This window comes from Streptomyces sp. NPDC004667, from assembly GCF_040609475.1.
In the GTDB taxonomy this organism is placed as follows: Bacteria; Actinomycetota; Actinomycetes; order Streptomycetales; family Streptomycetaceae; genus Streptomyces.
On the sequence record NZ_JBEXKC010000028.1, the window covers coordinates 55,275 to 96,657 of the forward strand.

Annotated in this window: 42 protein-coding genes and 2 pseudogenes (1 of these 44 running past the window's edge); 23 read left to right on the forward strand and 21 right to left on the reverse strand. The window is 70.6% G+C overall.

Annotation, left to right across the window (positions count from 1 at the left end; translation table 11 throughout):
- From ABZW32_RS17995 to ABZW32_RS18005, 3 genes are all read right to left on the reverse strand, one after another.
- Window positions 1-332, reverse strand: partial view of a helix-turn-helix transcriptional regulator gene (locus ABZW32_RS17995; RefSeq protein ID WP_356216951.1) — the start only. The gene continues 403 nt to the left of window position 1, outside the view; 332 of the gene's 735 nt are visible here — the first part of the coding sequence; its start codon is at window positions 330-332; its stop codon lies off the left edge, out of view.
- A 169-nt stretch (window positions 333-501) separates the two neighbouring features.
- Window positions 502-1,860: an MFS transporter gene (locus tag ABZW32_RS18000; RefSeq protein ID WP_356216954.1), complete on the reverse strand. Its 1,359-nt coding sequence runs from the start codon at window positions 1,858-1,860 to the stop codon at window positions 502-504.
- Window positions 1,857-2,396, reverse strand: coding sequence for a winged helix-turn-helix domain-containing protein (locus ABZW32_RS18005; protein ID WP_356216957.1), 540 nt, complete (start codon window positions 2,394-2,396; stop codon window positions 1,857-1,859). Before ABZW32_RS18005 ends, ABZW32_RS18000 begins: the two co-directional genes overlap by 4 nt.
- 161 nt (window positions 2,397-2,557) lie before the next feature.
- On the opposite strand from ABZW32_RS18005, the gene ABZW32_RS18010 reads away from it, so the two are divergent.
- The 5 genes from ABZW32_RS18010 to ABZW32_RS18030 all read left to right on the forward strand — a co-directional run bounded on the left by ABZW32_RS18010 (window position 2,558) and on the right by ABZW32_RS18030 (window position 7,073).
- Window positions 2,558-3,028, forward strand: a complete 471-nt coding sequence (locus ABZW32_RS18010; RefSeq protein WP_356216959.1) for a MarR family winged helix-turn-helix transcriptional regulator — start codon at window positions 2,558-2,560, stop codon at window positions 3,026-3,028.
- 526 nt (window positions 3,029-3,554) lie between these two features.
- Window positions 3,555-4,139, forward strand: coding sequence for a helix-turn-helix transcriptional regulator (locus ABZW32_RS18015; protein ID WP_356216962.1), 585 nt, complete (start codon window positions 3,555-3,557; stop codon window positions 4,137-4,139).
- A 415-nt stretch (window positions 4,140-4,554) separates the two neighbouring features.
- Entirely contained in the window at window positions 4,555-5,130 is a 576-nt protein-coding gene (locus ABZW32_RS18020; protein ID WP_356216965.1) for an ImmA/IrrE family metallo-endopeptidase, read from the forward strand.
- A complete protein-coding gene (locus tag ABZW32_RS18025; protein WP_356216968.1) occupies window positions 5,123-6,340 on the forward strand; it encodes a DUF6545 domain-containing protein in 1,218 nt (405 codons plus the stop codon). Before ABZW32_RS18020 ends, ABZW32_RS18025 begins: the two co-directional genes overlap by 8 nt.
- Before the next feature lie 196 nt (window positions 6,341-6,536).
- Window positions 6,537-7,073, forward strand: coding sequence for a hypothetical protein (locus tag ABZW32_RS18030; RefSeq protein ID WP_356216970.1), 537 nt, complete (start codon window positions 6,537-6,539; stop codon window positions 7,071-7,073).
- 78 nt (window positions 7,074-7,151) lie between these two features.
- Here the strand turns inward: ABZW32_RS18030 and ABZW32_RS18035 are convergent, their stop codons facing one another.
- Window positions 7,152-8,471, reverse strand: a complete 1,320-nt coding sequence (locus tag ABZW32_RS18035) for a hypothetical protein (protein WP_356216973.1) — start codon at window positions 8,469-8,471, stop codon at window positions 7,152-7,154.
- A gap of 310 nt (window positions 8,472-8,781) precedes the next feature.
- Here ABZW32_RS18035 and ABZW32_RS18040 point away from each other — a divergent pair, with 310 nt between their 5' ends.
- The gene (locus ABZW32_RS18040) at window positions 8,782-9,039 is read left to right on the forward strand and encodes a hypothetical protein (RefSeq protein WP_356216975.1); all 258 of its coding nucleotides are present in this window, start codon (window positions 8,782-8,784) and stop codon (window positions 9,037-9,039) included.
- A 121-nt stretch (window positions 9,040-9,160) separates the two neighbouring features.
- Entirely contained in the window at window positions 9,161-9,613 is a 453-nt protein-coding gene (locus ABZW32_RS18045) for a hypothetical protein (protein ID WP_356216977.1), read from the forward strand.
- A 105-nt stretch (window positions 9,614-9,718) separates the two neighbouring features.
- Here the strand turns inward: ABZW32_RS18045 and ABZW32_RS18050 are convergent, their stop codons facing one another.
- The 4 genes from ABZW32_RS18050 to ABZW32_RS18065 form a co-directional block, all read right to left on the reverse strand.
- Window positions 9,719-10,096, reverse strand: coding sequence for a hypothetical protein (locus tag ABZW32_RS18050; RefSeq protein ID WP_356216980.1), 378 nt, complete (start codon window positions 10,094-10,096; stop codon window positions 9,719-9,721).
- The gene (locus tag ABZW32_RS18055; protein WP_356216982.1) at window positions 10,093-10,647 is read right to left on the reverse strand and encodes an RNA polymerase sigma factor; all 555 of its coding nucleotides are present in this window, start codon (window positions 10,645-10,647) and stop codon (window positions 10,093-10,095) included. The genes ABZW32_RS18050 and ABZW32_RS18055 overlap by 4 nt, the downstream gene beginning before the upstream one ends.
- Complete coding sequence (locus ABZW32_RS18060) at window positions 10,640-10,732, reverse strand: LPXTG cell wall anchor domain-containing protein (RefSeq protein ID WP_266846463.1); 93 nt, start codon at window positions 10,730-10,732, stop codon at window positions 10,640-10,642. The genes ABZW32_RS18055 and ABZW32_RS18060 overlap by 8 nt, the downstream gene beginning before the upstream one ends.
- Before the next feature lie 377 nt (window positions 10,733-11,109).
- Window positions 11,110-11,484, reverse strand: a complete 375-nt coding sequence (locus ABZW32_RS18065) for a hypothetical protein (protein ID WP_356216985.1) — start codon at window positions 11,482-11,484, stop codon at window positions 11,110-11,112.
- Between the two features lie 180 nt (window positions 11,485-11,664).
- On the opposite strand from ABZW32_RS18065, the gene ABZW32_RS18070 reads away from it, so the two are divergent.
- The gene (locus ABZW32_RS18070) at window positions 11,665-13,179 is read left to right on the forward strand and encodes an immunity 49 family protein (protein WP_356216988.1); all 1,515 of its coding nucleotides are present in this window, start codon (window positions 11,665-11,667) and stop codon (window positions 13,177-13,179) included.
- 132 nt (window positions 13,180-13,311) lie between these two features.
- Here the strand turns inward: ABZW32_RS18070 and ABZW32_RS18075 are convergent, their stop codons facing one another.
- On the reverse strand, window positions 13,312-13,605 hold the full coding sequence (locus ABZW32_RS18075; protein WP_356216990.1) for a hypothetical protein: 294 nt from the start codon (window positions 13,603-13,605) through the stop codon (window positions 13,312-13,314).
- A 95-nt stretch (window positions 13,606-13,700) separates the two neighbouring features.
- On the opposite strand from ABZW32_RS18075, the gene ABZW32_RS18080 reads away from it, so the two are divergent.
- From ABZW32_RS18080 to ABZW32_RS18090, 3 genes are all read left to right on the forward strand, one after another.
- On the forward strand, window positions 13,701-14,087 hold the full coding sequence (locus tag ABZW32_RS18080) for a hypothetical protein (RefSeq protein ID WP_356216992.1): 387 nt from the start codon (window positions 13,701-13,703) through the stop codon (window positions 14,085-14,087).
- A 71-nt stretch (window positions 14,088-14,158) separates the two neighbouring features.
- Entirely contained in the window at window positions 14,159-14,401 is a 243-nt protein-coding gene (locus ABZW32_RS18085) for a hypothetical protein (RefSeq protein ID WP_356216995.1), read from the forward strand.
- Between the two features lie 20 nt (window positions 14,402-14,421).
- Window positions 14,422-15,318 (forward strand): hypothetical protein, encoded by an 897-nt coding sequence (locus ABZW32_RS18090; RefSeq protein ID WP_356216996.1) that lies wholly within the window; start codon window positions 14,422-14,424, stop codon window positions 15,316-15,318.
- A gap of 1,127 nt (window positions 15,319-16,445) precedes the next feature.
- Here the strand turns inward: ABZW32_RS18090 and ABZW32_RS18095 are convergent.
- Window positions 16,446-17,183: an SDR family oxidoreductase gene (locus ABZW32_RS18095; protein ID WP_356216998.1), complete on the reverse strand. Its 738-nt coding sequence runs from the start codon at window positions 17,181-17,183 to the stop codon at window positions 16,446-16,448.
- Window positions 17,184-17,278: 95 nt separating this feature from the next.
- On the opposite strand from ABZW32_RS18095, the pseudogene ABZW32_RS18100 reads away from it, so the two are divergent.
- Both ABZW32_RS18100 and ABZW32_RS18105 read left to right on the forward strand, forming a co-directional pair.
- Window positions 17,279-17,389 (forward strand): annotated as a pseudogene (locus ABZW32_RS18100) (LysR family transcriptional regulator); the annotation flags it as partial.
- A gap of 758 nt (window positions 17,390-18,147) precedes the next feature.
- Window positions 18,148-18,744, forward strand: a complete 597-nt coding sequence (locus ABZW32_RS18105; RefSeq protein WP_356217000.1) for a hypothetical protein — start codon at window positions 18,148-18,150, stop codon at window positions 18,742-18,744.
- A gap of 425 nt (window positions 18,745-19,169) precedes the next feature.
- Here the strand turns inward: ABZW32_RS18105 and ABZW32_RS18110 are convergent, their stop codons facing one another.
- Together ABZW32_RS18110 and ABZW32_RS18115 are read right to left on the reverse strand one after the other, a co-directional pair.
- Window positions 19,170-20,405 (reverse strand): ParB/RepB/Spo0J family partition protein, encoded by a 1,236-nt coding sequence (locus tag ABZW32_RS18110; RefSeq protein ID WP_356217002.1) that lies wholly within the window; start codon window positions 20,403-20,405, stop codon window positions 19,170-19,172.
- Window positions 20,402-21,562: a ParA family protein gene (locus ABZW32_RS18115; RefSeq protein WP_356217005.1), complete on the reverse strand. Its 1,161-nt coding sequence runs from the start codon at window positions 21,560-21,562 to the stop codon at window positions 20,402-20,404. The genes ABZW32_RS18110 and ABZW32_RS18115 overlap by 4 nt, the downstream gene beginning before the upstream one ends.
- A 2,160-nt stretch (window positions 21,563-23,722) precedes the next feature.
- On the opposite strand from ABZW32_RS18115, the gene ABZW32_RS18120 reads away from it, so the two are divergent.
- Window positions 23,723-24,430 carry a hypothetical protein gene (locus tag ABZW32_RS18120; RefSeq protein WP_356217008.1) on the forward strand — a complete coding sequence of 236 codons (708 nt, stop codon included), beginning with the start codon at window positions 23,723-23,725 and terminating at the stop codon, window positions 24,428-24,430.
- 51 nt (window positions 24,431-24,481) lie between these two features.
- Window positions 24,482-24,898 carry a hypothetical protein gene (locus tag ABZW32_RS18125; RefSeq protein ID WP_356217011.1) on the forward strand — a complete coding sequence of 139 codons (417 nt, stop codon included), beginning with the start codon at window positions 24,482-24,484 and terminating at the stop codon, window positions 24,896-24,898.
- Window positions 24,899-24,990: 92 nt separating this feature from the next.
- Here ABZW32_RS18125 and ABZW32_RS18130 read toward each other — a convergent pair whose 3' ends face one another.
- On the reverse strand, window positions 24,991-25,290 hold the full coding sequence (locus tag ABZW32_RS18130) for a hypothetical protein (RefSeq protein ID WP_356217014.1): 300 nt from the start codon (window positions 25,288-25,290) through the stop codon (window positions 24,991-24,993).
- 312 nt (window positions 25,291-25,602) lie between these two features.
- Here ABZW32_RS18130 and ABZW32_RS18135 point away from each other — a divergent pair, with 312 nt between their 5' ends.
- From ABZW32_RS18135 to ABZW32_RS18150, 4 genes are all read left to right on the forward strand, one after another.
- Window positions 25,603-25,800, forward strand: coding sequence for a hypothetical protein (locus ABZW32_RS18135; RefSeq protein WP_356217016.1), 198 nt, complete (start codon window positions 25,603-25,605; stop codon window positions 25,798-25,800).
- Between the two features lie 834 nt (window positions 25,801-26,634).
- Entirely contained in the window at window positions 26,635-27,732 is a 1,098-nt protein-coding gene (locus ABZW32_RS18140) for a bifunctional DNA primase/polymerase (protein WP_356217019.1), read from the forward strand.
- On the forward strand, window positions 27,729-29,291 hold the full coding sequence (locus ABZW32_RS18145) for a phage/plasmid primase, P4 family (protein ID WP_356217022.1): 1,563 nt from the start codon (window positions 27,729-27,731) through the stop codon (window positions 29,289-29,291). Before ABZW32_RS18140 ends, ABZW32_RS18145 begins: the two co-directional genes overlap by 4 nt.
- Window positions 29,292-29,417: 126 nt before the next feature.
- Window positions 29,418-29,813 carry a DUF6009 family protein gene (locus ABZW32_RS18150; RefSeq protein WP_266846447.1) on the forward strand — a complete coding sequence of 132 codons (396 nt, stop codon included), beginning with the start codon at window positions 29,418-29,420 and terminating at the stop codon, window positions 29,811-29,813.
- Between the two features lie 136 nt (window positions 29,814-29,949).
- Here ABZW32_RS18150 and ABZW32_RS18155 read toward each other — a convergent pair whose 3' ends face one another.
- Together ABZW32_RS18155 and ABZW32_RS18160 are read right to left on the reverse strand one after the other, a co-directional pair.
- The gene (locus ABZW32_RS18155) at window positions 29,950-30,141 is read right to left on the reverse strand and encodes a hypothetical protein (RefSeq protein WP_356217026.1); all 192 of its coding nucleotides are present in this window, start codon (window positions 30,139-30,141) and stop codon (window positions 29,950-29,952) included.
- Window positions 30,126-30,806 carry a hypothetical protein gene (locus tag ABZW32_RS18160; protein ID WP_356217028.1) on the reverse strand — a complete coding sequence of 227 codons (681 nt, stop codon included), beginning with the start codon at window positions 30,804-30,806 and terminating at the stop codon, window positions 30,126-30,128. Before ABZW32_RS18160 ends, ABZW32_RS18155 begins: the two co-directional genes overlap by 16 nt.
- A gap of 517 nt (window positions 30,807-31,323) precedes the next feature.
- Between ABZW32_RS18160 and ABZW32_RS18165 the strand changes: the two genes are divergently transcribed.
- Together ABZW32_RS18165 and ABZW32_RS18170 are read left to right on the forward strand one after the other, a co-directional pair.
- A complete protein-coding gene (locus ABZW32_RS18165) occupies window positions 31,324-33,351 on the forward strand; it encodes an AAA family ATPase (protein ID WP_356217031.1) in 2,028 nt (675 codons plus the stop codon).
- Window positions 33,352-33,472: 121 nt separating this feature from the next.
- On the forward strand, window positions 33,473-34,057 hold the full coding sequence (locus tag ABZW32_RS18170) for a hypothetical protein (RefSeq protein ID WP_356217034.1): 585 nt from the start codon (window positions 33,473-33,475) through the stop codon (window positions 34,055-34,057).
- 315 nt (window positions 34,058-34,372) lie between these two features.
- Here ABZW32_RS18170 and ABZW32_RS18175 read toward each other — a convergent pair.
- From ABZW32_RS18175 to ABZW32_RS18185, 3 genes and pseudogenes are all read right to left on the reverse strand, one after another.
- Window positions 34,373-34,519 (reverse strand): annotated as a pseudogene (locus ABZW32_RS18175) (IS5/IS1182 family transposase); the annotation flags it as partial.
- A 30-nt stretch (window positions 34,520-34,549) separates the two neighbouring features.
- On the reverse strand, window positions 34,550-34,909 hold the full coding sequence (locus ABZW32_RS18180) for a DoxX family protein (protein ID WP_356217037.1): 360 nt from the start codon (window positions 34,907-34,909) through the stop codon (window positions 34,550-34,552).
- 175 nt (window positions 34,910-35,084) lie between these two features.
- Complete coding sequence (locus ABZW32_RS18185; RefSeq protein WP_356217040.1) at window positions 35,085-35,579, reverse strand: cupin domain-containing protein; 495 nt, start codon at window positions 35,577-35,579, stop codon at window positions 35,085-35,087.
- Between the two features lie 81 nt (window positions 35,580-35,660).
- Between ABZW32_RS18185 and ABZW32_RS18190 the strand changes: the two genes are divergently transcribed.
- Window positions 35,661-36,515, forward strand: a complete 855-nt coding sequence (locus ABZW32_RS18190) for a LysR substrate-binding domain-containing protein (RefSeq protein WP_356217043.1) — start codon at window positions 35,661-35,663, stop codon at window positions 36,513-36,515.
- A 52-nt stretch (window positions 36,516-36,567) separates the two neighbouring features.
- Here the strand turns inward: ABZW32_RS18190 and ABZW32_RS18195 are convergent, their stop codons facing one another.
- From ABZW32_RS18195 to ABZW32_RS18205, 3 genes are all read right to left on the reverse strand, one after another.
- Entirely contained in the window at window positions 36,568-37,965 is a 1,398-nt protein-coding gene (locus ABZW32_RS18195; RefSeq protein ID WP_356217046.1) for an SMI1/KNR4 family protein, read from the reverse strand.
- Window positions 37,966-38,059: 94 nt separating this feature from the next.
- Window positions 38,060-38,881: a hypothetical protein gene (locus ABZW32_RS18200; protein WP_356217049.1), complete on the reverse strand. Its 822-nt coding sequence runs from the start codon at window positions 38,879-38,881 to the stop codon at window positions 38,060-38,062.
- A gap of 151 nt (window positions 38,882-39,032) precedes the next feature.
- Window positions 39,033-39,539, reverse strand: coding sequence for a CAP domain-containing protein (locus ABZW32_RS18205; protein WP_356217050.1), 507 nt, complete (start codon window positions 39,537-39,539; stop codon window positions 39,033-39,035).
- Window positions 39,540-40,564: 1,025 nt separating this feature from the next.
- Between ABZW32_RS18205 and ABZW32_RS18210 the strand changes: the two genes are divergently transcribed.
- Window positions 40,565-41,260, forward strand: a complete 696-nt coding sequence (locus tag ABZW32_RS18210; protein WP_356217052.1) for a zinc-binding dehydrogenase — start codon at window positions 40,565-40,567, stop codon at window positions 41,258-41,260.
- Window positions 41,261-41,383 lie beyond the last annotated feature (123 nt).

Here is a 41,383-nt window from a genome sequence, read left to right on the forward strand (position 1 = left end):
CCGAGCAGCGCCTGGACCTGCTGCCGGGAGATGCCGCTCTGCCGGGCGATCTCCCCGTGCGAGAACTTGCGGCCGTTCTCCTTGAGGTACGTCTCGTGGAGCAGGTCGAGCCGCTGGCGGAACCGCTCGTGGATGTCCGGCTCTCCCGCCGGCCGCCCCTGGAGCAGCGCTCGTACGACCTGGAGCGGCACCCCGGAGGCGCGGTGCAGCTCCTCGGGATCCAGGACCTCGTCCCGGCCGCGGCCCAGCTTGGCCCCCAGGTCGACGACCCGTTCGACGACCGCGGCCAACTGCGGGGCGGACACGGGCGGTACGGAGAAGGCTTCTGTCACCGGCTGCTCCCCCCGACGTCGCTCAGGACGCATCACCCCGGCATCCTCGTTGGAGCGCCGGCACAGCGGCTGTTGCGGAACCGATCCTGCCACAGCCGTGGCAGGCGAACCATGGAACTCCGGCCAAACCGCCACGGTCGTGGCAGGAACTCGATGGCCGGCCATCCCATCACCCCGTCTCGCCGGGGGAAGGCCGCTTCGCCGCAACGGCGTCCTGAAGGACGGGCTCCCGAACGGGTTCCGAGGGTTCCGAGGGTTCCGGGTGATCCGGGTGATCCGGGTGATCCGGGTCCTCGGCCGGGGCCGCGGCCCGCAGCGCCGCCTCGACCCTGCGGTTGCCGGTCATGGTCGAGGTGACGGCGGTCATGGTGAGGAGCAGTCCGGCGGCGGCGTAGAGCGGGGTGCGCACGTCGTAGGTGGTGGCCAGCCAGCCGCCTAGGAAGGCGCCGAACGGGGCGGCGCACATGGCGAGCATGCGGGAGGTGGAGGCGACCCGGCCCATCAGGTGCGGGGGGACGATCGCCTGCCGGAGGGAGGGGGCGAGCACCATCGTGGCGCCCATGCCCGCTCCGCAGACGGCGAGCGCGAGGCCGGCGACGTACGGGTTCGGGGCGGCGGCGAGGCCCAGGACGGCGAGTCCCTCGACCGCGGCCGTGCAGGTCAGCGCGGTGCCGGTGCCGAGTCGCCGGCCGAGGAAGGAGGCGATGCCCGCGCCGAGCAGACCGCCGGTGGCCTCCGCCGTGAGGAGCAGGCCGAAGCCGAAGGTGTCGATGCCGAGACGATCGTGCGCGAAGAGGGCGAGTACGGTCTCCACGGCGATGAAGGCGACGTTCCCGACCGCCGGACGCAGCGCGAGCCCGAGCAGCAACCGGTTGCGGAACACGTACGAGGCGCCGGCCCGCGCCTGTCGCAGCAGCGACTCGCGGGCCTGCGGTACGGGCCGGGGTGCGGCCGGCAGCGACCGTACGAGCAGCGCGGACAGCGCGAAGGACACCGCGTCGGCGAGCAGCGGCACCGCCCGTCCGAGCGCGAGCAGGGCACTGCCCGCGGGCGGTCCGGCGAAGCCGGACGCGGCGGTCTGGGTGCCGCGCAGGCGGGAGTTGGCGCGCTCCAGGAGCGCGGGGTCGCGGCCGAGCAGATCCGGCAGGTAGGCCGTGGCGGCCGTGTCGAAGAAGAGTCCGCCGAGGCCGAGGAGGAAGGCGAGGGCCGCGAGCAGCGGAATGCTCAGCGCGTCGAGCGCGGCTGCCGCCGCCGGTATCGCGAGCAGCACCGCACGTGCGGCGTCCGTGACCCACATCGTTCGCCGGCGGTCCCAGCGGTCCACCAGCGCGCCGCCGAGCACCCCGAAGAGCAGCCACGGCAGCGTTCCGGCGGCCGTGACGACGGCGAGCGCCATCGGATCCCGGGTCAGCGTCAGCGCGAGCAGCGGCAGCGCGGCGTGCGTCACCCCGTCACCGAGCGAGGACACCGTCTGAGCGGTCCACAGGCGTCCGAACCCGGCCGGCAACTTCCGTGATTCCGTTCTCACTTGGCGTCCCCTTCGGTCTGACGGCGCGGCGCCGGGTGGAACAGTGCGAAGACGAGCGAGGCGTCCGGCAGCGAGGGATCGGACAGCTCGCGGTACTCGTCCGCCAGTGCCTCCAGCCGCGCCCCCAGCTCCGCGAACTGCTCCTCGGTGAGCCGCAGGTGCGCCATCCGCACGTGCCGCTCTCCATCCGCCGGTGCCGCCTCCAGGTCCGCCACCGCGTGGCGCATCAGCACGTCCGGCCCTCCCTCGCCCGGATCCGGCAGCACGATCGCCCGCGCGGCCATGGCGTAGTACCGCTCGGTGACCCCCCGGACCTTCCGCGTCCGCACCACCTTGACCAGGCCGGCCCGCTCCAGCAGCCGTACGTGGTAGCTGGAACTCCCCTTGGCCAGGCCCACCCGCTCGGCGATCTGCGTGATCGTCGCGGGCTCGAAGCGGAGCACGGCCATGATCCGGTGGCGCGTGAGATTGGAGACGGCGCGCAGCTGCTCGTCGGTGGTGACGTGGAACGTCTCGGGAAGCTCGTCGGTAGGCATGCCCCCAATGGTCAACGTTTCTTGACCATTGAGCAAGGGGTTTCGCCCGGACTTCCGGAAGATCACCCACTTGACCTCGACCGGGCTTGAGGTCCTACGTTCTCCGTACGGCCTGCACGGCACGCAGGCTCCGCACCCGAAGCACCAGGAGGGGACACCCCATGACGACCCAGCAGCAGCTCTCCGACGCCGAGCTCGCCGGACAGCCCGCCGCCTACTGGACCGGTGTCGCCTACGAGGCGCTCATCGCCTTCACCCGGGCGCGGCAGGCCGAGAAGGGCTACACCCAGCCCCAGTTCTGGCTGCTGCGCAACCTGTCGGAGAACGACATCTCGCCCGACGGCGAGGGGATGACCCTGCCCGAACTGCACGAGGCCATGGCCTCCTACATCCGGCCCGAGGACGACCTGGCGGCGGAGGCCGAGGTGCTCGTGGAACGGGGCTGGCTGACCCGGGACGCCGAGGACCGGCTGTGGCTCACCGAGGAGGGGGAGCAGGCCCGCGTCGACCTCGCACTCAACGGTCCCGCGATCCGCGACGCCCTCCACGAGGGCATCGACGACGCGGACTACGTCACCACGGTGAAGGTGCTCATGCGGCTGATCCGCAACTCGGGCGGGACCGCCGCCTGACGGAGTCGGCGGCGCCGCAGCGCGGCCCCTGCGGGAAGAGATCGGGAAGAGATGCCGTGCGCCGCCCTCCGACGTCGGATCGGGGCCCGAACGGGCTGCCCGACCCGGGGTGCGACCCTCCCCCGTGGGGATCGCTGCCTTCGGGCGGCGCAAACAACCAGCCATGAAGACCCCTCACCTCTCGGGAGGGGCCCGGCCAGCTGGCGGCATGGACAAGATCCTGCTGCACCCTCCGCCCGGTGTCAACAATAGTTTGCACATGACGCCAACTCGGAGACGGACAGCGGCCCTTGGATGCCGACCGGGACCTGGAATCGACCGCCGCCACTGCTTGCTGGTTAGACTTGGTGCGGTCGGCATGCAGTTCGAGTAACTTCTCGCAGGGGCGCCCGCCGCCCCGAGTTCTGCCAGTGCGGCGGCGGTTCCTCCGCCAACGCGGCGGAAGCGGTGATGATCACGGCAGTCACCGTGCGGCCGGACGGGCCGTCACGGCGACGGTCACTCGGACGTGGCAGGAAAGGGATCGATGAGCGGCACGGGCGACCAGCGGGCGCTGCTGATCTCAGAGCGTCTCGACTTCCTGTTCACGCACATCTTCCCGCGGGGCTCAGAGCCCCAGTCGAACGCCGCCGTCAGCCACACCACCGGTGTGCCGCTGGAGTTCCTGCAGGCCCTGCGGGCGGGCAAGCCCGCGGGGCGAACCGTAGAGGACGACGACCCGTTCATCGGCCGGCTCGGACACCTGCTGAAGACCCGCACGACCGACGAGGGCAGGCCCCACACGCAGACGGACGTGGCCCGGGCGTGCGGAAAGTCGCGGATGTGGCTCTACAACCTGCTGGAGGGGAAGAGCAAGCCCAGCCTCGAGTCCACGAAGCTGCTCTGCAAGATCTTCAAGGTGGATCCGTCCTTCTTCACGGATGACCCCCTGGAGGCCCTGGCGAGGCACTTCGGCATCGAGGCCGGCCCCGCGTTCTTCACCCTCCCCGACACCGACGCCCTGGTGCAGGAGACCAAGGACCAGGTGGAGCTCGTGGCACTGCTGCGCGAAGCCGGCGCCCCGGCGGTCCTCAGCCGCTACCTCGGGACGTTGCCCGGCTCCCGGGACTGAGCGGCCTCGCGCCGGCCGCGGGCGTCCTCCTCTGCCCCGGTCGACGGGCTCGGCGGCCCGCCCGGGAAGCCGCCGCCGGAATCATCCGGTTCGTTCCCGATTGCCCCTCCCCCACGGCTTTCCGATCCAGGAAGTACGCCAACCGGAAGCCTGTCCCACTTGATCTCCCTCGCAATGAACGTACAAGCTACTCACTGTGACTCTCCAGACGCGGTCGCCCGCCGTGGGGTCCGGCATCCGTACCGCGGTACGGGTAGCGGGAGGCAGCCACCGGAGCCCGGCTCCTGTTCCACCGCGGCGAACGTCACCGTCGGCGGTCCATGGACGTGGGACCGCGTACGCAGAATCCAGCAGATTCACGAAGGAACCACAGCACGCGTCCCACGTGCTGCGGTTCTTGCAGAAGGGGTAGACCGTGGCGGGAATCCGGGAGACCGTCGGAATCGTCTCAGAGACGCTCCGGGAGATCCGCACCCTCCGCAGATTGCGCAACACCTTCTGCTCGCAACTGGGGCTGCCGGCCCACCCGACCATCGACGAGGTCGTATCGGCCGTCTCCGACCGCTGCGGGATGCCGATCCGGATCCTCCACCTCCCTTTGAAGTACCCGCTCACGGGAGGACTCCTGCGGGGGCCCTCCGAGCTCATCATCGTGGTCGACAAGGACTCGCAGAGCATCCTGCAGAACTTCGTCATCGCCCACGAACTGGCCCACGCCTTCCTCGGGCACGATCCGGAAACAGCAGGACATGACCTTCAGGACGAGCTGCTCGCGAGCCTGGCTCCCGCCCTCAACCCCAAGGTCAGCCGGATGATGCTGGCCCGCACCTACTTCGACGGGCCCGAGTCGACACTGTCCTGCGGGCAGACTCCGCCCGAGCTGGAAGCCGAGACCCTGGGGCGGCTGATCGTCAGCATGATCACCAACATCAGCGGCGACGCCACCACCTCGGTGAGCTCCGCCCTGCGTCACAGGGGGACCGGTGTCTGAGGACACGGCGAACATCGTCTACCTCACCGTCGCCGTGATCGGCTCGTGCACCACCTCCGCGAAGTTCGTCGCCTGGCAGCGGGAACGCTCGCCCGCGCTACGGCTGATCGCCATGTGCTCCGCCTTGGGCGTGGGCGCCTTCGTCTTCGCGACGCCCGTGGTCTACCGGGGCACGGCCGATCTGACGGGCCGGCAGAACCTCGCCGAGCTGCTGGTCTTCCTCTGCATCCTCGGCTTCTTCGCCCATACGCACATCATGTCGCTGCTGTGGCGCCCCTCCCCCTCGGGCGAGGCCGGCCGCAACCCGCTGACCGGGCCGCTCGTCGTCTACGGCGTCCTCGCGGGTGCCCTGATCACCGGATTCCTCGCGGCCGGGCTCGACGACGCACCGCACCCGCTGGACTTCAACGTCACCTACGGCCGGGACCCCGGCGCCCTGGTCATGCTGGGCGCGTTCCAGCTGGGCCTCGGCTACGCCTCGGTCTCCACCGCCCTGCGGTTCCGGCACAACGCCCTCTCCTCCCAGAACGATCCGCGGCTGCGCCGGGCACTGCAGCACATCGCGTTCGCCACCTGGTTCATCGCCGGGTACGTGGCGTGCGTCGGGCCGGCCACCGTGGCCGGCGCCACCGGTTGGCGCGGCCTGGACCCCCTGCACAGCCTCGGCCCGGTCTCCGGCACGATCGGGGCCGTCATCATCAACTGGGGGTTCTCCGGTGCCGCCATCGCCACCTGGCGCGCGGACCGCCGGGACTACCTGGCGCTGGCCCCGCTGTGGCAGCTGACGCGTCGCGCCGACCCCCGGATCGCGCTGACCGAGCCCAACCCGGTGGCGCAGCTCGGCCTGCTCTACGTACGGGACTGGCACCTGATCACGCGTATGGCCGACATCCTCAGCGGCATCCGCAGCCTGCACCCCTACTTCGGCCACTCCCCCGCCGAACGCGTCCGCGGGGCTGCCGCCGGCGCGGGCTGGTCGAAGGACGACGAACGGGCCGCGGCCGCCGCCGCCGTCCTCCTCGGGGCGGTGGCACTCGCCGAGGACGGAACCGGCCGGGCCGGCGGCAGGGGCGTCCCGCTGCCCGGCTCCGAGCTGGAAGCGGCCGCTCAACGCGCCCACCTGGTCCGCATGGCCCGCCTTCTCGACCACCCCGAGGTGCTGGCCGCGGCAGGAGTGGACAAGGACGGGCGGCTGGTGGCCGGCTCCTAGAAGACCGGCCCCGCCGCGTCAGTGGCGCGGAGGGTGCAGTGCCCCGCCCGCCGGGCGGACGTGTCCACCGGTCGATGGACAACCGGTCCATCGGTCGGTTGTCCAGGTCCACCCCTCTCGATCCCTAGCGTTGGAGTGGAAGATCCGGGAGAGCCTCGAAGCGCCCCCGCCACTCACCGAAACGAGGGGTTGCCCCATGAGTCCGTTCCTGACCGCCTTGATCGCCAGCAGCGTGATCCTGGTCATCATCCTGTCCACCGACCTGGGTACCCGTCAGATCACCACCATGCGGCTGCTGCGCTCGATCATCGCGATCGCCATCGTGCTCGCGCTCTTCGTCCATTCGCTCCCCCTGGACGGGAACGACCCCTGGCTCCAGCTCGCCGGAATCGGCGCGGGAATCCTCTGCGGCCTGATCGCCGTACCGTTGCTGCCCGCCCACCGGGGCTCCGACGGCAACGTCTACACGCGGGGCGGCGCCGCCTACGCGATCCTCTGGACCTTGGTCTCCGCCTCCCGCGTGCTGTTCGCCTACGGTTCCGAGCACTGGTTCGGGAAGGACGTCATCATGTTCAGCATCGAGAACAAGCTGAGCGGGCAGGACGTCTACTCGAACGCCTTCGTGTTCATGGCCCTGGCCATGGTCCTCACGCGCACCGGCGTGCTGCTCGCCAAGCGCCGTCGGCTGCAAGGCGCCCCGGCCTCGACGCCCGAGAACTTCGTCGAGGCGTAGAACCGTTCCTGAACGACTCAACGCAATGCGGCGGCGGCGCCGATGTCCCGGGCTTGACGGGCATCGGCGCCGCCGCCGTCATCGCTCCCCCCGTGCGCACGCCATCGCGACACGCCACAGGAACCGTGGCGCCCGCAGATCAGCGGGACGCCTGCGCATGTTGACGACGTCGAGGAACCTCTCGTTCACCCACGCGTCCGTCATGGAGGCCTCCTCCATCCGTTCCGCCATCTTCCTGGCCATGGCGTAGCCGCGGGGATAGGGACCCGTGACGTGCGGCTGTGCCAGGTCGGACAGCGTCGAAATCTCCCATGCCGCGTTCACCACGACCCTGATGCGGTGGAAGTAGGCATGGGCCGGCGCATGGAGGTCGCCGCCCTTGCGCAGGTACGCGGCGAGGCACGACGCGTGCAGAAGGGCACTGGTCATGCCCTGCCCGTACACCGGGTTGAAGGAGGCTACGGCATCCCCCGCGACGAACAGTCCCCCGGGCAGGCGCTCCACGTCCCACCACCGCCTGCGCGAGGAGTGCGCCATGCTGTAGGTCTCGACCTCGCCGATCAGCTCGCACCGGTCGGCGACGACCCCGAAGGGGCTCGCGTCCATCTCCCCCATGCGCCTGCGGAACTCGGCGGGGTCCCGGGTCGGGCGCTTCCCGGCGTACGCCGCTATGACCGCCATCCACTGGCCGCCCTCCACCGCGGCCATGGCCCCGGTGTCCGGCTGCCCGCCGGTACCGCTCGCGGCGGCGGGCAGCTGGTGCGCCACGCGCACCCCGGGCAGCTCCGTTCCCCTGCGGAAGCGCGCGGTGGCGTAGCCCAGATCGATCCGCATGCGGTCGACCGGGGGCTCCGGCCACCCCTCCTCCCGGAGCCAGGAGGCCAGCCGACTCGACCGGCCCGTGGCGTCGACCACCGCGTCGGCCGGCACCACCTGCACTTCGCCGGAGTCGGCGGCGCGGACGCGGACGCCGACCACGCGCGCGCCCCGGATGTCCAGGCCGCACGCCGCGCCCACCCTCACCGTGACCCCGTCGTCCAGCAGGGTCCGGCGGCGGATGTGCTCTTCGAGGAGGCCGCGGCTCACGCCGATCAGCTCGTTCCCGGGAACGCTGACCTTCCGCCGTCCGTTCGAGAAGAGCTGGATCTCGCTCCCGGACCCGAGGACGGCGCCATCGGCGACCAAGTCCTTCGACAACCCGGGAAACCAGCGTTCGGCCTGCGTCCGTCCCATGTCGAGCAGCGCATGGAGCTGCCCGCTCTGCGGCACACCGCGCCTCGCGGCCGTCGCGGCAAGTCCATCGGGCTCGACGACGGTGACCCGCGTGCCAAGGCTCCGCAGGGCCCGTACCGCGGCCAGCCCCGCGATGCTTCCCCCCAGGACGACTACGTGCTGCACGTGCTCCCCCTCCTCCATCGACTGCCCTCACCCCTTCGGCGGCCCGCGCACGGCCCCGGCACAGCACCCTAGGGCCGTTCTGATCAACGACCAATGTGAGCGGGGGGCTTGGTTGGCGAGAACGCGATCAGAAGATCCACTACGACCGCGGTGCCCGGCCACGCCCCGGTCCTCGTGCATGCCGAACCGTTGGCCGGATCGGGCGTGCCGTACCCCGGATGGCCGCGGGGACGGGTGACAACGGTGGCAGGCCGCCGGGTCGTACCCGAGGCTCGTTGACGGGGGCGAGGACGAGGGAAGGGCGGCACCCATGCCGGAAGCCGACGAAGAAGGCCTCACCGCGCGCCCGGTCGGCACGGTGGCCCGGGATCGGAGCAGAGCCGAACGCCTCAAGGGTGCGGTCATGCGCACCCATCTGCTCCCCGCGTTCCTTGTCCTCACGGTCATGATGGTGGCCCTGTGGCTCATGGGCATGCCGTTCCTCCAGGCCCTGACGATCTCCACGGCGGTGAAGATCGTGGTGGTCCTGCTCGAACTCCGCCGGGTGCCCGACTCCCCCGGGCCCTGACGCACGCGTCCGCCGCCGCAGGCCGTAGGCCGTAGGCCGTAGGCCGTAGGCCGTAGGCCGCAGACAGGTTCCGAGGTGACGTGGGGTAGTTTCGGCGGCACCGACCGACGAGGAAGAGGACATGCAGACAGCTGGTGCCGAGGTCTTCTCCTGCGCCGTGTGCGGCGCCGGCTTGTCCGTGCCGGTGCGTGAGGTGCCACCGCCCCCGGACGACGAGGTCTGGACGCCACTCGACTCTCCCGTGGACCCCTGCCCGCCCAGAATGGCGGCGGGCACCTACACCCGAGACCCGGAACCGGGGCGCATCGCCTGGGGCTCGCCGCCCAAGGGCTCGCGCAGGTCCCGGGCCGGGCACGAGCCCGGGGTTGACCTGCTGTTGAGCCCGGCCGACCTGGTCGGTACCACGAAGATCCTCAGCCGATGGGGCGGCTGCTGCGGGCCGGGCGGGCACGAGGGGCCGAACCTGGCGTGCGAGGGGTGCGGGGCGCAGGTGGGGCTGTGGATCGGTGACTGCTACACCTGGCTGGAGGTCGTCCTCAACGGACGCCTGGTCAGGCGTTCCCCGGCGGCTTGAGCACCTCTTCGCCGTCCCGTCGGCAGTCGTGTCCCCCTCCCCCGCGGGAGGGGAGAGGGACCACCGGCGCAGCGGCTCACCCGACCGGGTCGAGTCGGCGGCAGGTCACCCCGGCCCGTAACGGGCGGGCCCGGCAACGCCCGGGGTGGGGACCGCGGCACCCGCGGCGTGCTTCCGGTCCGGCCGGGGTGCGTGAACGGCCCCCGCGGGCTCCGCGACCGTCAACGTGCACCGGCCGTCCTCGCAGGAGCGCTGCAGCCGGCCCCGCGAGATGGTCTGCATCAGGCCGATGGCCCAGCACATCGGGCAGCCGCGCAGTGCCAGCACGCCGACCGGCAGGAGCAGCAGGCTGACCGGGCCCGTGACCGGGACGAGCGCGACCGAGGCGATGAGGCTGCCGAAGCCGATCAGGCCGCGGATCAGGTGGCGGGGCAGGGACGCACTCGCGAAGTCGGGGCCGTCGGCCCCGGTGGTCTTCTTCATGCGGTGTCTCCGGTCGTGGGTCGGGGCGTGGCGCGCAGGGACTGCTGGACGGAGGCGCGAGCGCGGTGCAGGCGCGATTTCATCGCCGCGGTACTGAGCCCGAGCGCCTCGGCGGCCATCCGTCCGCTGTAGCCCTGGATGTCCCGCATGATCAGCACGCGGCGCTGCTCGGCCGGCAGGGCGGCCACGGCGGCGGCCACCCGGCCCGCCTCGATGCGCTGCAGGGCCACCTCCTCGGCCGAACTCACGGCGGCATCCGGCAGGGGTGCGTCGGACCGCATCGTCCGCGCGCGCCGCAGGCACTCGTTGCGGACGATGCGGAACATCCACGAGGCCAGCGCACCGGACGCCCGTAGCGTCCCGATCTTGCGGTAGAGGATGATCAGGGCTTCCTGCGCGGCGTCCTCGGCGTCCTCGGGAGTGGCGCAGAGCGAGCGGGCGAATCGCCGTACGTTCGGGTGCGAGCCCGCGACCAGTGCGGTGATCGAGTCGACGTCGCCGCGCTGGGCGTCGACGACGAGCTGTTCGGCGGGCCAGGACGCGTCAGCCACGGGCTTGCTTCCGCTTGCGCGTGACGAAGTAGGCGCACGTGCAGAGCAGCACGGCTCCGGCGGCGATGGCGATACCGATGAGCATGAAGACCTCCTGTTCCCGTGCCGACGATTGTCGGCACACGTATAGGAGGCGCGTGCCCGCCGAAAGGATTCGGGCCGTCCGGGGAAATGTCGATCGGCGCGGGGAGGAAGCAGGTCGGCCCCGGCTTCCGCCGACAGTCGTGGCAGCCGGGACCGCCCGCGATGGGCATGGCGTGCGGCCCGCGGCGCGGGCGGAGGTCCGGCCCGCGCAAGCCTTGTACGCCATCCACAACCTGCCGCCGCGCCCACGCCCGCGGCCGGCCCTACCTGATGCGCGACGTCAACATCGGCGCAGACGCAAGCTTCTGATTATCCATCAGATTCACGCGTCCCGCAGGACGTGCCGAGCGGGTACGGGATCCGCTTCCGTGGCAGGCCTCAGGCCGACCTGCGGCGCATCGCCCGGCGGACCCCGTACAGGACCACGATCAGCACGATGACGACGAGCACGACGATCAGCAGTTTCGAGAAGAGCCCGCCCTTCTTCTTGCTCTTCTTGCTCTTCTTGGTCTTCTTGTCGCCGGTGACGGCCTGGACCCGGGACGACGTCGGTGCGCGGAGACCGGCTGCCACACCGGCTCCCACCTGGAGGGAGTTCTGCGCCTGCGCCGCGGCGGCGGGCGCCTGCCGGGCAGCCGGTACGGCCGCCTCCGCGGCTGCCGCCGGGCCCAGCAGCAACCCGGCGAGTATGAAGAGCGGTACGAGGGCCGCCGCCCTTGCCGGACGCTTCCTGGAACTGCTGTTGTTCGTCACTGTCTCCCCTGTTCTCCAACGCCCTGACCGACCGGTGGAATCCGGACAGCCGGGGTACTGGAGCATCGTCGACGAGTTGGACCGGCGCGGCAAGGACATGGAACGCGTGACCTTGTCGAACCGCCCCTGCCCGGTAGACCCGTGATCACGCTGTCACACCCTCCCCGTAGAGTCGGAGGGGTGAATCAAGACGACGCCCTTCACCCGACGGACACCGCCGAACTGCTGCGCGGTGTCCACGCGCGGCTGCTGCCCCTGGCCGCGTTCACTCCCGAGCTCATAGGGGCCATGCGCTACGCGCGCGTGGTGGCCGACGGGCTCGTCTTCGCGTACGCCCTCGACGGACCCACCAGCGTACGGATCCTCACCGACAGGGACGTCGAGCGTGCCGGGCTCCAGGAACTGGGGCAGGCGGCGTACGCGAACCTGATGCGGGTACCCGTCGAGTACGCGGAAGTACTCACCGAAGAGGGGGTACGGCTGCACTCCGTCTACGGCGACTCCCACTTCATCGCCGCCAAGGCCCTGTTCCTCTCCGAGACGGCCCGGCAGGTCACCGGTGAGCCGCTCCCCGACTCCGGCGCCCTCGTCGTCGTGCCCAGCCGGCACAACCTGGTGTTCCACCCGGTCGGCGACGGAACCGTGGTCGGCGCGGTCAACGCCCTCGCCGCCTACGCGTTGGGCGCCCACGAGGACTCCGGACAGGGCGCCCTGTCGCCGCAGGTCTACTGGTGGCACGACGGCGGCCTGACCTCGCTCACGGTCTTCGACGAGGAGACCCGCACCTTCTCCCTGCAGCCCCCGCCCCAGCTGCTCGCCCTGATGAAGGGCCTGGTCCGGCTCGACGGCGCCGGCCGGATCGCCACCCGCACCGCGGACAAGGCTCCCGACGTCGACGAACTGGCAGAAACGACCCTTGACTCGGTACGGCGTCTCGCCACGGACCCCGCAGGGCTGGGAGGCGCGTTCGGCTCCGCCGTCGCGCTCGCCCACGCCCGCTGCGCCGAAGACCCCGACGCGTCGGGCATCGACACGTGGGACGCCTGGGCCACCTCGGTACAGCTCGGCTCCGCGCTGTTCACCGGCGCGGGACCCCAGCAGTGCCACCTCGGCGAAGACCGCGTCGGCCGGCTGCCCGCCACGCCCGCCGACCCGCCCGCGGACGCCCGCGCCTGGCTCGACGCCCTGTACCTCGCGATCGTGTGCCGCCAGACGGACCGGATCGACCGGCTGTGCGCGGTGCCGCCGGCGCGGCTGCGGGAGGACGACTCCGTCGACGCGTACGTCCTGCACTGGGTCGACACCCTGCGGGCCTACTTCTCCCGGCGGTCCATGGACGAGGTGGTGGAGAAGCTGCTCGCCACCATGGAGTCGTCCATGCCGGAGCGTTTGACCCACGCGCCGAAGGACTTCGTGAACCGGATCGACTACCAGCCCGTCGCCCTCTTCCACCGCCTCGTTGCGGGTGACCCCGACGCCTTCGCCGAGACGCTGGCGGAAGCCCTCGCGGAACACGCCGGGTACTGGTCCGGGTCGGCGGCGCCGCGCGCCCGTCTCGCCCTCGGGCCGCTCGCGATGGCGAGCATGGCGTACGAACGCGGCTTCCCCGTCGACCCGAAGCAGCCCGGTCTGCCCGCCTACCTGCTCGACGGAAAGCGGATCGAGGACATCCCCGAATCCGGGGACCCCTCGTAACCGTGCCGTAGACATTGCCGTAGGGGGCACGAACCGAACGCGAGCCGGCCCAGCAAATGGCGCCGAGCAGTCGGGTGCACACCGGCCGACGCCGGACGAGCACCCGACTCCGGCCTGGGCCGCGAGCGGCGGTTACCCGTAAGGGTGTTGACCGGCGATCGTGATGAGCTGGACGTCCATCTCGTCGGCCTGCGCGCAGAGGATGCCCGCGACCGTGCGCATCGTGCCCACGTCCAGCCTGTCCCGGTTCGCCTGGCCGCCCTCTGCCGTCCACGCGAACTCGCCCGACTGCGCCTGCAGCTCGAACGCCCGCGCCATGTCGCGCAGCATCGCCGTGACGTCCTGCACGGCCATGTACAGCTGCCCATCGGCGCCCCGCCGCACGGGCGTCTCCGCGTCCGTGTGCCGCCGGCCCATCTGCCTCACCCCACTGAGATCATGCCCCACCAGGCGGTGTGTCCCCTGCCCGGTCCCATCTTGCTCTCACGGGCGCCGTCGGCGAAGGGATTCGGACGGGATGCGTGTCCGGGCCGGGAACGGGGTGGCGCCAGCGGTCGCCGCGGCGGCTCAGCCGAGCCCTCGGGCTGGAACAGCCCGCCACCGAGGACCAGCAGCGCATCGTGGAGGCACTGGCGCGACTCGGTGAGCCGGAGTACGTACTGCCCTCCGGTGTCCGCCTCGAACTGGAGAGGGCCGCACGGCAGCTGCGGCTGTTCGCCGCCCACCGGGCCGGGAACGGCGGCAGCGGGCACCGCAAGCTCGCCAACGAGATCAGCGAGCCCGCCCGTCAGGACATGCCGCTCCCCGACCACGACTCCGCCGATGCCCCTCCGGTCTCGCTGCGGGACGCGTACGTGCGGTTGCTCGCCCCGGCGAGGGGGAACGGCTACTGGAGTCCTTCGAACTGAGCCTGACGCCCGGCTGCGTCGCGCTCCTCGACACGGCGGACCTGCTCCTGCACGCAGGGGACGGCCGGAACGTGCTCAGCCGTACGGTCGCCGTCTGCCAGAAGCGGGGCGTACCGCTCACCCTGACCTGCCGCACCCGCGACGGCAACGCCCTCCAGGACCTCCCCGGCAGGACACCGTCCGACGTCGTCTTCCACGTCGGCGACTTCCACAGCGACGACTTCCACAGCGGCGAGGAGCTGGAGCGCGCCCTGTCCACGTACTACTGCACTACCTGCCGACGGCCTCCCCCACCACCCGGGCAAGGGCAGTAGCGGCGCTGCTGGAGGCCGTGGTGCGCGGGCTGCCCGTCCGCGAGGTGCTCGCCGGGCCGCTGACGCTCCGCATGCTCTTCGAGGTGTACGCACCGCAGCCACCCGCTCCCGAGATCGACGCCGCGGGGCTGTACGAACGCCACTGGGAGCGGCGGGTCCGCGACGACGCCCGCCACGGGGCCGACGGGCACACCGTGCCGCACTCTCCGGACCTCTCCTGGCCGGCCCAGTCCCTCGCCCACCTCATGTTGCACGACGCAGCGGTGGCCCTGCCCGTCGCGGACGCGGCCGGCCGCCTGCCCGGGGCGAACCCCGAAGCCGGCGCAGACGATCCGCTGGAGCTGCTGGTCCAGCCCGACCGTCGCTCCAGCGTCCGCTCCTTCAACCAAACGCTGTTCGAGTACGCGGCGGGCCGCTACCTGCTGTGCTGTCTCAGGCCCGAGCCGGACCCGCAGGACGCGGTGCCGAGCGGCCGCGGTGGCGAGCACTGCCTGTGGTCATGGCTGGTCAACCTGAACCCGAACAGCGCGAGCAGCCAGGGCAATCAGGCGGTACGGCTGATCGATGCCCTGGCCGAGCACCGCAGCGAGTGGACGGCCGAGCGGATGCGGGAGCTGTCGCGCCGGCCGAACGCCATCGCTCTCGCGCCCAGGCCCTCCAGTGCGTGGCCGTCATCCACCGGCGTACGGGCGATCCGGAGTGGGACGCGCCCTTCCCGGTCGCGGCCCGGATCGCCCAGCGGCTCGGTACCGACAGGGGCCCTCCGGCTGGAGGCGGGTACGAGCAGGACGGGAGCGGCTCCAGCAGCACGTGGGCCCGTACGCCGGCGGAGGAGTGGCGGCAGGCCCGGGCGGCGCTGGACGCCCACTGGTTCGCCGCCGCCCTCTCCGCCCCCGGCAGGTCTCCCGGGGAGGTGATCCGTGACCTGGCGACCGAGGGGGAAGAAGCTGTTCGGCGTACCGAACTCCCGGCTGCGGGCGATGCTCGGCCGGGTCGACACGCTGCTGCGCGAGGCAGCCGACGGTGTGCCCGAGCTCTCGGAGGAGACCGTAGCCCTGTGCCGAGGCCGGGACACGGTCACCACCATCACGGAGCTGGCGGCGGTCGTCCCGTACCCCTCGGCCGGGAGGCCGCTCTGCTCCGCTCGTTCCTCCGCTGCCGTGTCGCGCCGCCGGGCACGCGGGAAGTCGTCGCCGCGGCGGTCGACACCGTGGCCGGGCAGATCCGGCTCTCGGCCGACAGGGCGTCGATCCACGACTCGGGGGCCGGTTCCCTGACGGAGCGCCGCTGCGAGTTCGACCCCGGTCCGGCAGTCGAGGTGGCACTGGAAGTGGCCCGTCGGACGGCGGGCTCCGGCCTGGGGATCCCCACCATGTCACCCGGCTGGGATGGAAATGGCAGAAGCCGCCGACCCTGCTGGCCTCAACCGCGGACCGCGAGGACTGGCTGCGGCTGATCGGGGGCCTGGGCGACGGCCCCAGGCGATGCTCCAGAAGGCCCTAAGGCCCTCGACACGGCCGCCGCCCGCCGCCGGGAGGAGGACGTACGCGCTGACGCCGCCTAAGAACTGGCGGCCAGCCCGTGCCGCGGCGACATGGCCATGACTGACCTCCGCGTCGCCGCGGTACGCCACCGCAGAACCCCGCTGAAGGAACGCCGGTGGCCTGCGGTCCTGCAGCCGGCGGAGGTATGAGGACCGGGGTACCTGCCCCGCTCCCCCGCTCCCCTCGGCTGGTGGCGCTGACCTGTGGCGGTAGACCGCTGCGTACGCGCGGCCGAACGAGGCTCCGGATCCGAAGAAGTCGGCACGAGGGCGGCCCTCTTCAGCACAAGCAGCCGTCCTCACGGGCCTCCGCAAGCCGTGAGACCGCACGTCTTGCCGTGCCCGACTTTTGTCCGCGGACAAAAGTCGGGGGCAGCTCTCACCCGGACCCGCCATCCGCACACGCCCACCCCCCGCCACCAAATCGCCCCCCGGGCCCTCCTCCCGGAGGCCCGACTTTTGTCCGCGGACAAAAGTCGGGGCGTAGAGCATGTCCCGGGCTTACCAGGGAACGACGCCCTCGTCGTCGAAGAACGCGCCGGACGGGCCGTCGTCCGGCAGCGTGGCGAGCCGGATGGCCGTGGCCGCCCCCTGCTCCGGGGTGCGGTTCCCGAAGAAGCCGGTGAAGTCGGTCGCGCACAGGCCGGGGCAGGCGGCGTTGATCAGGATGTCCGTGTCGGCGAACTGCCGGGCGTACTGCACGGTCACGGCGTTGAGGAACGTCTTCGACGGCGCGTAGGCCGCCATGATCGCTCCGAGCTCGATGTCCGGGTCGGCCTGCCGGGTCGTGGAGCCGACGGTGCTGGAGATGTTGACGATGCGCGGCGAGGACGAGCGGCGCAGCAGCGGAAGCATTGCGTTCGTCACCCGGATGACGCCGATGACGTTGGTCTCCACGACCCTGCGGACCAGGTCGGGGTCGAGAGTCGTGGGGTCCTGCACCCAGCCAGGACCCATCTCTCCGGAGATGCCCGCGTTGTTGACCAGCACGTCCAGCCCTCCGGCTTCACGCTCGATCAGTTCTGCGGCGTCGGCGACGCTCTGGTCGCCGGTCACGTCCAACGGCACGCCGAACGCGTCGGCCCCGGCGGCGCGCAGCTTCTCGACGGCGGTTTCGAGTCGGTCTGCGTCCCGCGCTCCGACGGCCACCCGGTATCCGAGGGCTCCGAGGCCGGTGGCGATCGCGTAGCCGATTCCCTTGTTCGCACCGGTGACCAGTGCGATCTTCGTTTCGCTCATGTCGTCCATGCTCGCGCCCAGGTAAGCGCGCTGGCCAACACCGATCGGGTTCGCTGCGATACCCGGTAGGTATTGCTGGGTACGCTGTCGCCGCCCTGGACGTCTTGGAGACCCGCGAGCCGAGATGCCTCGTAGCCGTCGCCGAGGAGCTTCACTTCGGCCGGGCCGCCGAACGCCTGGGCATAGCCCAGCCGCCGCTGTGCAGGTGCCGGTCGACTCCCTCGCCGGGCTCGACAGCGAGGAGCTACTTTCGCCGAGGGCCGCGAGACCACGCGCGTGAGATCGCCTCGGCAGTGCTGCATCCGGCCTGACCGGCCGTGTCGGTCAGACTTCGCTGAGACTCGTCGGACTTCGCGGCGACAGGACTCCGGACTTTTGTCCGCGGACAAAAGTCGGCCTCGCCCACCCGGTGGGCAGACCCCGGTCTACGGACTCCTTGAGCCCTCTCGGGCGGATTCCGTCACCCTGCCCGGCGACCGCAGGTCAGTCGGAAAGTGGCTGAGCGGCGGCGTGATCACCGACTGGTCAACGGTGCGATCGGTCAGTCTCCTGATGAGCTGACGGCCAATCTCCACTCCGCCCCGGACAGCCGCTGAACGCTGCAGCAATCGCCTGAGGCGACGACACGGCGTGGCCACACTCACCTGCAAGCCGTGCCCGCACCGGAAGAACACAGGCGCTTCGTAAGCCGCCGCGCTCCCCCACCATCGGCTTCCAGCGCTGCCCGACTTTTGTCCGCGGACAAAAGTCGGCGGCGGCTCTCGACCGGACCCGTCATCGGGATGCGCCTGTGTCCTGTCTCATCGGTCCTTGACCGGTCTCACTGAAGTTTGACGACCGCCCCGTTCGTCTCATCGAAGCTTGACCACCGCCTCGTGGATCAGGCGTGCACCACAGCTGAGCACCGACCCAGCTCTGACGGTCTCCCGCCGGCGGTGTCGGAGGCCCCGGATACGGTTGCTGGGTGAACGGATCGAATGCTCCAGCCTGCGTGCCTGCCCACCGCCGCGCGTTGCTGCCTCTCCTGGGTACTGACGAGGAGGCCGTCGCCTTCTTTGCAGGGATCGCAGACCTCGACGCAACTGCCCCGGCCGACCACTTGCTGGAGGACGGGATTCGGCTCGCCTCCGGGGCCCGGCTGGAGCAGTTCGCGCGGGCGGGCTCGGGAGACGCGTTCTTCTTCGTTGGGGAGGACGGCGAGGAACGTCCGGTTGTGTACGTGAGCCTCGATGGCGAGGCGGGACCGCTTGCCCTCGGACTGCCGGAATTGGTTCGGCTGTGCCTGGTGGCACCGTGGTGGCGTGATGCTCCCGGACGGACGGCCAGAGAACTCCAGACGGTTGCCGACGAGTATCGGGAGGACGTGCCCGACCTCGACCAGCGACGCGACCGTGCAGCCCGGGCGCTCGGTCTCGATCCGGCCGGACTGCCGTCCGAGGCGGCGGCCCTGGCCCGACTCGTAGAGCTCTCCCGGGGGCCGGTCGCTGCGGCCTGCCTCGTCGTCGGGTACGAGGGCGATCCGCTCGACCCCCTGTTCAGCGCCGCCCCCAACCACCCCTGACTGACTCGACTATCCGGACAGGTCAGTGTCGGGACGGCCAATGGTCCGCAGCCCTGACCGCTGCCTGCTGGCCAGCGGCGAGCGGTCAAGGTTCAGTGAGATCGGTCAAAGTTCGCTGAGACAGGACAGCCTGTCCCCCGCCCCCTGCGCCTCTACGCGAGACCATGCGGCGCTGCCATCCGGCGGGTACATCGGGGCCGTTCACCCCTGCCTCGACACATCCTTCCTGATGTCACTTGAGCGGGCCGACGGCCGCCGCCACTTCCTCCGCCACTGCCTCCGCCAGGACCACGACGCGGTCACTCCGTGCGCCGCATCGCCTCACGCCCCCGGAGCCCTCCTCCCGGGGGCCCGACTTTTGTCCGCGGACAAAAGTCGGGCCCCACCGCGATGTGCGGTGGGGCCCTGGCTGGGGTCGACGGGGGCTAGCCTCGCCGGTTGTTCTCGATCAGGAGCATGGTCAGCTCTGCCCGGTGCTTCGGCGACATGTTGGCCCAGATCGCCTCGTACATCGCCCTCGGGTCCTGCCACAAGACCGACGGCGTATCCGTGGTCCGGGTCTGGGAAGGGATCACGCCCTCCGGCTCGCGCTCGTCCGCGTACTCGCTCTCAACCGGCTGAACCGGCTGAACCGGCTCCGGAACGGCAACCGGCACCGGTGCGGGCACGGGTACGGGCGCGGAAGGAAGAACCGGTACGGGAAGAGGCGCTTCGGCAACCCGCTCGGCGGCCGGAGCCGGGGGCTCCTCACGCACGGGCGGCTGGGGCTCGGGGTCCCGACTCTTGTCCGCAGACAAAAGTCGGGCCGGCTGTGCAGCCGGTTCCGAGTGCTGCGGCACTCCCCCGGTCTGCTCCGCCACGGGCTCCTGGGCGCTCCGCAGGATCTCCCGCTGCGCCGCCTTCACCTCGGCTTCCTGCTGCTTGTTCTGCTGCAGGAAGCCGAGGAGCTCGGCCGCGCCGACACCCGGCCGGTCCTTCGCAGCACGCGCCAGGAGCCGCCCATCGCGCTCGGGCAGTTCACCGGAGCTGAGCCGGATCTGGATCTCTTCGGGCAGCTCCAGCAGCACCAGCTGGTTGGTGACCCAGGACGGCGAGCGCCCGAGCCGCTCCGCCGCACGGGACTTGGCTCCGTGCTCCCGGCCCTCCTCGGCACAGGACTCCACCAGCTGCTGCACACCCCGCGCGCGCTCGATGACGTCGAAGTCCTCGCGCTCCAGGTTCTCGGCCAGGAGGTGGTCGATGAAGTCGGTTCGGGAAGCCGCGAGGTCGTCGCGTACGACGAAGTCGAGGGATTCCAGCCCGACGTGCAGGGCACTGCGGAAGCGGCGCTCACCGTTGATGAGGACATGGGTCGCCGAGCCGATCCGGGAAGCGTGGTCCGGCCACAGTGCGAGATACGCGCTGCGCGTGGTGACGACACAGGCGGACAACTGCGCCTGACGCAGTTCCTCGCCGAAACGGGTCTTGTCCTCGTCCGTGCCGAAGTTGCGACGGGGGTTGAGGGGGCTGGGGGAGACCTGGTCGAGGGGGAGCCGGATCAGCTCGTAGGACGGTACGTCGCCCTGCGCTATGGCCTTGGCCCGGCCTCGCTCGCTGCGGCCGCCGGCCCGGCGGGCGTTGCTGAAGGCGGCGCCGGTACCCAGCAGGTCGCTCTTGCTCATGCCGCGATCCTCCGGGCGATCTCGCGCATGGCCTCGGACTGCTCGCAGTCGGGTGCATAGTGCAGCAGCGGCAGCTTCACGCGGACGGCTTCACGCTGCTCCTTGAGGTCGGCGATGACCGTGATGACCGGCGGGTCGCCGAACTCCTTCCAGCTGTTGAGCGAGGAGGTGACGACGTACCCCTTGCGGCTGTCGTAGAGGTTGACGACGAAACCGAGCTGGGCGATCTCGATGTCGAGGTCGTCGATGAGGTCCTCGAGCTGCTCGGTGAGCATGTCGTACGCGTCGGCGGAAGTGTCCTCGGCCTGGACGGGGACGATGATGCCGGAAGTCTTCGTGGCCTCACCGTCGCGGGTGCGCGCGTAGTAGAGCGCGGTGTCCATGGTGTAACCGAGGCTGGGCGGGCAGTCGACGACGATGTAGTCGAACTCCTTCTCCAGCTCCTCCAGCGCCTTCTCCAGCGCCGTCTCCTTGGTCCGGACGTGCCGGGTGGTGGCGAGGCGGGCGTCGAGGAGGAAGGCGTCCTTGCAGGAGGGCAGGAGGAACAGGCGCCCGGCGAAGACCCCGTGCTCGATGGGGACGAGAAGGTCGCGAACGCGGCCTTCGATCTCGCCCAGCATGTGCTTGGCGAGGCTGGGCTCCTTGATGGAGAGCATGTCGGCACCCAGGTGACGCGTCAGGTGCCCCTGCGGGTCGAAGTCGATGACGCAGACCCGGGCGCCGGTCTCGGCCAGGGCCTGGGAGACGCCGTTGCTGATGGCGCTCTTGCCGACACCGCCCTTCTGGTTGCAGACCACGATCCGGCGGGCGCCCTCGTTCGCGGGACGGCGGCGACCGGCGGGGGAGGGGTGGGTGTCGAGCCAGAGCCTGATGGACTGGGCGAGGCCTTGGTTGTACGGGACCTCACGCGCGCGGCAGTCGTCCTTGAACTCCCCGTACAGGCCGGTGGGGAGGTAGGTGGAGAACGACGATGCGCCCGAGGTGTCCACGGGGGTGGCCGCCGAGGCGTCGGCGCGCCAGGCGCGCACCCCCTCGGTGACGGCGTCCTGGATGTCCACGCCCAACTGGGCTGCGCGGACCTTGAGTTCCTGCCGCAGGGACGCCGGCAGCTTGGCAACTACCTTTTCCCTGACTTCCGGGTCGTATGGAGCGGTCATGCGGGTACCTTACTAACCTTCTTGGGGGAAGGCGAAGAGGCACACCGAAGAATCTTGTCCGGCTATGCGCGGAGTTCACCCGAAACAGGAGCGGTTACCTCGGGGGAGCCGCGATGCCGACACGGCTCCGTCCGCTCCCTGACACCCGTCCCGACCTCCTCAACTCCGCCCTCCCGGCCCTCCTCCACACCCGGACCACTCCGCTCACGGGCCCGGAGGCAAGCCGGGTAGGGGAGTGGTGGGGCCGGGGGGTAGGGGAGCGGCCCCACCGACCACCCAACCAGTGGGAGAACCTGGGCCAACTGCACCCTGATACAGACCGCCGAAAACGGGGTCCGACAGCTGCAAGAGCCAGCGACGGTCTGGTTCCGGCGCGAGCAGGCTGTGTCGGACCGCGATGACAGACCCGGTGTCATGGACTCCGTAAGCTCCGATTCCGGAAACCGGTCAACGATCGAGGACGTCATCCGTACCGTGCTGGGCACGGATGCCGCCGAACGATTCCTTTCCCTGATCAGCCGATCGGTGGGGTTCGTCGCGCGAGCCGACCTCTCGGAGGCGGGCAACGTGATCGGGGGTCGGCCGCAGACCACCAGCCGTTCGCATGAATCTGACGGACCACCACACGGCGCCAACGAACCCACACTGCCGCCCACTGCTGTCGCAGGCCAGTCCGTCACCCTCACCGCCCCACTGAGCGACCGAGGAGGCCCATCACAGCGGTTTCTGCGAGGCAAAAACCGCTGTGCGGCCCTCTGACGGCCTCAAGCGTGAGGGAAGGTCACATCACACCGGGTCGGTTGAGTTCGGGCCCCTGAGGCCATGTTCTACCAGCCCGAAAATGCCCGATATTCAAGAAAATTAACTAAATGCCCGAATCTTGAAGACTCGGTGCGCTGCGGCGTGGAGAACACGGCCGACGGTCGGACTGTCAAAGCGGATCGTCAGTGCTGCGTTCCACCGGCGGGGATACCGACCATTGCCCGTCCTGCCCGGAAGTCCCGGAGGAGCACGGACACGTGATACCCGGGCACACCCCACCCGCCGCCCATCCTCAGCTCACCTCCCCGGCCGGCACCGCGCACCGCACCCGCAGTCACGGTGACAGTCGCGGTCGCAGACGACCGGGACGGCACTGCCTTCCCTGACGACCCCTGCCCGACTTCGCCATCCGCCAGCCCGGTCGTCGCGGGGCACAGGACCGGCCAAGCCCATACAACGATGGACAGCAGCCGACCAGCAAGCCGATGCACCCCACATAGGGGATCTTGTCCATCGCCTACTGCAGACCGAACATCCCAGGGGCCAGCCCCTGGACCCCGCCAGCGCCTGGCCGCGCTGGACCGGCCTTGGCATGGGGGGCTGCTCGCCCCCCAGACCCCCTCGCCAGGCGCTTGGCGCCCTGGACCAGCCCACCCCTCACGCCCTGCCCGACCTCCCTGACGGTCGGCCGTGCACCCCTCGGGCGCTGGGCGCCCTCACTGGGCATGAGGGCAACGGCAAAGGGTGGTTGATACCGGATGTGGCTGGGGCAGGGGTCCGGAGCAAGCACGAAAAGTACAGCCCTCGTGTACTTCAGGGTGACGTGGTTCAGGTCGGAGTGGGGAAGTCATGGTGCTACCTCGACGGTTGACACAGCGTTCGGCCTGCTGAGCAGTCCTTTGTGCTGCTCACAGACACGAACATGATGGAGCCTCACGGCCCTCCTCGGCAGCCGCTCTTTAATAAGAGGGCGCCGCGATTTTAGGCCTCTGACCTGCATGTTTGTCGCACCCTATGTGTCCCCCAGGACACATTTGGGGTTCCGAAATGTGTACCTGGCGAGCACATTTCGCGAAAAAATCAAGCACTGCTTTACTTTCATGCAGAGCCAACAGGCCTGGAAACACCGCAGGTCAGAGAGGTGGACCGCGAGCCCCCGCAGCGCAGAATCCATGCGTGGGCTTTGCAATTACGTGCCGTCATTGCGACACACAAAATCAAGCAGCGGTGTACTTCCGGTGCTTGGGCGCGAAAAAACTTCACTCGGCGTGGATTTTTGTCGCAGCGTTCGAACGGTGCCGCGCCCGGAGGCCTCATCCGGCGCGCCGGGGCGTCAAAAGACAAGCACACGTTGATTTTTTGGATAGTCTCGGACCGCCTGAGTAACAAGGAGGTCCAGTGACATCTGATCCGCCCGCCCGTCGTCGGCGCGGGCCCCGGCCCGTGCCCGTCCCCACCGCCGCGGGCAACGAAGCCGAGTACGGAGACATCCTGGCGGTCCTGGGCCAGCAGCTTGGGGAGAAGGTGGTCGAGGCCACCGACCCAGGAGGCCGCCGTAGGCTCAAAGGAGTCCACTTCGAGTACGCGGCCGACCCCCGAGCCGTACACGACATGGCCGGGGGAGCCGGATACAGCCTGGCCAGCAACTGGTTCACGCAGCTGCTGGCCCAGCTGGCCGTCGCGAACAGCATCACCAAGTCCCAGCTGTGCGTGTTCCTCTTCGTGGCCGGAGGGCAGGTGCCGGGGACCGGCATCACCCCGTACACGCAACAGGAGATCACGGACGGACTGAACAAGATCGCCGCTCAGAAGGGCGGCAAGATGATCACGCGGTCCACGGTCAACCGAGCCGTCCAGGCCCTCTGCGGCTACAACTGGGTGGAGAAGGCCGGCAACGGCCGTATCCAGATCAACGTGCGGTTGTGGTTCCACGGCAACAGCACGGCCCAGCACGAGGTCCTCTCCGAGATCTCCGACCGGCACGAGCACGACGTCGAGGCCTTCCCCTACGCAGTGGGCCCCGGAGGTGCCCATCAGGAGGAGCTCGACCTCGACTTCGGCTACGAGGCCGAAGCCCGCCTTCGCGGAAGGAGGCGTACCGGGTGATAGTTCTGCCATGCCCCTTCGCGGGCACCCGCTCACGAGGAAGGCTCTCCCATGGCTAACGTCATGTCTCCGATCATCGCGGAGCGCATCTGGGCCCTGCCGTTGTCCGGGTCTGCCGTCAAGTTCCTCCAGTACCTCGTCTCCCGCAGTGACTTCGGGGGAGCCCTCCCGGTCCGGCAGAAGGACATGGCGGCGGAGTACGGGGTCACGCCGCAGGCCGTCAGCGGCCTCATGGCACCCCTGTGCGATCTGAACATCGTCCTCAGGCCGCGCAGTGGAGAGCGCAACGGCAACTCGTACCGGCTCCACCCGCTGGCGGCGAAGTACGAGAGCCCTGAGGACATGGAGGCGGCGTTCCGCGCGACGCTCGTGCGCATTCAGTCGGGGGACCTGCCCAACCTGAAGCTGCCGACGTACCAGCAGACGCCGCCCACCCCGACCGGCCGGCCCAAGCTGCAGGTCGCCTGAACGGACTGCCGACGCCCGGAAAGACGGAAGCCCCCCACCGAAGTGGGGGGCTTCCGCGCCTGAGTAACAGGATGGTTCGTTCATTATATCCATCAGGCACAGGGCACGCGCAGCCGTACTGCACCACACGAGTCGGCCGTGTCGACGGCGTGGATCAGCCCTGGGGGAGGTGCGCGGGTGTCGAAGGGCTGTTCGTCGACCCGGTCCCACCGCCCCGGGAGGTCCCCACCCTCCGCGGACACAGTCCCGACGGCCTCCTGAGCGAGGTCCTGGCCGAGCCTGACGCCTCGCTGCGGGGACTGGGCGACGTTTGCGTCGAGGTCCGGGACGACGATCAGCCCGTCCAGTGGTGGACTCTCCTCGACGCGGTCGTGGTGGCCCATCAGCCTCATCCGGCCGATCCGATGCGGTACGACATCGTGCTCGGCGCCGGTGTCAGGAACGACGAGAGCCTCTTCGAACTGCCCGCGGCGCCGCGCTTCGAGCTCTTCGCTGGAACGATGCCGCTGCCGCCAGTGCGGGCCGGTGCTCTGCCGTGGACGGCCTGTTCAGGCCCCGAGCGCCATCACCGGTGCGCGCCCGTCCGTGCTCGGCGACGGGCTGGAAGACATCACCCTCACCGATGGCGGCGACGATCGGCCATCCCCGACGGTCCGTCCGGTCTGGGCGCAGTGGTACCAGGGCCCGCCGACAGCCCCCAACATGTGGGCGCCGTACGACGCGCAGGGCAAGGCCGCCTGGCTCGACCTGACCAGCCCGGTCTGGCGGGGCCCGCGCCCCGGCCGGACCGCTCCGGCGGCGAGTACCACCTCGACGGCCGGTTCGTCACGGACGTCCCCGGGCTGCACTGTGCGGTCCTGCAACTCCTCGAACGGCGCGGCGCCACGGTCGTGCTCCAGTGAGCCCCGGGCGCCCCCGCGTAGACGACTCGGGGACGGACTGAGCAGGCTTCAGTCCCCACCCAAGACGGAAGGCTCTCCACCTGGGTGGAGAGCCTTCCGCGCCTGAGTAACAGTCGCGGCCCACTGTATCGGCCGGACACCGGCCCGCGGCAGCCCGAAGACCCTCATACATGTGTGTGGTGGAGACCCGGAAGGGGCTCGGGTGGGGACTCGAGAGGGACGGAAGGGATCCATCAGTCCCTCCGGGTTTCGGTCCCTCGCCCATGCTGCGTACATACCTGCAGGTCAGAGCGATCCCGCAGCCGGGGGAGAGGGACCGGAGGGACTGAAGGGACCGAACTTTCCTGTTCCACTGATTACGCGTGCGTGTGTATGCGTACGCGCGTAGGAAGGCCTTTAGAAGGCTCTAAAACGCTGGAGCGCTGATAACTAGGACTTCTCAGTCCCTTCAGTCCCTCTCCCGGCAGTCGCAGGCCTCTGACCTGGGCTTCTCTGTGAGGGACCGAAGAGGGACCGAAACTCTGGGTCCCTCCCGAGAGTCCCTGGTCCCTGCAGGCGCCCCTGCGGGCCCGGAAGGCGACACGCCCGGGGCGGGAAACCCGCGGTTGCCGGCGTCCTGCTGGGGGACCCTGATGGGTGCTGACGTCCAAGGGACCGAAGGGACTGAAAAACCGATACAACGCGACGAGGAGGACCGCCCCCTGAGGTAGGCTCAGGGCCTCATTCGAAAACTCGGTCCCTTCAGTCCCTCCCTGAGCTGTGCTGACCCTTTGACCAGTGCTTTTGCCTCAGGGATCGAATCAACTGCTGGGTCCCTCGACAAGGACGATCCGAGTGCCAGGCCAGGGCGACACCACCAGAGCAGCGTCATCGGGGACCATCAGTCCCTTCGATGTCGCCGTGTGGTGCGCCGGACAGGGCTGGCCCGTGCACCCCCTGGCGCCAGGCCGCAAGACGCCGGCCGCCAACTGCACGCCCTGCCGGGAACACACCCACCCCCCGCAGGCCTGCCCCTGCACGGAAGCAGGCAAGTGGTGCCACGGCTTCCACGCGGCCACCACCGACAGCGCCCGCCTCGGCGCCTGGTGGGCGGAGCAGCCCTCCTTCGGCGTCGGCGTCTCCTGCGGGCCCGCGGGGCTGGTGGTCCTCGACGTCGACGCGCACAGTGTCGAAGTACCCGAACGCGACCGGCTCCTGCCCGGCATCGCCATCCACCAGGGCGTCAACCTGGACGGCCTGGCCTCCGGCTTCGACACGCTGGCACTGCTGGCCGCCTACCGCGGTAGGCCCAACCCCGTGCAGGACGAGTCGACCCTGCGGGTCAGGACCCCCTCCGGCGGCCTCCACATCTGGTACCGGGTCGACGGGCCCGGGGCCCGCTACCGCTCCTCCACGGGCTCCAGCCCCAAGGTGGCCCTCGCCTGGCAGGTCGACGTACGGGCCGTCGGCGGCTACATCGTGGCCCCCGCCACCCGAACCCCGGCCGGTACGTACGAACCCGTCGGGCCGGCCCGGCTTCCGGCACCGCTCCCCGACTGGCTGGCCGCCGAACTGACCCGGACCGGACACGTCGTCGACGACGGACCCGCCCGCTCCGCCCCCACGACGGCGACGCGACCGGCGCCGCGACGACCGGCCCCGAGGCCCGACAGCACGGGCGCCCACCGCCTCCTGGAGCCCTTGCTGGCCGAGGTCCACGGATGCGCCGCCGTCCCGCAGGGAGCGAGCTTCACCGAGAAGCTCAACCGTGCCGCCTACACCGCCGGAGGCCTCGTAGCCGCGGGCCACCTCACCGACGTGGAGGCCCGGGAGCTCGTGACCGCGGCCGCCGACGAAGCCAGACCGCACCAGAGCCACCGTAGCCTCGCCATCATCAACTCTGCCCTGTCCGCCGGTCTCCACCGGCCGCTCCACCTCAAAGGACGCCCATGAGCAGCGCCGACGGTCCGCGTTTCGACGCCACTGCCGCCGCCCAGCAGATGCTCGACCTCGAAGGCCACCTGCCCGCACCGAACCTGCCCGCACGAAACCTGCCCGCACAGCAGGGCACCCTCACGGTGCACGAGCAGGCCCGCCAGTCGGGGCAGCTGCCGGGTCTGCTCAGCGACCGCGGGAACGCGAAGCTGTTCGCGGTGATGTACGGCGACCAGTTCCGTCACGTCGAGGGCCTGGGCTGGTACCACTGGAGCCAGTACCGCTGGAAGCGCACCGGAGGAGAGAAGGCCGCTGTGTGGGCGGCGGGGGACATGGCCGAGCAGATGCCGCCCTCCGACCCCACCGGGCTGTTCAGCGACCGCGAACTGCTCCTGCACCGGCGCCGCTCGATGTCGACCCCGGGCATCAAGGCGATGCTCACCCAGGCGAAGGCCTCGCCCGCCCTCGCCCTGGACCCGGACGTCCTGGACGGCGATCCCTACGTCCTGTGCACCCCGGCCGGCGTCGTGGACCTGCACACCGGCCGGATCCGCAAGCCCGACCCCGAACGCGACATGCACTCACGGGCCACCAGCGTCGCCCCCGAGGCCACCGAGACCCCGCGCTGGCACCGCTTCCTGACCGACACCTTCGGCGACGACGCCAAGGGCGCGGAGACCATCCAGTTCCTCCACCTGCTGCTCGGCTACTCGGTCACCGGGGACGTCGGCGCGCAGGTCCTGCCCTTCCTCTACGGCACGGGCGCCAACGGCAAGTCCGTCCTCCTGGACGTCATGACCCAGATCCTCGGCGACTACGCGCAGGCGGCCCCGCCCGGCTTCCTGATGGAGAAGGGCAAGTTCTCCGAGCACTCCACCGAGCTGACCGAACTCCACGGCCGGCGCATCGTGGTGTGCAGCGAGCTCAAGCCCAACGACAAGTTCGACGAGTCCCGGGTCAAGCTCCTGACGGGTGGCGACCGCATCATGGCGCGCCGCATGCGGCAGGACTTCTTCTCCTTCACCCCCACCCACAAGCTGTGGCTGCTGGGCAATCACCGCCCCGAGGTGGCCTCGGGCGGGCACGCCTTCTGGCGCCGGATCCGGCTCATCCCGTTCGAACGGGTCGTACCCGCCGGCCGCAAGATCGACAACCTCGCGAAGGAACTCGTCGACAGCGAGGGCCCCGGCATCCTGCACTGGCTCGTCGAAGGCGCCCAGCACTACCTGCGCACCCGGGACCCGCTCGCCGGACCGTCCTCCGTCCGCGTGGCCACGCAGGCGTACGCGACGACGGAGGACCACATCGGCCGCTTCCTCGCCGAGTGCTGCACCACGGAGCCGGCCCGGAGCGGCGGCGACCTCAGGGTCGAGCAGGGCCTGCTCTACGGCGCCTACAGCGCATGGTGCAACGCGGGCGAGGGCATCCGGCCGGCCACCGCCCGCGCCTTCGCCACCCGCGTGCGCCAGGAACTCTCCCTCGCCTCACCGGCCGACATGATGAAGTCCAGCGGCAAGAAGTACTACCCGGGACTGGCACTCCTGGCCGAAGACGACCCGGAATCCTCATATGTCTAGACCAGGCCGCCTACACACCCGTCGTCCATCTCTCTACGATGGAGTCGGTCCCGCTCTCCGGGACCCCGCCCGCCAGACCCACCCAGGCCCGCACCCGGCCGCCGACAACGAAAAGGGGCCGCAGCCATGAGCTCGCTGCTGAACGAGAGCGACCTCCTCCACGAGAACACCGTGGTGTGGCTGGAGAACCCCGAACAACTCGACTACGTGCGCCAGGCCCTGGACAAGACCGCCCGCCGCCGGGGCAAGCCCCGCTACGCCCGCGACGGCCGCATGGTCGGCTACACCGAACTCGACGAACACGCCGAAGCCGACCCCGACAGCGGCCTCCAGCTCCGCCGCGTCTTCTTCCTCCTCCCGCACGACCGCGACGCCCAGCCCGACGGCCTCTACCAGGCGGGCGCCCCGGGCGAAGCGGTCGACCCCCGCACCATCGAACCGCGCCGGGTGGGGGAGAAGACCCCGCGCTCGCAGGGCAGCCGGGCGGGCAAAATAGCCGCCACCGGCGCCAGAACGGCGTAGCACCGACCGGGCCGCCCCCCCCGACGGGCGGCCCGGGCCCACGGCCCACGCCCGGCTTCCGCAGACCGATGCCGCCCGCCCGCCGGGCCCCGTACGCAGGTCCGCGCGGGGGCCCAGCGGTCGGAGCTCCTACGGCCTACGGCCTGCGGGGGACGTCGGGGTCGCGGTCGGGATCCGCGGCCCTGGCCGCCGCCCGGGCCAGGACCACGGGGACGTCCGTGTCGCCCGTGTCGTCCGTGTCGTCGGGGGCGGTCACGGTCGCGTTGACCGGCCCCGTCGCAGGGTCGTAGCCGAACGTGTTGCGCGGGAGTTCTACAGGCATGTCCACGTGCTGGAACCTCCGTACTGCAGGTAGCCGTTGACGGGCGTTCCGTCCGAGGCCGTGGCGTAGCCGCGGGCTTCGAGGCGGTAGGACTTCCGACCGTACCCGGCGGGGTGGTTGCACCACACCATGAAGACGGTGTCGTTGTGCTGGCCGGTGGTCTGGGGGCCGACGATCGAACCGGTGATCCGGGACCATCCGCCGTTGTTCCAGGCGAACTGGCCGTTGGTGTGCTGGACGCGGAACGATCCGGAACAGTCCTGGTTGGTGGTGCCCTGGAGGTCGCCCAGGTTCCAGTCGCGCAGGCCACCGACGTACAGCGTGCAGAGCAGCGCGGCGGCGGCGTTGGGCTGGGCCGCTGCCGTCCCGCTGGTCTTGGCGGCTTCGGCGGCACGGGCGGAGTCGACGAGCTTCTTCGGGAGGTAGTTCGCGGGGTCCTTGGCCTTGGGGTCCGACAGGTCCAGGGTCGGCGACTGGTAGGTGTTGCCCGCGCCGTCGTACCCGAAGTGCACGACCTTGCCGGTGGTCGGCCTGGCGGTGGCCCCTGCCGGGGAGGTGGCGGCCTTGGCGTCGGCGGACGGGGCGGGCGCGTATGCAGTGGCTCCGCCGGCCAGGGCGCCGACGAGGCCGAGCGCGATCCCTGCTGTGGCCAGCGAGGAGGTCAAGCGCATGGGACAGCTCCTTGTGCCGCGAGTCGCGGGTGCCTGGTGCGCCCGGTGCGGCGGCAACTACCCACGAACGTAAGCGACTTGTGGCCACGTGCCCGCGTCGGAACGAGCCATGGCCCGAACCGTGTGCAGAGTGTCCGATTCCGGGTCGTTCGGGCGGCATCACCCGAAGTGGAGGGAATGCGTCCCCGGCTGGACGGGGCTGCCGCCGGGCGCCGTGGCGGCGCTCGGGCGGGCTCGCCCATAAGGCGGGCAGGCGTCGGGAGCGTAATTGTAAATATGTGGAACGACGAAATGCGTCGCGATATGAGCCGCGAAATGCGTCACGAAATGCGGCGCGAAATGCAATACGGTCAGCCGCCCTTGGATTCGGTCACAGGGACATGGATTCAACAAGTAAGTCAAGACTTACCTTTGAGGATCTTTGACCGTATGGTGTGGCTCTCGAACCGAAGGAGCCCCCCTGTTGTCGAAAATGAATGACCCCGCTGAGCGTGCGGTTGAAACGGAGCGGGATTATGTGTCCTCCGTGTATGAGCTGCTCACCGAGCGGCTTGCCGAGGCACGAGTACACCGGGCGAGCGTGCTGAAGGCACCGGCGGACAGCGCCGGTGAGGCATACGAGAGGGAAATCGCGGCCGAGCGTCTGACCAAGGAGATCGGCCGACTGGAGGGCGCCGAAAAGGGGCTGGTCTTCGGGCGCATCGACTGGACGGACGGCACGGTCCTGCGCATCGGGCGGATCGGACTGCACACGGAAGAGGACGACCTGCCTCTGCTCGTGGACTGGCGCGCGAACGCGGCGCGGCCCTTCTACGAGGCGACACCGGTCCACCCGATGGACCTGCGGCGGCGTCGGCACCTGCGCCTGGAGGAGCGCACGGTCGTCTCGGTGAGCGACGAACTGCTGGACGGGACCGCCCCGACCGACGAGGACGTCGTCGGGGACGGCCCGTTGACCGAGGCCTTGTCGGCACGGCGTACGGGCAGGATGCACGCGGCCGTCGCGACGCTGCAGGCCGAGCAGGACGAGGTCGTCCGCTCCGCCCACCGCGGGGTGACCGTGGTGCAGGGCGGGCCCGGCACCGGCAAGACGGTGGTCGCCCTGCACCGGGCGGCCTACGTCCTGTACGCGTTCCCGCGCGCCGCGGAGCAGGGCGTCCTGGTGGTGGGCCCGAACGCCCGGTTCCTCGACTACATCTCCCAGGTCCTCCCCTCGCTCGGAGAGAACGACGTCGTTCTGGCGACCTGCCGGGAACTGGCCGGAGTGTCCCCGGACGCGGTGGGCCCCTTCGACGTGGCGCGTCTCAAGGGCAACTCCGACCTCGCCGACGCCTTGGCCGGCCTGCTGCGCGTACACCAAGCCCCCGCCGGTGACTTCACCGTGAGGGTCGGACAGGAACCGGTCCACCTGTCCGACGAGGAAGTCGCCGCGGCACGCGACGCCGCCGTGGCAGCCGTACCGGGGCACAATCCCGCGCGCCAGGTGTTCAGGGAGCTGTTGGCCGACGCCGTCACCGACGCGATGCAACGAGACATGGGCGACCTCCTGGAGCAGATCGACGCCGATACCGAAAGGATGACGGGCCTGGACCTCGACCGGTTCACCGGAGCCGCCCAGCGCCGTGTCGAAGGCGCGGCCGACCCGGGTCCGGTCCACGAGCTGGATCTGGACGCCATCCGAGCCGATCTCCTCGACGACGCCGGCTTCGACCGAGCGGTCCAGGTGCTGTGGCCGCAGCTGGTGCCCGGTGACCTCGTGAAGGCGCTCCTGACGAACGCCGACGCCCTCGCCGAGCACCTGCCCCGCCTGACCGCGCAGGAGCGGTCCCTCCTGCTGCGCGGTCCGGACGAACCGTGGACCGATGCCGACGTGCCGTTGCTGGACGAGGCGGCGAGCCTGGTCGACGGCCCCCCTGAGCGGACGTACGGGCACGTCGTCGTCGACGAGGCGCAGGAACTGACCGCCATGCAGTGGCGGATGATCGTCCGCCGCTGCCCGGCACGGGCGATGACGCTCGTGGGTGACTTCGCCCAGGCGGGCCCGGTCGCGACAGCGGGCGACTGGAAGGAAGCGCTGAGCCCCCACGTCGGACCGCGGTTCAAACTGCACGACCTGACCGTCAGCTACCGCACCACGCAGGAGATCCTGGAGAGCGTCCGGGACCTGCTCACGCGGATCGCTCCGGACCAGAAGCCCACCCGGTCCCTGCGAAGCGGCGAGAGCCCGCGCACCGTGACCGCGCCCGCGGACGGCTTGGTCACCGCCGTCGTTCAGGAACTCCGCGCCCAGAGCGCCGCGCACCCGGGCGAGCTCCTGGGAGTGATATGCGCGGACACCAGGGTGAGAGAGCTGACGGCCCAGGGCATCGCTCACCACGCACGGATCGTGCCGGCGTCCGAAGCACGCGGCCTGGAATTCGACGGGGTCGTCGTCCTGAACCCCGAGGAAATCATCACGGCCCGCCCCGGTGGGGAAAGGGACTTGTACGTGGCCCTGACCCGGGCCACCAAGCGCCTCTGCACGATCACCGTCCAGCCCACCTGACGCCCCGCTGCCCACGCCGCCGCCGCGGGCACACCCGGCGCGGAGCCGTCCACCGAGCGGCTCCGCCGCCTGGTCGGAATGCGAACAGCACCTCCCCCAGTATCTGCCAGACTGCTCCGGCATGAGCACTTCGAATGCCCTGCCGGTTTTGCGAACTCCCGATCTACTGCGCGCCCACCAGGCAGTCCAGCGCCTGCTGAGCCTTGCCATCCCCATGGACAGGTTCCAGGTCAACGCGGAGGCGCAGGCCCTGACTCTGGCAGAGGCACAGCGCATGGCTGCCGCCTTCCCGAAGGCCACGGTCAGCCCTGACGACCCGTACCGGCCCGAGTCCAACGACGAGGTCCGGTGCATGATCGCGGCAGGGGACCCGCAGGTGACGGCGCTGCTCCCGGTAACGCTCCACCTTGAGAGCCAGCCGGTCGGGTCGATCGAGGAAGCATTCTTCGCTGTGATCGGTTCCGGGAGAGCTTCGATCGACTGGGACTTCTTCAGCTGGCCGGCCGTTCCGGAACTCGACCTGGAGATCCGGAACAAGGACGCCTGTGTCCAGATCGCCATCAACAGCCGGGACGTGGGCCGTGACGTACCCGCCACGGACCACACGGTCTTCATTCACTTCCGGTCGGGTGACGTGGAGCGTGCCGAATGGCTGGCCCGGCAGGTCGGACTGCAGCCGATCGGGCCGGTGGAGTGCGGCTGGTAGCTGCCGGTGGCGCTCCGGTTCGTGGGCGAGGCTTCGCAGACATCACGGGCCCGGAGTGGGCCGGTGACCTCGTTGAAGGCGGCGAGGATGCGGGGTAGTCCGGTTGCTCGGGCGCCTCCGGCGGGGAGGTCCGTCCCTACCGGGAGGCGGTCCGCGAGCGCCGTGACGGTGTTGCGGGTGATCGCGAGGTGTTCGAGATGGGTCTCCGCCTGCCGCGGTCGGCCCTGCAGTTCTCGATCTGCGCGCGGAGGTCGCCGGCCAGGGCCCGGGCGGCGGTCTTCTGGATGTCGAGCGCATCGAGCAGGGGCTGAATGTTCACGCGGTCACCGGCTCCGGGTCGCGCCAGGTGGCTGTGTTCGCGTCGGTGAGGCGGCGAGCCATGACCTGGGTCATGGCCCAGTAGACGCGGGAGGCGGCGGAGGTCGGGCAATGCCCGTAGTCGCGGATCAGGCGCCGGTGCATCCACCGGTTGACGGTCGAGGCAGTGACCGCTCACAGCCCGGTGGCCAGCCAGATGGTGACGCCCGCCGTGGCGATGAGCCCGATGTTGAGCGTGATCGAGCGGTCTTCGCCGGTCAGGTGGACGGCGACCGCACCCGTCTGCAGGAGTACGAACCCGATGGCCGCAGCCGACGCCGACCAGGGAGCGATGCCGGTCAGTGGCGGCAGGACCAGCCCGAGGGCGCCGAGTATTTCGACCGCCCCCAGAGCCCTGACGGCGGCCAGGGGCATGCGGTCGACCCAGGCCATCATCGGTCGGAGCCGGTCACGGCTGCGGACCACCTTCATCGCGCCCGCGTAGAGGTAGAAGAGGGCGAGCAGTCCCGCGACGATCCAGTAGGCGGTCTTCATGATTTCCGTTTCTGGGCCACCGGTTCCCGGGAGCCCGTCGATTGCGATGATTTCGTCGATTGCCGGAAAGGCCCCGGGCAGCCCCGGGCGAAGGCCCGGCCCGTGACCGGAGGGCCCCGGCCCCAGGCCCCCGGCCCGCCGGTCGGCAGGAGTGCGGCTCGGGTTCCCGCGGGCTTCAGGGGGAGTCGGTGGCGGGCACCGTCGCGTAGCGGCTCATCGCGTCGATGCCGGCCTGTGGCGTCATCGGCCGACCGGTGGCGAGCACGTCCTGGAGGTCCCGGAAGTACTGCACGTACAGATCGGGGGTGAAGGTGCTGAGCATGACGGCGGGAAGGTCGGTCGGGTTGGCGAAGGTGTGCGGGGTGCCGGGCGGCACGATCACCAGGGTCCCCGCGGAAGCGTCGTGGTCCTCGTCCCCGACGGTGAACCGCACGGTGCCGGAGAGGATGTAGAAGCCCTCGTCGTGTCCGGCATGACGGTGCTGCGGTGGTCCCTGGGTGTGCGGGGCGAGGACGGACTCGGCGATCGCGAGGCGGTGCCCGGTGTGGCTGCCGTCCTCGAGGACGCGCATGCGCGTGGGGCCCAGGAGGATGGTCTCGCCGTCGCCGGGACCGACCACCGATACGGCGGGGGAGGCCTGCGGACGGCTGTTCTCTGCTTCTTCGGTCATGCCCACCAGTGCACGGCCAAGGCCCCGCGGCTGTCCAAGACCCATTCCGCAACGCCGATATCCCCTGGGTATCGTTGCAGCGTGGAGCTACGGACCTTGCGCTACTTCGTGGCCGTCGCCGAGGAACTCCACTTCGGCCGGGCCGCCACCCGACTGCACATGAGCCAGCCGCCGTTGAGCCGGGCGATCAAGCAGTTGGAGGCCGACTTCGGTGCGCTGCTGTTCGCCCGGTCGGCCGCCGGCGTCAGGCTCACCCCGGCCGGTACGGTGCTGCTCGACGAGGCGCGGGCACTGCTCGACCATGCCGACCGCGTCCGCCTACGTGTGAGCGCTGCGGCCGGGGTCGCGGCCATCACCGTCGGCATCCTGGGCGACGGCACCGACCCGGCGGCACTCAGGCTGGCGGCCGCGTACCGCCGACGCCACCCCGGCATCGACATCCGCGTCCGCGACACCGACCTGACCGACCCGACGTGTGGGCTGCGCAACGGGCTGGTCGATGTCGCCCTGACCCGGGCGCCGTTCGACGAGTCCGCCCTGACGGTGCGTGAGCTGCGGGCGGATCCGGTCGGGGTGGTCCTGCGCGCCGACGATCCGCTGGCCCGGCACGACCGACTACGGCTGGCCGACCTGAACGACCGCCGCTGGTTCCAGTTCCCGCAGGGCACCGACCCCCTCTGGCAGTCGTACTGGAACGGCGGCATCTCGCGCGAGGGGCCGGTGGTGCGCACCGTCCAGGAATGCGTGCAAGCCGTGCTGTGGAACGGCACCGTCGGGCTGGCCCCGCTCGGAGACCACCTGCACGCGGAGCAGCTGGCGGTGGTGCCGCTGATCGACATGGCGCCGAGCCGGGTGGTGGCGGTGTGGAACAAGGGCGACGTCAACCCGTTGATCCGATCCTTCATCGAGACGGCGACAGCCGCTCACCGAGGCTGAGCGCCGGCCATCAGCGCTGCCACGGCCCGCTGCCGTGGCTGCGGCCCGCCGGTCAGGTAGCGGGGCCGAGGTCTCCCTCGATGATCGTCTGGACGATCCGGGGCCGGTCCCAGAGGGCAAGGATTTCGTTGGCGATGGCCACGACGGGGAGATGGTCCTGATCCCGCACCGCGACGGCCGCGGCCTTCAGGCTGCGCGGGACGGCTCCGGCGTCGAGGAGCACGCGCCACTCCCGCGCGCCGAGTTCCAGGAACTCGAGGCCGGTGAGCCCGGTGATCTCCAAGGGGTCGGCCAGCGCGCCGGGGAAGGCGGAGAGGGTACGCAGCCGGGGCGGTTCGGTGAGGGGGCCGAGACTGAACGGCGGGCCGTCCGGCATGCCGATGGTCAGGACTTCCAGGGCGGGGTGGGCGGCGGCCTCGACGGTCGCCAGGCCTCCTGCCCCGACCCTGGCCGCGAGCGGTGACCGACCCGCGCGGCGGCCGCGGCCTTCCTCCCTCGTGCGGCCCATGACGAAGTCGGTGAGGGAGTCGGCGACGAGTTCGGCGCCGATGCTCTGCTCGTGGTCGACGAGGATGACCTGCCCGGTGTGTCCGCCCGGGCCGGGTGTCAGGTCGACCGCGTACTCATCGCCGCCGTTGCTTCCGAAGCCGATCCAGCCCGGTGAGCCGGCCAGGACCTGTACCGCGGCATCGGCCGGGGTGCCGAGCGCCTGCGTCGCCCCGAGGTCCCAGCCAGGGTGCCGGATCTCCGCGTCCACGCTGTACAGGTGTTCCAGGGCGGACAGTTCGCAGCCGACCGCCGTGTTGGCCTGGTCCTGGTACTCGGGGTCCCAGTCCTCCCACCGCGCCCGCATCACCCGGTAGAGCACCTTGAACTCGTCGGACAGCGCGACTCCCAGGCGTGCTTCGGTGGCTGCGATCTCCGCCTCCGTCGCGCCGATGGCGTCGGGCAGGCGCTCGCGGAGCGTCCGCTCCAGCAGTTCCAGGTCTGCCGAAGGGGCCGGCGCCCCGGGTGCCGGGACGGGTAGCCGACGCCAAGGCTCGGGAACGGCGCCCTCGACAAGGACGAGTACGCCCAGGTCCGGGTACCCGACGGCAGGCTCCACGGCCGGGCTGGGCCAGACCAGGCCGAGCGTGGTGCTCCCGTCCGGCCGGACCTCTGCCCTGAAGGCGATCTCCCTCTCCTGGACCCCGTCCTGGATCCCGCCCTGGACCCCGTCCTGGACCCCGCCGGGCCCGAGTGCCTTCTGTATGACCTCCACCGCGGTCCGTGCTGTCGCCGGCATGGATCCCCGGTGGGCGAGGCTCCAGCCGTACCGGCTGATCCGTCCCGCCACACGGGCGGGCAGGTCGGCCCGCCTCTGTGTGTCGCCGGTCAGCATGAACCGCAGCACGGGCTCCCAGGTCGCGAAGTCGTGGAGCGGGGGCAGCGGGGGGCTCTGATCAACCATGCGCCGACCGTACGCGGAGCGAGTGACAGCGGCAGTGGCAGTGGCAGTGGGGTCGGCCAGGGATCCGCTCGCCAACGGGCCGGCTCCGGGAGGGTCAGGTGGCCCAGGGAAGCCGCAGGGCCTCGATCTCCGTGTCGTCGAGGAGGGCCTCGACGAGTGGAGCCGGGCCCGCGACCTTGGTGGCCCACAGGTCGTAGTCCGTGCAGAGGACCCAGGACCGGTCTCGCGCCCAGAGGTTGGACGGGCTCCAGAAGTCCTCCTCGGGGTGGTCGTAGAGCAGCTTGGCGTCCCCGAGTACGCCGGTGCGGACGTGCAGGTTGTCGAAGTCCTCGGCCGCGAGGAGCAACGGGCTGTAGTAGGCCAGGCAGGGAGTGCCGGCGCCCTGCGGGGTGTGCTCGGTGAGGACGTCGACCAGGCGGTTCCAGTCGGCGCGGTCCATGCGGCCCTCGGACGGTGCCAGGATGCCGACCGGCCAGGCGCGTTCGAGCGAGGGGAAGGAGGTGCCACACGGCAGTGTTCCCTCGGGCACCACCGGATCACCGGTCCGCTGAGCGAGCTCCGCCCACCGCAGCCGACGCCAACGCGGGCCGGGGTCCTCGCCGGCCGGGGGTGCGAACACGTCCGCGGGGTCGGTGAACACATCCGAGGGGTCGAGCCCCGGGATGATCTCGGACCCGCCCCCCATCAGCACGGCCCGCCGGTACTCGACGAACGACATGCCGGTCGGCCCGAGCTCGTGCTCGTGCATGGAGTGGAGCATCCAGGCCGCATCGGGCAGGGCCGGCGGCATGAACCCGGTCAGTCCGTCATCGGAAGTCAGGTCCCGCAACCAGTCGGTCTCCGACCATTCGGTTTCCGAGGGCCCGGCGAGCGGCCAGCGTACGGTCGCCAGAGCGGCGGCTGTCTCATCCATCATCCGGTCAGAATCGCACCCGGAGTCGAACGGCCGCCCGACAGGTCTCCCCGATGGTCGTGCACGGGCCGGTACCGGTCTCGTGGACACGGACACGGTGCTCCGCGAGATCCGAGTGGCGGCACCCTCGCGGCATGTACATCCCGTGGAAGGGTCAGGCGTAGCGGCAGACGGTCACGCCGGCTGCGGCACCGCATCCCATCTTCGTGTAGTTCTTCTGGACCATGTTCCAGTAGTGGCCCCAGTTCCTGTAGCTGGGGTCCTTGGTGTTCCAGTTCGGGCCGGCCGCGTCGTAGGCGGCCTTCTCCCCGGCCCACTGGGACACGGCCTGGGAGGGTCCGGCGCTCGACATGTTCTCGGCTCCGTTGTTGAAGCCGTTGTCGTGCGCGAGCCCACCGGCGTGGGAAGCGGGGTTGTCGGCCCATCCCTGCGCACCCGAGGCGAGAGCCGCGTCCCAGGCGATGGCCGGCGCGCCTTCCGTCTGCCGTATTGCATTGGTGTCGCTCAGGAGGGCCGCCTGGTCTGCGGGGCTGACCTCGGAAGGAAGGCCGGCCGAGACGGCGGCGGAGGCCGTAGAGCCCGCCCCCAGCATCATTCCTCCGGCCATCAGCGTTGCCGCAATGGCGATGGCGCGACGGCGTGTACGAGAAAGTCTTGTCATTGCGACTCCCTGGTCGCACGGAAACAGCGGAGAGTGCCGGCGCGGTTCACGACCGTCATCCGTCATGGGAGGGGGCGACACGGCCGGCAAGCGCGATGGTGATCGAGCCATCCATCGGCAACACGGTGTTCTCGAAAGGGCGGCCCATGGCCGCCTCCCCTACAGCCAGCGTATGTCCAGGTGACGGGGGTGGCGACCGGGGGTGGGGGAGGGGCATCCGGTACGGCCGCTCCGGCGTTGGCGGGCGGGTGCCCGGGGAGGCGAGTGCCGGGAACGTGGTCCGCGGATCTCGGCACGGTGCCTGCTGTGCCTGCTGTGCCTGCTGTGCCTGCTGTGCCCGCTGCGGATCGGCGACGTTCGCCTGGGCCTGGGCCTGGGCCTGGGATCGGGGGCCTGGGATCAGGGACAGTTCGGCAAGGTCTTGCTGGAGGGCACGGGAGGCCAGGGCCGCGCCGATGAAGTGGACTTGCGGATGGTCGCCGTACAGCGGGGCGACGTCGGGAAGGCCCCCGAGTTCCAACGGATGTCGGCCGATGCCGGTTTGGTGACCTCGGCGGCAAGACGTCCCGTCTGCGGTTCGGGCGCCCGCTGACTGTCCGTCTGGCCGACCTCGACATCCTCCGCGCGATGCCGGAGCCCGGCATCATCCTTCCCCCGCTTGATCGACACCTGGTGCCCGGCCTCGCCGCAGACCGTTCCTGCCTTACGCCGGCGAAGCCGTGCGGCAGGGGGGGGAGAGGCCGCCGCCGTCGTGCGCGGGCTCCTGGCCCGCCTGGAGCAGTGCATGGCCATGGCCACGGCCCTTCGCAACGCTCGCGACGCCGACGAGGTGCGCGCCGCGGTGGACCCGGGCGGCAGCGCCAGGCTGCTGTCGCGACGTGCCAGGGGCTCATGGTCGTGGGGAAGGCGAACCCCGACGGGGCGGTACTGCGCGCCATCGCCTGACCAGCCCACCCGGAGCCACCGCATGCGGTGGCTCTTATTCCCTCGTCATATCCGCCGGCATCAACCACGCCGAGGCACATATGCGCGCGGGCACCTCGGGCGACGCCGCGGCCGTCCAGGGGATCGAGCGCGCGGGATCTGCCGAGGCCGACCCCGCGGGCCGCCTCGCCCCCGGAACCCGAGTCGTGGCCCTCCTCGGTGGCATGGGCCGCACCCGGAACGGCAGCTACCCCGAGCTGGTCACGGTACCGGCCACCACCGTGGCCGTGGTGAACCCGTCACCGGGATGGGCCGAGCCCGCGGCGATTCCCGAGGTCTACGCGAGGGCGTGGAACGGGCTGTTCGGCAACCTCGACCCGCACCCGGGCGAGCGGGTCCTGGTGCGCGGAGCGACGTCGTCCCTCGGCCGGGCCGCCGTCAACCTCGCCGTCGCCCACGGCGCGCGCGTACTCGCGACCACCCGCGCCCCCGCGCACGCGCCGCTGCTGAAGGGGCTCGGCGCCGAGGAGGTCCTCATCGACGACGGCCACCTGGCCGCCCAGGTCCGCAGGGGCAGCCACGAAGCCGTTGACGCGGTGTTCGATCTCGTCGGCAACAACGTCCTGCGCGACTCCCCGGCCACCGTCCGCCCCCGCGGCCGGGTCTGCCAACTCGGCTTCCTCGGCGGCTCCGAGCCCGTACGCCAAGGCCGAGTCAGGGGAGCTGCCGGCAAGGCCGGCCCGGGTCTTCCGTGTCGACGACATCGTCGAAGCCCACCGGATTACGGAAGCGGGTGAGGCGCCGGGCAAGATGACCGTCATCGTCATCGTCATCGTCGACTGAGACACCCGCCCGCCGTCGCCGGAGCCGGGAGGCCGGCCGCCCAGCCGACCACCCGCCGCCGACCACCCGCCGCCGAC

What these genes read in the sequence shown, in the direction of transcription:
- ABZW32_RS18060 (WP_266846463.1), bottom strand. Translation starts at nt 10,732, where the DNA reads ATGCTCATCGGTATCGCCATCGCCGCCGGAGCCGTGCTGCTCTGCACG.
- ABZW32_RS18170 (WP_356217034.1), top strand. Translation starts at nt 33,473, where the DNA reads ATGAGCACTTCGAATGCCCTGCCGGTTTTGCGAACTCCCGATCTACTG.
- ABZW32_RS18095 (WP_356216998.1), bottom strand. Translation starts at nt 17,183, where the DNA reads ATGAGCGAAACGAAGATCGCACTGGTCACCGGTGCGAACAAGGGAATC.
- ABZW32_RS18030 (WP_356216970.1), top strand. Translation starts at nt 6,537, where the DNA reads ATGAGTCCGTTCCTGACCGCCTTGATCGCCAGCAGCGTGATCCTGGTC.
- ABZW32_RS18005 (WP_356216957.1), bottom strand. Translation starts at nt 2,396, where the DNA reads ATGCCTACCGACGAGCTTCCCGAGACGTTCCACGTCACCACCGACGAG.
- ABZW32_RS18195 (WP_356217046.1), bottom strand. Translation starts at nt 37,965, where the DNA reads ATGGTTGATCAGAGCCCCCCGCTGCCCCCGCTCCACGACTTCGCGACC.
- ABZW32_RS18200 (WP_356217049.1), bottom strand. Translation starts at nt 38,881, where the DNA reads ATGATGGATGAGACAGCCGCCGCTCTGGCGACCGTACGCTGGCCGCTC.
- ABZW32_RS18045 (WP_356216977.1), top strand. Translation starts at nt 9,161, where the DNA reads ATGCAGACAGCTGGTGCCGAGGTCTTCTCCTGCGCCGTGTGCGGCGCC.
- ABZW32_RS18150 (WP_266846447.1), top strand. Translation starts at nt 29,418, where the DNA reads ATGAGCTCGCTGCTGAACGAGAGCGACCTCCTCCACGAGAACACCGTG.
- ABZW32_RS18205 (WP_356217050.1), bottom strand. Translation starts at nt 39,539, where the DNA reads ATGACAAGACTTTCTCGTACACGCCGTCGCGCCATCGCCATTGCGGCA.
- ABZW32_RS18115 (WP_356217005.1), bottom strand. Translation starts at nt 21,562, where the DNA reads ATGACCGCTCCATACGACCCGGAAGTCAGGGAAAAGGTAGTTGCCAAG.
- ABZW32_RS18125 (WP_356217011.1), top strand. Translation starts at nt 24,482, where the DNA reads ATGGCTAACGTCATGTCTCCGATCATCGCGGAGCGCATCTGGGCCCTG.
- ABZW32_RS18050 (WP_356216980.1), bottom strand. Translation starts at nt 10,096, where the DNA reads ATGAAGAAGACCACCGGGGCCGACGGCCCCGACTTCGCGAGTGCGTCC.
- ABZW32_RS18185 (WP_356217040.1), bottom strand. Translation starts at nt 35,579, where the DNA reads ATGACCGAAGAAGCAGAGAACAGCCGTCCGCAGGCCTCCCCCGCCGTA.
- ABZW32_RS18145 (WP_356217022.1), top strand. Translation starts at nt 27,729, where the DNA reads ATGAGCAGCGCCGACGGTCCGCGTTTCGACGCCACTGCCGCCGCCCAG.
- ABZW32_RS18010 (WP_356216959.1), top strand. Translation starts at nt 2,558, where the DNA reads ATGACGACCCAGCAGCAGCTCTCCGACGCCGAGCTCGCCGGACAGCCC.
- ABZW32_RS18110 (WP_356217002.1), bottom strand. Translation starts at nt 20,405, where the DNA reads ATGAGCAAGAGCGACCTGCTGGGTACCGGCGCCGCCTTCAGCAACGCC.
- ABZW32_RS18015 (WP_356216962.1), top strand. Translation starts at nt 3,555, where the DNA reads ATGAGCGGCACGGGCGACCAGCGGGCGCTGCTGATCTCAGAGCGTCTC.
- ABZW32_RS18130 (WP_356217014.1), bottom strand. Translation starts at nt 25,290, where the DNA reads ATGAGGCTGATGGGCCACCACGACCGCGTCGAGGAGAGTCCACCACTG.
- ABZW32_RS18180 (WP_356217037.1), bottom strand. Translation starts at nt 34,909, where the DNA reads ATGAAGACCGCCTACTGGATCGTCGCGGGACTGCTCGCCCTCTTCTAC.
- ABZW32_RS18160 (WP_356217028.1), bottom strand. Translation starts at nt 30,806, where the DNA reads ATGCGCTTGACCTCCTCGCTGGCCACAGCAGGGATCGCGCTCGGCCTC.
- ABZW32_RS18040 (WP_356216975.1), top strand. Translation starts at nt 8,782, where the DNA reads ATGCCGGAAGCCGACGAAGAAGGCCTCACCGCGCGCCCGGTCGGCACG.
- ABZW32_RS18210 (WP_356217052.1), top strand. Translation starts at nt 40,565, where the DNA reads ATGCGCGCGGGCACCTCGGGCGACGCCGCGGCCGTCCAGGGGATCGAG.